Origin of the sequence: Algoriphagus sp. UBA3586, assembly GCF_002376385.1 — a bacterium.
Lineage (GTDB): Bacteria > Bacteroidota > Bacteroidia > Cytophagales > Cyclobacteriaceae > Algoriphagus > Algoriphagus ornithinivorans.
In genome coordinates this window covers 1-57,671 of record NZ_DFMT01000030.1, presented here as the reverse complement: position 1 = coordinate 57,671, position 57,671 = coordinate 1, and the positions used below count along the sequence as shown (strand labels likewise).

43 protein-coding genes (1 of these 43 running past the window's edge) are annotated in these 57,671 nt (G+C 38.8%); 16 read left to right on the top strand and 27 right to left on the bottom strand.

Going from position 1 to position 57,671, the window contains the following annotated elements:
- The 4 genes from cas1 to B2906_RS10185 form a co-directional block, all read right to left on the bottom strand.
- Window positions 1-620, bottom strand: the 5' portion of a protein-coding gene (cas1, locus tag B2906_RS10200) for a type II CRISPR-associated endonuclease Cas1 (RefSeq protein ID WP_144603575.1). The gene continues 277 nt to the left of window position 1, outside the view; 620 of the gene's 897 nt are visible here — the first part of the coding sequence; it begins with the start codon at window positions 618-620; its stop codon lies off the left edge, out of view.
- 67 nt (window positions 621-687) lie between these two features.
- Window positions 688-1,266: a transposase gene (locus tag B2906_RS10195; RefSeq protein ID WP_286939268.1), complete on the bottom strand. Its 579-nt coding sequence runs from the start codon at window positions 1,264-1,266 to the stop codon at window positions 688-690.
- A gap of 157 nt (window positions 1,267-1,423) precedes the next feature.
- Window positions 1,424-5,497, bottom strand: a complete 4,074-nt coding sequence (gene cas9 / locus B2906_RS10190) for a type II CRISPR RNA-guided endonuclease Cas9 (protein ID WP_286939261.1) — start codon at window positions 5,495-5,497, stop codon at window positions 1,424-1,426.
- A gap of 413 nt (window positions 5,498-5,910) precedes the next feature.
- Window positions 5,911-8,154, bottom strand: a complete 2,244-nt coding sequence (locus B2906_RS10185; protein ID WP_286939239.1) for a Tex family protein — start codon at window positions 8,152-8,154, stop codon at window positions 5,911-5,913.
- Between the two features lie 1,044 nt (window positions 8,155-9,198).
- On the opposite strand from B2906_RS10185, the gene B2906_RS10180 reads away from it, so the two are divergent.
- The 6 genes from B2906_RS10180 (at window position 9,199) to B2906_RS10155 (ending at window position 16,314) form a co-directional block, all read left to right on the top strand.
- Window positions 9,199-9,786: a TlpA family protein disulfide reductase gene (locus B2906_RS10180; protein WP_219958522.1), complete on the top strand. Its 588-nt coding sequence runs from the start codon at window positions 9,199-9,201 to the stop codon at window positions 9,784-9,786.
- A 40-nt stretch (window positions 9,787-9,826) separates the two neighbouring features.
- The gene (locus B2906_RS10175; RefSeq protein ID WP_286939236.1) at window positions 9,827-11,191 is read left to right on the top strand and encodes a flavin monoamine oxidase family protein; all 1,365 of its coding nucleotides are present in this window, start codon (window positions 9,827-9,829) and stop codon (window positions 11,189-11,191) included.
- Entirely contained in the window at window positions 11,184-12,317 is a 1,134-nt protein-coding gene (locus B2906_RS10170; protein ID WP_219958520.1) for a nitrilase-related carbon-nitrogen hydrolase, read from the top strand. Before B2906_RS10175 ends, B2906_RS10170 begins: the two co-directional genes overlap by 8 nt.
- 4 nt (window positions 12,318-12,321) lie before the next feature.
- Window positions 12,322-13,563 (top strand): peptidase U34, encoded by a 1,242-nt coding sequence (locus tag B2906_RS10165; protein WP_286939234.1) that lies wholly within the window; start codon window positions 12,322-12,324, stop codon window positions 13,561-13,563.
- Between the two features lie 102 nt (window positions 13,564-13,665).
- Window positions 13,666-15,228: a purple acid phosphatase family protein gene (locus tag B2906_RS10160; protein ID WP_219958518.1), complete on the top strand. Its 1,563-nt coding sequence runs from the start codon at window positions 13,666-13,668 to the stop codon at window positions 15,226-15,228.
- Between the two features lie 66 nt (window positions 15,229-15,294).
- A complete protein-coding gene (locus tag B2906_RS10155) occupies window positions 15,295-16,314 on the top strand; it encodes a LacI family DNA-binding transcriptional regulator (RefSeq protein WP_219958517.1) in 1,020 nt (339 codons plus the stop codon).
- A 7-nt stretch (window positions 16,315-16,321) separates the two neighbouring features.
- Here B2906_RS10155 and B2906_RS10150 read toward each other — a convergent pair whose 3' ends face one another.
- From B2906_RS10150 to B2906_RS10090, 13 genes are all read right to left on the bottom strand, one after another.
- Window positions 16,322-18,262, bottom strand: coding sequence for an alpha-amylase family glycosyl hydrolase (locus tag B2906_RS10150; protein WP_219958516.1), 1,941 nt, complete (start codon window positions 18,260-18,262; stop codon window positions 16,322-16,324).
- A 24-nt stretch (window positions 18,263-18,286) separates the two neighbouring features.
- Window positions 18,287-19,768 carry an MFS transporter gene (locus B2906_RS10145; protein ID WP_286939223.1) on the bottom strand — a complete coding sequence of 494 codons (1,482 nt, stop codon included), beginning with the start codon at window positions 19,766-19,768 and terminating at the stop codon, window positions 18,287-18,289.
- 182 nt (window positions 19,769-19,950) lie between these two features.
- Entirely contained in the window at window positions 19,951-20,859 is a 909-nt protein-coding gene (gene moaCB, locus B2906_RS10140; protein ID WP_286939220.1) for a bifunctional molybdenum cofactor biosynthesis protein MoaC/MoaB, read from the bottom strand.
- Window positions 20,852-22,120 (bottom strand): pyridoxal phosphate-dependent decarboxylase family protein, encoded by a 1,269-nt coding sequence (locus tag B2906_RS10135; protein WP_286939216.1) that lies wholly within the window; start codon window positions 22,118-22,120, stop codon window positions 20,852-20,854. The genes moaCB and B2906_RS10135 overlap by 8 nt, the downstream gene beginning before the upstream one ends.
- A 19-nt stretch (window positions 22,121-22,139) precedes the next feature.
- The gene (locus B2906_RS10130; RefSeq protein ID WP_286939207.1) at window positions 22,140-22,586 is read right to left on the bottom strand and encodes a molybdenum cofactor biosynthesis protein MoaE; all 447 of its coding nucleotides are present in this window, start codon (window positions 22,584-22,586) and stop codon (window positions 22,140-22,142) included.
- A gap of 4 nt (window positions 22,587-22,590) precedes the next feature.
- The gene (locus B2906_RS10125) at window positions 22,591-23,658 is read right to left on the bottom strand and encodes a HesA/MoeB/ThiF family protein (protein ID WP_286939204.1); all 1,068 of its coding nucleotides are present in this window, start codon (window positions 23,656-23,658) and stop codon (window positions 22,591-22,593) included.
- A complete protein-coding gene (locus B2906_RS10120) occupies window positions 23,658-23,897 on the bottom strand; it encodes a MoaD/ThiS family protein (protein WP_144603544.1) in 240 nt (79 codons plus the stop codon). The genes B2906_RS10125 and B2906_RS10120 overlap by 1 nt, the downstream gene beginning before the upstream one ends.
- A 20-nt stretch (window positions 23,898-23,917) precedes the next feature.
- Window positions 23,918-24,655, bottom strand: coding sequence for a sulfite exporter TauE/SafE family protein (locus B2906_RS10115; protein ID WP_286939196.1), 738 nt, complete (start codon window positions 24,653-24,655; stop codon window positions 23,918-23,920).
- On the bottom strand, window positions 24,655-25,830 hold the full coding sequence (locus tag B2906_RS10110; protein ID WP_286939187.1) for a molybdopterin molybdotransferase MoeA: 1,176 nt from the start codon (window positions 25,828-25,830) through the stop codon (window positions 24,655-24,657). The genes B2906_RS10115 and B2906_RS10110 overlap by 1 nt, the downstream gene beginning before the upstream one ends.
- 1 nt (window position 25,831) lies before the next feature.
- Window positions 25,832-26,812 (bottom strand): GTP 3',8-cyclase MoaA, encoded by a 981-nt coding sequence (moaA, locus tag B2906_RS10105; protein ID WP_286939172.1) that lies wholly within the window; start codon window positions 26,810-26,812, stop codon window positions 25,832-25,834.
- A gap of 134 nt (window positions 26,813-26,946) precedes the next feature.
- Window positions 26,947-27,849, bottom strand: a complete 903-nt coding sequence (locus B2906_RS10100) for a helix-turn-helix domain-containing protein (protein ID WP_286939164.1) — start codon at window positions 27,847-27,849, stop codon at window positions 26,947-26,949.
- Between the two features lie 4 nt (window positions 27,850-27,853).
- The gene (locus B2906_RS10095) at window positions 27,854-28,177 is read right to left on the bottom strand and encodes a hypothetical protein (protein WP_286939153.1); all 324 of its coding nucleotides are present in this window, start codon (window positions 28,175-28,177) and stop codon (window positions 27,854-27,856) included.
- A 51-nt stretch (window positions 28,178-28,228) separates the two neighbouring features.
- Window positions 28,229-28,630, bottom strand: coding sequence for a hypothetical protein (locus B2906_RS10090; RefSeq protein WP_286939151.1), 402 nt, complete (start codon window positions 28,628-28,630; stop codon window positions 28,229-28,231).
- A gap of 496 nt (window positions 28,631-29,126) precedes the next feature.
- Here B2906_RS10090 and B2906_RS10085 point away from each other — a divergent pair, with 496 nt between their 5' ends.
- The 9 genes from B2906_RS10085 to B2906_RS10045 all read left to right on the top strand — a co-directional run bounded on the left by B2906_RS10085 (window position 29,127) and on the right by B2906_RS10045 (window position 41,114).
- A complete protein-coding gene (locus B2906_RS10085) occupies window positions 29,127-29,588 on the top strand; it encodes a nuclear transport factor 2 family protein (protein WP_219958506.1) in 462 nt (153 codons plus the stop codon).
- Between the two features lie 286 nt (window positions 29,589-29,874).
- A complete protein-coding gene (locus B2906_RS10080; RefSeq protein WP_286939144.1) occupies window positions 29,875-30,762 on the top strand; it encodes a hypothetical protein in 888 nt (295 codons plus the stop codon).
- Window positions 30,763-30,923: 161 nt separating this feature from the next.
- Window positions 30,924-31,466 (top strand): fasciclin domain-containing protein, encoded by a 543-nt coding sequence (locus tag B2906_RS10075; protein ID WP_091655325.1) that lies wholly within the window; start codon window positions 30,924-30,926, stop codon window positions 31,464-31,466.
- Between the two features lie 260 nt (window positions 31,467-31,726).
- On the top strand, window positions 31,727-33,967 hold the full coding sequence (locus B2906_RS10070; protein WP_286939132.1) for a xanthine dehydrogenase family protein molybdopterin-binding subunit: 2,241 nt from the start codon (window positions 31,727-31,729) through the stop codon (window positions 33,965-33,967).
- Between the two features lie 401 nt (window positions 33,968-34,368).
- Complete coding sequence (locus tag B2906_RS10065) at window positions 34,369-36,912, top strand: ligand-binding sensor domain-containing protein (protein WP_286939118.1); 2,544 nt, start codon at window positions 34,369-34,371, stop codon at window positions 36,910-36,912.
- The gene (locus B2906_RS10060; RefSeq protein WP_144603524.1) at window positions 36,912-37,319 is read left to right on the top strand and encodes a response regulator; all 408 of its coding nucleotides are present in this window, start codon (window positions 36,912-36,914) and stop codon (window positions 37,317-37,319) included. Before B2906_RS10065 ends, B2906_RS10060 begins: the two co-directional genes overlap by 1 nt.
- A 212-nt stretch (window positions 37,320-37,531) precedes the next feature.
- Window positions 37,532-37,990, top strand: a complete 459-nt coding sequence (locus B2906_RS10055; protein WP_219958502.1) for a (2Fe-2S)-binding protein — start codon at window positions 37,532-37,534, stop codon at window positions 37,988-37,990.
- A gap of 12 nt (window positions 37,991-38,002) precedes the next feature.
- On the top strand, window positions 38,003-40,264 hold the full coding sequence (locus B2906_RS10050; protein WP_144603520.1) for a xanthine dehydrogenase family protein molybdopterin-binding subunit: 2,262 nt from the start codon (window positions 38,003-38,005) through the stop codon (window positions 40,262-40,264).
- Between the two features lie 121 nt (window positions 40,265-40,385).
- Window positions 40,386-41,114 (top strand): DUF4397 domain-containing protein, encoded by a 729-nt coding sequence (locus B2906_RS10045; RefSeq protein ID WP_286939106.1) that lies wholly within the window; start codon window positions 40,386-40,388, stop codon window positions 41,112-41,114.
- 409 nt (window positions 41,115-41,523) lie between these two features.
- On the opposite strand, the gene B2906_RS10040 is transcribed toward B2906_RS10045, so the two are convergent.
- The 10 genes from B2906_RS10040 to B2906_RS09995 form a co-directional block, all read right to left on the bottom strand.
- Entirely contained in the window at window positions 41,524-42,879 is a 1,356-nt protein-coding gene (locus tag B2906_RS10040; RefSeq protein ID WP_219958499.1) for a hypothetical protein, read from the bottom strand.
- Complete coding sequence (locus tag B2906_RS10035; RefSeq protein WP_286939102.1) at window positions 42,866-43,414, bottom strand: RNA polymerase sigma factor; 549 nt, start codon at window positions 43,412-43,414, stop codon at window positions 42,866-42,868. Before B2906_RS10035 ends, B2906_RS10040 begins: the two co-directional genes overlap by 14 nt.
- Before the next feature lie 29 nt (window positions 43,415-43,443).
- Window positions 43,444-43,629: a hypothetical protein gene (locus B2906_RS10030; protein WP_286939098.1), complete on the bottom strand. Its 186-nt coding sequence runs from the start codon at window positions 43,627-43,629 to the stop codon at window positions 43,444-43,446.
- A 30-nt stretch (window positions 43,630-43,659) separates the two neighbouring features.
- A complete protein-coding gene (locus B2906_RS10025; RefSeq protein ID WP_219958497.1) occupies window positions 43,660-44,667 on the bottom strand; it encodes a hypothetical protein in 1,008 nt (335 codons plus the stop codon).
- Window positions 44,668-44,679: 12 nt separating this feature from the next.
- Complete coding sequence (locus tag B2906_RS10020) at window positions 44,680-46,530, bottom strand: FAD-dependent oxidoreductase (protein WP_219958496.1); 1,851 nt, start codon at window positions 46,528-46,530, stop codon at window positions 44,680-44,682.
- Between the two features lie 15 nt (window positions 46,531-46,545).
- Window positions 46,546-47,409 carry an ROK family protein gene (locus B2906_RS10015; protein ID WP_286939090.1) on the bottom strand — a complete coding sequence of 288 codons (864 nt, stop codon included), beginning with the start codon at window positions 47,407-47,409 and terminating at the stop codon, window positions 46,546-46,548.
- Between the two features lie 10 nt (window positions 47,410-47,419).
- Entirely contained in the window at window positions 47,420-48,550 is a 1,131-nt protein-coding gene (locus tag B2906_RS10010; RefSeq protein WP_286939086.1) for a glycoside hydrolase family 18 protein, read from the bottom strand.
- A gap of 78 nt (window positions 48,551-48,628) precedes the next feature.
- Window positions 48,629-50,194: a SusD/RagB family nutrient-binding outer membrane lipoprotein gene (locus B2906_RS10005; RefSeq protein WP_219958493.1), complete on the bottom strand. Its 1,566-nt coding sequence runs from the start codon at window positions 50,192-50,194 to the stop codon at window positions 48,629-48,631.
- 28 nt (window positions 50,195-50,222) lie between these two features.
- Window positions 50,223-53,348, bottom strand: coding sequence for a SusC/RagA family TonB-linked outer membrane protein (locus B2906_RS10000; RefSeq protein WP_219958492.1), 3,126 nt, complete (start codon window positions 53,346-53,348; stop codon window positions 50,223-50,225).
- Window positions 53,349-53,897: 549 nt separating this feature from the next.
- Window positions 53,898-56,060, bottom strand: a complete 2,163-nt coding sequence (locus B2906_RS09995; protein ID WP_219958491.1) for a glutamine synthetase III — start codon at window positions 56,058-56,060, stop codon at window positions 53,898-53,900.
- Window positions 56,061-56,292: 232 nt separating this feature from the next.
- Here B2906_RS09995 and mtaB point away from each other — a divergent pair, with 232 nt between their 5' ends.
- Window positions 56,293-57,612 carry a tRNA (N(6)-L-threonylcarbamoyladenosine(37)-C(2))-methylthiotransferase MtaB gene (mtaB, locus tag B2906_RS09990; RefSeq protein ID WP_219958490.1) on the top strand — a complete coding sequence of 440 codons (1,320 nt, stop codon included), beginning with the start codon at window positions 56,293-56,295 and terminating at the stop codon, window positions 57,610-57,612.
- Window positions 57,613-57,671: the final 59 nt, after the last annotated feature.

The following is a 57,671-nucleotide window of genomic DNA, read 5'->3' as shown; positions in this document are numbered from 1 at the left end:
TGCCAAATTCCCAAACCCGGAAACATGCCTGAAGAAACCAATGCACGGGCAATCACAGCCCTTAAGATTGCATATCCATAGTTGAGCAGATTATTGGGAGGAATTCCTGCCTGTGCTCGATTAAAATCAGGGATATCAAATAAGTTTTGCCAATAAATGGCAGCAGCTTGGGCTTCATGATTCCCGCTGTCACCAGAGCTTACATTCTTGGCTAAATAATAAAGACGCGGTGAATCTTTTCCTTTTTCTTTGAGATGTGCTGCTTGGTTTTGGATTTTAGCTGTGACTGTCTGTTGCCAGAGGTTTTTCTTGAGAGGCTGAGAAGCTTGGATTTGGAAGCGAATCCGTTCGGTTTGTTCGGAATGACCGTGCATTGGAAGAAGTAGGCCTTCCGGAAGGTGTTGACTATTACACGTGATAATGGCCACTTTTTTCTCTGTGAGCTTGGCAATCAGGCCATGGGTTATGGTGACTTGCTGGTTCTCCAACACTATCATTCCCAGGTCTTCGATAGGAACCATACGGGCTTCCTTTTCGGTTTCAGGAAATGAAATATGTAATTGTTCGTTTTTGGTACTGAGATAGGCGGGATTTCCGAAAAATAGAGTTCTTTTGATCATGTTTATAAGGTTTACGGAGAGTTAACTTTTCTAAATTTTTAGAACTTTAGAAAAGTTTTCCGATCTACTATTCCAAACTTTTATTCATCAACCATTCATTTTTCACTTCCATCATATTCCGCACATGACCCCAACCATCAAAGAAATTAGTGAAATAATCTCTTTCTAAATTTGAAGGCTTATTGAGATCTTGGTATGCATGCCAACTTGACCACTTCCAATCCTGATGAACTTTGACAAAGCCATGCTTCACTGGGTTGAGGTGGATATAAAGGAAAGTCTCTTGCCATTGGCGCTCGTCGAGAATGGGGGTTCTTTTAAAGTTCTTAATAAATAAACTTCCTCTTCTGCTATATACTTTATTAAAAGACTGAGTGTAAGAACTAAAGAAGTTAGCAAATTGCTTAGAGATTAACTTTTCCAAAGTTTCGAACTTTGGAAAAGTTGACTTCAATTCGTCCTCCAGCTTCACGCCAACTAGTAAATGAAAATGGTTAGGCATCAAACAATAAGCATAAGTATCTACCACTCCACCCAAATACTTTGCGTATTGCTTTAAAAAGAATCTATAATTTTCCTCATCTTGAAAGATTTGCTCTATTCCATTGGCGTGATTGTAGATATGGTAGGATTGACCTGGTTCCATCGGTTAAGTTTTTTTGACTAGCATATTAAAGCTCTTCCAAAGTTTTAGCTCTTTGGAAGAGCTGAAGAAAGCACCGATCATTCCCTTCTTCTCGGAAGATTTTCTCCATGTAGTTAGAGTGGTTGCAAATATTATAGGCTTTTCCTAATTCCATTTTTTAATACTCTCCAACCTGAATGATTTTCCCTAAATGGTTTAAACGAACTTTAACAATATTTTTAAGCTTTTCTGGTGATCTTAGTCTAAGATAAGCTACAGAGTCTAATTCGCTTGAATCATTTAAAACTGTTTCAAGGTGATGTCTAAATGTATAATCCTTTGTTCCTATTTTTTGTACCCTAAATAAATTTGGACTAATTAAATGGTAGTTTCTTTCATCCAATAAGTCTATATCAGCAGGATCAAAACCATAAGAATCAAAAATGAAATATTCATTCTGCTTTAACGTAAATAAAAACTTCCAACCCAGAGAGTGATTTTTATTGATTATTGGTAAGCCTTGGTTCTTTCTAATAACAGCTTCAAAAAACGAAACAACCTCCTCTTGAAGATTTCCCTTTTCATCCTCGTAAATAGCAACATGATGGTTATTCCCCGTACTGACAAAATCAACTGGTATTTCATTTCCTTCCTGATCTAAAATTGGTTCAGCGAAATGATCTTTCTTCACATGAAGTGATTCTACGGTGCTGACACCATGGATTTTGACTCTTTTTATTGATATACCTTTCTCTTTGTTGAGCCAAATAGGATTTTCGTCAAGATTTGAAAAAGCGAGTTTTGAATCACCATTATATTGATCCAACCTTTCTTTCAAAATTAACTTTACTCCTGAATCAACAATTTTTTCTATTGATTTATAGTCTGGAACTATTTGCTTTGAATTAGGACTTACTCCTACAATTTCTTTCCTTATGGTGTAATTTTCTTCAAGAGTTACGGTTTTTACCTTTTCCCCTAGCTTAATATTTCTTTCTAAGTCCAAATAAATTGGCATTTTGCTTAAAGCATTTTTTCCGGTGAAAGCCTTTTTAGGATCATTACCATTTTCAGCTAACCTTTTTAAAAGGGCTTCCCTTTCTTCTTTCTTGGCAACAGTATTAATTTTCTGAACATCAAAAGAAGCACCGATTTTCTCAAACTTTGTACTGTAGTGAAAGGACTTCCCGTAAACTGTTTCCTTATGAAGCTGACCTCTTGGTGTTAATGCAATCTGTTCATTGAAACCTGCTTTCTTCTTCGTTTTATTCTTGTTAATTGTAACAACTTTATTTTTTGCTTTGTAAGAAACCAAAATCCTTGAAAGGTGCTTTTTAGCCTCTGTTCTGATATTTTCTATGGGAGGAATAAAACAAAGTTTTCCATTTTCTCTCTTAAGATACTTTTGTTCTATTGCGAAAATCTCTGAGCCTTTTTTATCATCTATGGCTTTAGCATTTAAATTATTGAGATATTGAATGTAAGCTGGTTTTGTTAAGGCAACCGTAAGTGCATCCATGGCATGGTGGCGGTGATCATTCCTTTTACTCCAATCTTTGATTTTATTTAACCTTTCACCATGTTTCCCTTCAATTGTGTAGGTCAAACCTAACTTATCATATTTCTCCCAATTCAGCTCTTTCATGATCTCTACTAGCCCCCAATCTTCCCGTAGCTTATCTGTAATAGTTCCTGTAGTAACTGTTACTCTCCTTGTAATCTCAAAGAGTATTTCCTTCGCTTTTTTGCTGATATAGCGGGTTTCTTGAAGCTGTCGAGCAATAAAATCCTCAGGGATTTTATCATTTGCCATTAGGAGTTTTTGAATTTTGGCCTTACTTAATTTTCCATAAAAAGATTTTACTCGAGACTGATATTGCTCAAATTCATCAGCTGATAGTTTGTTTTGAAGAAAACTAAATGCCGTAATATTTGCTTTGTCAACGTTAAGTTGTCTTTCACAAATAGTCTTGTTCGAGTAGGAATCATCAAACAACCTTGCTTTGGGGATAATATGCTCGATATCATATTCCTTTGAAAAAAGTTTACTGGCCTCAATCGGCTTGCCCGTATAAAGAGATATCCCATCTGTTTCAAGCCAAAGTTTGTAACGCAACAAATCGTTTTTAGTGACTCTTTTTAGTCCAAATTCCTTTTTGAGTATTTCTTTATATTTTTCATGATCTCTTGTTGCTGAAGCAATATTGGAAGTCATATTCTTCCTTTGCTCAGCATTTGCTTTCAGCTCACGAGCCATCTCAACTCTAATTTCATCAGGTCTACCTAGCTCTAAATCCTTTAAAATCGCATTTACTACATTAATCATCTGATTAAGGATCTTCTCTACGACAGGATTTCTTAAAGAATTCTTTTTTAATAATTCCAACTCTGCTCTCAACTCCCTCTTTTCATTTTCATCTTTTGTAAATGAAGAAGAATGATTATATCCTGCATAGGTACAAGCTTTGTCGTAGATAAGCCCAGACTGAAGATGTGGCAATATTTTTTTAATTGCCCTACTACTTAAGGAAGCGTGATCATCTTGCAGGCTGATACTTGCCAATATTTTTGCATGCTCAGGTTTGAAACCAAATTTTCTAATTAAATTTTGCTTTAATTTCTGATCATCTTCTGAGCTATACAACAAGTGCCAAAATTGCACATAGGGTTGTTTTTCATATTCTGCGCCTTCAATTTCATTATTCACTTGAAGCAATCCGGGCTCAAGACCAATTCTCAAAAAAGCTTCAGAAAACTGGTCGAGAATATCATCAGATTTCATGTTGCCGAAATCTAACGGCTCTCCATCTTCTAGCTCTATAATTTTTGTAAACGCCTCAAAAAAAGCATGGTTGGTACGGTTACCTTCTATTTTTGTGAAATTGAGTTCCCATTCACTAGGCTTTAAACCTAAAATATTCAAGGCTTCTTTTACACTTAAATCCCTCTTGAATGCCAATTCATTGGCCAAAGCAATTTTACCCTCTAAAGCGAGTTCAAATTTTTCATTTAAATTTTCCTTCTTAATTAAATGGAGATTGTTAAGGTTTTGCCATATCCTAAATTCTTGAAAAATTGGATGTGATTTTGGGACAACCTTATGGTGATCTTCAAATTCACAGTTACTAATCAAGTGCTTTTGAGACTTAAGTCGGCGCTGAAAGAAAATAGTGACATCCCTAATCTCTTTTTTAATATCATCATTTAATTGAGGGTGATATTCTGATTGTACACTCCAAATTTTTTCGAACTCATCCAAATAATCTTGTCTATAAAAAACCTGACCTTTTAATCTTGTATGGGGATTTCTTTGAACTTGCTGATAAAGGTATTGTCCAACGGTTAGGTTTTTGAAGTATAACTCCTTACTCCTATCACTGATAGCGCCCAAGTAGCCGCTGGAATTGGATATCTGATTATTAATTTGAGAAAGAATTAAAGCGATTTCTGAAAGATCAATTTGAGAGCTTACTGCTTCGGCTCTCCATTTATACTCTTGAAATCTTCTTTCTTCTCTCTTACCTTTATTTTCGGCCAATTGAACTCCCTTTTTATTAAAAAAATGCTTTGTGGGAGTACTTGGCTTCCCCATCCAATCTTCAATAAAAGATGGGTTCAAAATTTCAGGATAAAATGCTGATTGGGAACTCACAATTTTCCTGAATTCTTCCTGAAGGTCAGATCTGTAAAAATCAGGGACATTCTTTCTCCCTTTTTTCAAAGCTTCATATACCCATTGTCCAGGAGTTAGATCATTTTCATATAATTCCTTAGCTATTCCCATACTATCAATAGCTGAACCTTCATCTTCCTCAGACTTTGCTTTTCTGCTACTTTTATAGCCTCTTTTTTTATTGATTTGTAATAGGACTTTCACTAAGTCTTCTATTTCAATTTTTTCTTTCGCTGCTTTATCTCTTAGCTTCAAGGTTGAAAAAGTAGAGGATGGGCCATCCTCAGCATAGTTGAAGTTTGAGGGAATTAAATTCTTTTCTTTGAAGATTATAAGAAGTGCATTTCTCCTTTGTTTGAATCGTTGCAAATTTCTTCTAGCTCCTCTTTTAAGAGTCCTATCAGCATTAATTGAAATGGTGTTTCCTTTTGCAAAATCATTTTCCTCATCGGAGCTAAGAGGTACTATCCTGACACCCATTTCTACGATTTCACTTCCTGCAACTCCTTTTTCAGGTTCTTTAATGAATGCCCAACCGATTGATGTCGTCCCCAAATCCAATCCTAAAATTTTTTTCATCTTTATTGTAAAAGTTTATAGTTAAAAACTTATCTTAGTATCACCAATTTGAAGCAATTCACAATAAGGATTATTCCGTTGTGAAAACATTTAAAAGGGCCTCAGTTAATTTATTTAGCTGGGGTCGTTTTTTTTCAAATTAGTTGGCTCCTAAAAATAGTTGTTTTAATAAAACTAAAAAATACCCTGAACAGGGTATTTTTCAAATATTAGTTTTATTAAAACACTGACTTTCGAGTTTCCTTTTTCTAGGAAAAATTATTGGTTAAAATTGATCAAAATTAGCCCCTCCCCCTTTTACTCTCCATGAATTTCTCTCTATCCTCTATGGTGAAATAATCAATTGTAAAATAAAAAAACGCGACCCCTTCCGGAATCGCGCTTTTTCATATTTCAAACTTCACAATTCTAACTTATCTAAACTTTCCTTTCAGCATGGCCAACTTTTCTGCCATCGTGCCTTGGGGCTCTTCTTTTTTCACTGGTTTTGAACTCCTTTCCATTTTCTTACCTCGCTCTGCAAATGGATCGGATTTCATACTCAACCCAATTCGCTTTCGAGGGATATCTACTTCCAAAACTGTCACCTCCACCTTTTGATTGACATGCACAATCTCATTGGGATCCTTTACAAAGCGGTCTGCCAGATGGCTTAAGTGAACAAGGCCATCTTGATGAACTCCTACATCTACAAAAGCTCCAAAGGCAGTAATATTCGTGACCACACCCGGTAATTTCATTCCTACCCGGAGATCTTCCATGCTATTTACTCCTTCTTCAAACTGAAAGACTTCAAAGCTCTCCCGTGGATCTCTACCGGGCTTGGCTAATTCAGCTAAAATATCCTGCAAAGTCGGTAAACCAACTTGTTCAGAAACGTAATTCTTCAAATTGATCCGATTGCGCAAGTCCTCTGACTTTACCAGATCATCGATGGAAGCTCCCAGATCTTTCGCCATGCTTTCCACCAAAGCATATCGCTCAGGGTGCACTGCCGAAGCATCCAAAGGATTCTTTGCCTGTGAAATCCGCAAGAAACCAGCTGCCTGTTCGAAAGCCTTTTCACCTAAGCGAGGAACCTTTAGCAACTGACTTCTGGACTTGAATGGACCATTTTGATTTCGGAATTCAATAATATTTTGAGCTAGTACAGGACCTAGACCAGAAACATAAGTCAGCAGTTGTTTGGATGCCGTATTGACCTCCACTCCCACTCCGTTTACTGCAGACATCACCGTATCATCCAGTGCATTTTTCAAAGCATTTTGATCCACATCGTGTTGGTACTGTCCCACTCCTATGGACTTTGGGTCGATTTTAACCAATTCAGCCAAAGGGTCCATCAATCTTCGGCCAATAGAAACTGCACCTCTAACAGTCAAATCTAAGTCCGGAAACTCCTCTCTTGCTACTTCTGATGCAGAATAGATGGATGCTCCTGCTTCATTGACCATTGTAACTACGACTGACTTGGGCAGTCCTAAAGATTTAACAAATGCTTCTGTTTCACGACCGGCTGTTCCATTACCAATGGCAATGGCCTGAATAGAAAACTTATCCACTAAGCCCTTGACGGTCATACCCGCTTCCGATGTTCTCTTTTGAGGCTCATGAGGAAAAATACTTTCATAATGTAAAAATTGACCTTGTGGGCCCAAGCACACCAATTTACAACCAGTACGGAAACCAGGATCTATTGCCATCACAGATTTTTCACCCAAAGGAGCTCCCAAAAGCAACTGCTTTAAATTCTCCGCAAAAACCCGAATGGCTTCCTCATCTGCTTTCTTTTTGGTCAGAAGGCGAACTTCTGTTTCCATACTCGGCTTGAGCAAGCGCTTATAACAATCCTTGATCGCCAGTTTCACCTGTTCTACGGATTCATTGCTTTTTTGGGAATCAATCACTACTCTTTCTATCAATGCCAAGGCATCTTGTTCTACCGGACAGGAATCAAGCATTAGAAAAAGCTCTTTTTCCCCTCTACGCATTGCCAAAACCCTATGAGATGGAGCTGTTTTAATAGGTTCTGTCCAGTCGAAATAATCTTTGTATTTAACCGCTTCGGCTTCTTTTCCAGGGATTACTTTGGAAGTGAAATTTCCTTCTTCCAAAAACAGCTTACGCATTTTCTCCCTGAGATCTGCTTTTTCGTTGATCCACTCGGCAATAATATCTCTTGCTCCCTGAAGGGCTTCTTCTACTGATTTGACTTCTTTTTCCTCATTAATATATTGAGAGGCTTCTTCTTCTAGGTCGATTGATTCTTGCTCGAAAATACGCTCTGCCAAAGGCTCCAGACCTTTTTCTCTGGCGATAGTAGCTTTGGTTCTTCTTTTGGGCTTATAAGGAAGATAGATATCCTCCAGTTTAGCCATAGTTTCTGCATTTTCTACAGCCTTTTTGAGTTCCGGGCTAAGCTTTCCTTGTTCCTCGATGGACTTCAGCACCGCCTCTCTACGCTTATCCAAATCCCGTAATTGCTGCAACCTGTCTCTTACCGCTGCTACCTGCACTTCATCCAGGCTTCCTGTTGCTTCTTTTCTATAGCGTGAAATAAAGGGAACTGTACCTCCCTCATCCAGCAAGTCCATGGTGGCTTTCACCTGATGGGATTTGATGTTGAGTTCGGAGGCAATTTTAATCTCGTAATTCATATTTTTGGCTAAGATCTTTCGATTGAACCTGCAAGATAAGGCTGCTTTTCTTTCAAAAAAGTAAAGTCCGTGAGACTTGTCACTAAGCGTCTGAAAGCGTGGGGGTAATTTTGGAAAGGCTGAAATGAGAAGTGTGTAAGCCGAAAGAAATCTGTGTTAATCTGTGGGATAGAAAAGTCAGAGGCAGTCAGCAGAAGTGTCTATTTTCTTTGATGGGGGTAGGTTATTAGTTTTTGAGTTATTAGTTTTTGAGTTATTAGTGCCCCTCGTAATTCGTAATTCGTAAATCAGAAATATTGTCGTCACCGCGAGGAACGAAGCGGTCACATCGAAGCTACAATCGTAAATGACTTATTTCCTCATTAAAGCAACTAGGCAGCTATCAGAAGAGGCATCTATCTTCTTTGATTGTAGTAGGTTATTAATTATTGAGTTATTGAGTTATTAGCGTCCCTCGTAAATCGTAATTCGTAAATCAGAAATATTGTCGTCACCGCGAGGAACGAAGCGGTCTCATCAAAGCTACAACCGTAAATGACTTATTTCCTCATTAAAGCAACCAAGAAGCTATCAGAAGAGGCAACTATCTTATTTGATTGTAGTAGGTTATTAGTTATTGAGTTATTGAGTTATTAGCGTCCCTCGTAAATCGTAATTCGTAAATCAAAAATATTGTCGTCACCGCGAGGAACGAAGCGGTCTCATCAAAGCTACAACCGTAAATGCCTTATTTCCTCATTAAAGCAACCAAGAAGCTATCAGAAGAGGCAACTATCTTATTTAATTGTAGTAGGTTATTAGTTATTGAGTTATTGAGTTATTAGAGTCCCTCGTAAATCGTAATTCGTAAATCAAAAATTCTTAAACATGATCAGAATCCCCTGGATAGATTTGGAAAAACAATTTGAAATAAATAATCCTCCTTACTCTCTGTAGTTATTAAAATGCTCGCTGCGACGCCGCGCCGCCGCGAGATTTTTCCCAACAATAAACTAAGTGGTCATTCCGTAATTCGTAAATCAAAAATCTAAAATATTTTAAACCATGTCGAAATCAACCTTTCTCAAAGAACTTAAATCCTGGGGGCTGATTTTGTCCTTTTTTGCCTTTCTTTATTTCACGGGCTTACTGCCGGTGATTCAAGGTGGAATCCAATCCGCATTACTTTACACAGGCCTAATCACACCCAAAATTGAGCGGGTAGATTTAACAAATCAAAACTTTGATTATCAAGGTAAATTCCTGGATTTTGAAGGAAAGGAAATCAATTTAGCTAAGTACAAAGGCAAAACTCTTTTTATTAATCTTTGGGCCTCTTGGTGTGGCCCTTGCCGTGCTGAAATGCCGCATATCTCCGAACTCTACAAAAAGGTAAAGGATGAACCCAATCTGGAATTTCTTCTGATTGGTTTAGACAATGATTTTGAAAAAAGTAAAGCATTTATTCAAGGTAAAAGTTGGGTTTTCCCTACAGCTCATGCCAGCTATGGTCTCAATAGCAGCTTACAAAGTGAATCCATTCCTACAACCTTGGTAATAAATCCTCAAGGCAAAATCGTATTCTACCAAGAAGGGATGAGTAATTTTAATACCGAGGAATTTCGTGAATTCTTGATTTCCCAGAATAAATAATCAACTATCTGAGTTTCGGAAAATTTATCTATTTTCCGTTATGATTCACCCAACCAATCAGATTGCCATTATTGGCGCTGGTTTTTCAGGCCTAGCAGCCGCACGCATTTTGCATCAAAAGGGAATTTCTTTCCGGTTATTTGAGGCAAGAGAGCGACTGGGTGGAAGAGTTTATACCAAACAAATCCAAGAGGACCTTTACCTGGATTTAGGCGGACAGTGGATAGGCCCTTCCCAAACCCGGATGTACGAGCTCTGCAAGGAATACGGAGTTCCATATTTCGAAACCTACAACCAAGGGCAAAGTATTCTGGATCTTAATGGAAGAATCAAAAGTTACAAAGGAACTATCCCTAAGCTGGATATCATTTCACTTTTGAATCTGGATATGATCGTGCGAAAGCTAGAGCGCATGGCCTCCAAAATAGATTTGGAAAAACCCTGGACCCATCCTAAAGCTCAGGAATTTGACGGACAAACTCTGATGGATTTCTTGAAAAGAAACTCAAAAACTGAGGCTTGTTTGCAAGTGATGAAAGTTGGAATGCAGACCATATTCTCCTGCGAACCCGAGGAGCTTTCTCTGTTGCATGCGCTGTTTTATATCAAATCCGGCACCTCTCTCGATGTCCTGATTTCCATCAAAAACGGAGCTCAGCAGCATAGAATTCATGGAGGAATGCAAACACTTGCCGAAGCGATAGCCAAACCATTTTTTGATCGTATTCAATTTGACTCCCCTGTCCTATCAATCATTCAGGAAAAGGAAAAAATTACCCTAAGCACCTCCAAAGGAGCTCAAGTATTTAGCCATATCATCTTCGCCGTTCCTCCTCCTCTTTTGAAGAAAATTGGAATCAATCCTCCACTTTCTGATCAAAAGCAAAAACTCTTAGAAGGATATGAAATGGGATATATTGGGAAGTGCCAAATGGTATTTGCTAAGCCATTTTGGAGACATAAAAATCTATCCGGCCAAGCCGTTTCGGATTCTGAATTTTACCTACAAACAATATTTGACAGTTCCCCGGCAGATTCCAAATACGGCGTCTTAATGGGTTTTGTCATTGGAAATAAGGCTCGGAAATTCTTCCAAATGGACGAGGATTCGAGAAAACAAGCCGTGAAAAAACAGCTTATCCAATATTTTGGAGAGGAAGCTAATCAGGAAATCAACTATGTGGACCACACCATGAATGAGGAAACATGGTCTGAGGGCTGCTACGCCGGAATTAGAGAAGTCAATTCTTGGACTAAATATCAGAACAGTTATAGCCAAAGCGAGGGAAGATTGCATTTTGCAGGCACAGAAGCAGCTACTCGATGGCATGGATATATAGAAGGTGCCGTGAGAGCAGGAGAAACTGCGGCAGAGAAAATATTACAGGAATTAAACAATGATTAAAAGATTACTCATCAGTCTATTCTTATTGGTGATTTTCGTTTGGTTGATTTGGTCTTCTTCCGGACGTAAAATTCAAGCTCCAATGCCAAAGCCCTACCTGAGCATGGTTCAGGAAATCAATCCCAGCGATTCCTTAGAAAGGAATATCGTAGGAATTCAACCTTTCATGGATGAGCACGATTATTTGCAGCCGGATATTTTTAAAAGAAAAATAGAATTGTATCTACAAATCGCCCGCGATTCAGGTTTTTTAAAAAGTAACACTTTGGTTCTGTATCCTGAGTATATCGGCACTTGGCTGGTTTTGCAAGGAGAAAAGCATGTTTTAGCTGAAAAAAAGACCCTGAATGAGGCTATGAGCACCTTGGTCATGAGCAATATTTTTGATTTCTCTTTGGCTTTTTTCAAGACAAAAGAAAAGGACAAAGCAGCAGCTTCTATTTTCAGGATGAAAGCTAAGGAAATGGCAAAAACCTATTTCGAAACCTTTTCCAGTCTTGCTAAAGATTATCAGGTTTATATTACTGCAGGTTCAATTATTCTACCTCAGCCTGCTGTGATTTCCGGAAAACTCAGCGTGGACCCCAATGGTCCTTTGTATAATGTTTCTTTCCTTTTTGATCCGGAAGGCAATATCATGGGCTCCCCTATTTACAAGAACTTTCCCGTTGAATCCGAACTCCCTTTTTTAAGTTCTGGAGAAAGTAAAGATTTGCCTGTATTTGATCTTCCTATGGGAAAAACATCCGTACTCGTGTGTGCCGATAGTTGGTATGAAGATGCTTATTTAAATACTATTGAAAATAGAGCTGAAATAGTCTTGGTGCCATCCTTCTGTCCTGGAGATAGCACCATGAATAGCCCCTGGAAAGGCTATAGCGGGTCCATCACACCTACAAGCATCAATGAATCTGACATTAATCTTCTGACGGAAGGCGAAGCATGGAAAAAATATGCCTTACCTGGTAAAATCAGCCAGACTTCGGCGTTGGTTGGATTAAATATCTTCCTAAAAGGAGAGCTCTGGGACTTAGGTGCAGATGGGCAACCTCTTGCATATTTGAGAGGAGATACCTTGGAAATACAAGCGGCAGAACAAGCTGGGATCTGGTCCTTGAACTTTTGAGCTTATGTGTGATACACTGGTAGCCCTTGCAAAAGCAACCCAATCTGGAAATCTGATTTTTGGAAAAAACTCGGATAGGGAACCACAAGAGGCTCAGGAAATTCTCTGGGTTCCAGCCAAAAAGCCTACTTCTCAAATCCTTAAATGCACTTATTTAGAGATTCCTCAAGTAAGCGAAACTTATGAATGCATCTTTTCCAAACCCTTCCAAATGTGGGGTGCAGAGATGGGGGTAAATGAGTTCAATGTGTGCATTGGCAATGAAGCTGTATTTACCAATGTCAAATTCGATAAATCTAATCCGGGACTAACAGGGATGGATTTGTTGCGATTGGCATTAGAAAGAAGTAAAAGCGCAGAAGAAGCTAGGGAAATCATTATTTCCCTTCTGCAGCAGTTTGGCCAAAATGCCTGTGGAGGCTATCAAAATAAAGACTTTTACTATCACAACAGCTTCCTAATTGCTGATCTGGATCATGCATTTATACTGGAAACTTCGGGAAAATCCTGGGCATGGAAAAAAGTGGCGTTAACTGCCAGCATTTCCAATATATTGACCATCGAGGAGGATTATGATCAGATTTTCATAGCTGATGAAAGCCAAACCTTTTCCTCTTGGTTTGCTCAAAAATCGGGGTTTAAATCAAGATTTTCTGACATCCTATTTACCTATTTTGGAAAAGGTGATAAAAGAAAAGCTTGTACCGGTAATTTTCTACAAGAAAATCAGGGAGCTATCGATGTACATTCAGTCATTGAAATTTTAAGAACCCATAACTTACCTGATACCAAATTTCTCCCCAAGAAAGCCAATTCTGGGTCGATTTGTATGCACGCAACAGGCTTGACAAATCCGTCAGATACTACTGGAAGTATGGTTGCAGAGCTCAGAAAAGAAGGCTTTTCAAGCATTTGGCTTTCAGGCACACCACACCCCTGTTTAAGTATTTATGTGCCATTTTATCTGGGCACATCCAAAAGCTTTCTGGTAGCTCCAACCTCCAATCCAGACAAGTCCCTATGGTGGAAAGCAAAGGAGCTCCATTCTTTAATCGATCAGGATCGGCAAAGCCTATTTTTCCAAATTAGAGAGGAGTTGAATATTATTCAAAACAGGTGGATTCAACAGGATCAGGAGCTTTCGGCTGCTAAGTCTGATAAGTCAATTCTCAACTCCTTTTCAGAAGACTGCTATATGGAATATCAAGCATGGATAGCCGATAAACTATCCCAGCTTTCTACTTAAACAATAGCTCCTCTAGGATTAAAGAGATGTTTATTCCTTTTTTGATTTTTCTTCTGGGGATAATCCGGTATTTTTCAAGACCTTAACCAAACCCAAAATCCTATGCATATCAGGATCCTATTTCTATTTTTAGGCATTCTAATTTTTGAATCTTCTTGTAAAGCCCAGGAGATTAGGGTTTACAAAGAACCAATTTTTGCTAACGATTGGTCCAAACCCAGTATTCATCCGGACAGAATCATCTTAAATCCCGGTCAAAATCCCAGTTCAGAGATGAACGTAACTTGGAGAACGACTACAGAGATAGAGGTTGCCTACGCAGAAATTGCACCTGCTACGGCAGCTCCGAAGTTTTGGAGAAATGCCCAAACTTACACAGCCAAAACCGAAAACTTGAATGCCAAAGAAGTTCCCATGGCAGAAGTGGAGGCAAATTATCATTCTGTGGAATTTAAGAACCTTCAACCAGGACAACTTTATGGCTATAGAGTTGGAGATGGAGAACATTGGTCCGAATGGTTTCAATTTAAAACAGCCTCTGCTGATCCAAAGGAGCGCTTTTCTTTTTTGTATGTAGGAGATGCACAAAATTATATCCTGGAATTATGGGCTAGGTTGATTCGGGAAGGATATAGAAAGGCACCTGATGCAGATTTTATAATCCATGCAGGAGATCTGATCAATTATGCTCATAGAGAACAGGAATGGCATGAATGGTTTACTGCAGGAGGTTTTATCCATAGTATGCTCCCTTCCCTTTCTGTTCCTGGTAATCATGAATACAATTATCTCAATAACTCCAATCGGGAGGCCGGAAGAGCACTTTCCATTCAGTGGAAGCCTCAGTTTACTTTCCCTATAAACGGTCCTGAAGGTTTGGAGGAAACAGCCTATTTTATTGATTATCCTGATGTCAAATTTATCTTCTTGGACTCTAACAGAGATCATGAAAAGCAGGCTGCATGGCTTCGAAACATATTGAAAGAGAATAAAAAGAAATGGACCATTGTATCTTACCACCATCCACTTTTTTCGGCTTCGTCTGGAAGAGATAATGAGGCATTGAGAGCTATTTGGAAGCCTATTTTCGATGAATTTAAGGTAGACTTGGCATTGCAAGGACATGACCATAGCTATGCTCGAGGGAGAGTAAGTCTTGGTGAGAATGTACTGAATGGAACCAACCTGAGAGACCTAACTGGTACAGTTTACGTGGTGTCAGTCAGTGGAGGCAAAATGTATGGCCTTAACCCAAATGCATGGGAAGGAACTGAGGCAGTGAGAGACCGGGCTGCTGAAAACACCCAGTTGTTTCAGCTAATTAGCATTGAGAATAATAGCCTGAAATTTGAATCCTATACAGCTGTAGGAGAACTCTATGATGCTTTTGAATTGGCGAAAAATGAGGATGGAAGCAATACCTTTTTGGAATTGAAAACTGATTTGGGGCCTGAGTATAGATTTGAAAACACTATTCCCTATGAGGATCAGTTGCCTTCTGAAATTGAGTCTAAAATCTTGAAAAAATATTCTGGCTATGAAATTAGGAGGGTGATTTTCAAAGAAGTAGAAGGTCAAACAAGAATTGAACTTCGAATTCAAAAAGGGGAAATTCAGAAAATCCTATTGCTGGATAGCAAAGGAAAAGTCCTCAGCGAAAACTAATCAGAGGTTGGAACAGGACAAAAATCCATTTTTTCAGTTTATCTTGATGAATGATCCTTTAAAAGAATGGATAAGAGAAGAATTACCTTGAAAGATATTGCCCGTGAGTTGGGTATATCTGTTTCTACTGCCTCTAGAGCGCTAAACTCCTATTCTGGGATTTCTGAAGAGACGATTAAATTGGTAAAGGATTATGCTGAAAAGCATAATTATGTTCCAAATAGCATAGCAGTCAATTTCCGAAGAAATAGAACCATGACTTTGGGAATGATCGTACCGGAAGTCGTACACCCATTCTTTTCATCTATTATCAGCGGAGCAATTGCAGCTGCCAATCAACATGGGTACAGGATACTTTTAGGCCAAACCGACGAAAAACTACCGAACGAGAAATTAGCTTGTAGGAGTATGCTTTCAGGAAGTGTGGATGGTTTGTTAATTTCAGTTAGTAATGAAACCAAAGACTTTGAGCATTTGCAGGAATTCATAGATGAAGGTAAACCTGTCATCCAGTTTGATAAGTTTCTGGAAAACTTCCATACACCCAAGGTAATTACGGATGATTATGAAAGTGCCTATGAAGCCGTCAACCATCTCATCAAGAAAGGATATCGAAGAATTGCACACATCAATGGACTCCTTGAGGTAAAGAACTCGATGGATCGCTTAAAAGGATATAAAAAAGCCTTGGAAGATGCCGGTTTGGAATTTAGAGAAGAATGGGTTCCGCATTGCAAAAATATCAGCGAGGAAGAAGGCTACCAGTTTGCTCAAGAACTACTCAACTTACCTCAGCCACCGGATGCCTTTTTTTGTATCACCGACTTGGTGGCATTAGGCGTAATGAATTATCTCAAGTCCCAAGGAATTCAAGTGCCCAAACAAATTGGTGTGATGGGCTTTTCTAACTGGAAAATAGCAGAAGTAATGTCCCCAGGACTAAGTACAGTAGAACAGCACGGCCATCAAATGGGAATGAAAGCTGTAAATCTTTTGGTTCAGCTCCTGAAAGATCAAAGCCTTGGATCCAATGAGACTTACAAAATTGACTCAGATTTAATTATTCGAGAGTCAACTCTAATTTGAGGCTTTACTAGCTTTCAATTACTTCCAAAATCCGAAATCCGAATGGTTCCAATATCAGGTATTCATCATCTCTCCCCACTTCCAATTCCTGACCTGTCCAATGATCTTTAAACTTCTTTGGGATTACTCCCTGCTCCTTAAAGGCATACCAAGTCAGATAAGCGGCCTCATTCTTAAAATTGAAAACACAGTAAACTTTTTGATCCTCCAAGCTTCTCAAATAAGCAGCAACATGAATATTATGCGGGTACAACCATGTGATATTCTTGTAGTCGCCTATGGCTGGAAGTGTTTTCCGGATTTGAAGTAATTTCTGAGTTCCTGTAAAAACCCTGTTTTCAATACTTCCCTCCTCATTTCTGTTTTCAGCTTTTACCCAATCAATAATTGGTCTATGCATCCAACGGTTGTCATAGCTTTTTGCAGGATCTTTTTCATAGCTATAATCATTAGTATAGCCCAATTCGTCTCCATAGTATAACATAGGTAATCCACCGAGGAAAACAGAATGAGCCTGCATCATCAGAATCTTTTGGATGGCAGAGGCAACTTGGGCATCATCTTTTTCCCAGATAGCCTTTTCCAATCCGCAAAGCGATGCAAGTGTACCTGAAATCCTGGCATCCCCTGTTTTTGGATTGGATGAAAATAAAGCTCCTCTCGCAGGACTATCTGGAAATTTCCCTGAGAAATAATCTTTCAGAAATGTTCTATGTTGGTAAGGATCTTTTCCAGCCTGGGCAATCATATAATCATCATAGCCCAAACCTATATCATCGTGACATCGAGTATAGCTTATCCAGCTTGTTCCGAAAGGCTTTTGCTGAATAATGGATTGAGCGTTCAACATCACCTGAGTTTCTCCTGTGGCCAGCATATCCCATTGCAAAGCCATTTGAGTAGCATTATATGCAAAATCACACTCCTTGCCGGCATTTTCACCTGTCCCAAAATATTCCATGATTTTAGCCGGAGCCACAATTGCTTCTCCAAGCAAGGCCATTCCGGGACTTGCTATCTGTACTGCTTGTTTGATCAATCTCAAAATAGCATGAGCTTGAGGCAAATTTTGACAAGTTGTACCAGTTTCTTTCCAGATAAAAGCAGGGGCATCTATCCTCAATAGATCTACACCAAGATTGGCATAAAAAAAGATCGTATCAAGCATTTCCCTTAATACATGTGGATTCCGATAATTTAAATCCCATTGGTAATTATGGAAAACGGTCATCACCCATTTTTGGCAGTCCTCGGACCAAGTGAAATTGCCTGGTGAGCTTTCCGGAAAAATCTCAGGCATGGCAAGCTCATACTCATTGGGAATCCATCGATTCTCGTACATATAAAAGTAATCCTGATAAAATTTATCCCCGGCTTTTGCCTTCTCTGCCCATTCATGCCTATGAGAAGTATGATTCAATACGATATCCAACATCAGATGCATACCGTTTTTATGCATTTTTTTTCGAAGTGAAAGAAGTTCTTCCAGGGTTCCAAATCGCTCATCCACCTTCCTGAAATCAGAAACTGCATAGCCCCCGTCGCTTTCTCCAGGAGGGCTTTGAAAAAGAGGCATGAGATGGAGGAAATTAACTCCCAGCTGATCGAAGTAGCTTAACTTTTTTTCCATTTTAGAAATGGAACCACAAAACCTATCCACGTACAAACTCATGGCCGCCAAGTCATTGCTCAAAAACCAATGACCTTGCTTCAATTTATCCAAATCCCTTTTTCTAAGATCTTGATCTCGATTTATATAAGCTGAGACCACAGTTTTTAAAAGATCTGAAAAGAAAGCCTGAATAGACTCATTTCTTCCATAAATCTCAAAAAACAGGCTTTTTAACGAGCCTACTCCTTCTTCAAAACGCCGAACAAAATCCTTGTCCTTTTTGACAGCATCTATAGAAAAGTCCTTCAAAATTGAAAGGTCATTACTGGAATTCATCTGTGACATATTAAGTCAAAATCATTAATGCCCTGCGGAGAAACCGCCGGAATTGGTTATTACTTTTTTATTTTCTTTGATATTTAAAGTGGCTAAAGCCGCAATCAGCAGCAAAGCCCCACCAAATACTATGGCCATTCCTGGATCATTTCCCAAGAAGGTTTTAGAGATAAAGCCGAAAGTCAGCGTCTGTAAAATCATAGGAATCACAATCATCATGTTGATTATCCCCATGTAAACCCCATATCGTTCTTTGGGAATTTCATTGACCACCAACAAATAGGGAACCCCCATCATACTAGCCCAGGCGATCCCAAAACCAGTCATTGGTATAAATAAGGCGTATTTATTATCCAGTTGGGGAAAAATCAAGAGCCCTATACCTGCCATGATTAAACAGATAAAATGCACCTTTTTTGGTCCATATTTTTGGGCCATACTTGCCAAAAAGAAGGCTGAAAGGAAGGTCACTATATTATACCATCCGTTCACCAAGCCTGTCCAACCCACAGCTTCCTCATACAGCAACTTATCCCCTGTCGGAGTTGTGTTCCAAACTGATTGAGCAATGCTTTTCGCGGCGTTTTGCCAATAGCAAAAAAGGGCATACCATTGGAAAAGGTAAATAAGTGCCAATTTCCACATCACAGAAGGCATGACCATGATTGATTCGATGATTTCAATGTTTTGGGCAAATAACACCCTTGTCGTCGAGTTTTCTTTTGTTTTTTCCAAGGTTCTTCGAATCAATCCTTTGGCAAAAATTGTAGGAATCAGCAATAGGAAAAAGACCAGATAAGCTACCAAAGTGGTTAGAATCGAAAGAAAAAACTGAATAGCCGGGTGAGGCATTCCTTCCGTTCGCTTTTTCAGAGCTTTCAGTTCCTCTTCATCCGGCGGTATTTCTGGTGTTTTTGAAATACTCCACATCACAGTAGTGATTGAGCAAATGGTTCCTAAAAAGAAAGAAGCATATACCCAATAAGGGAGAGAACCTGCTGTTCCAGTGATATATTTTTGAAATACAAAAAGGGAAATATTGGCAAGCGTGATTCCCAGACCGGTAAAAAAGCTTTGGGTCAAGAATCCTGTAGAATATTGCTCATCAGGAAGTTTATCTGCAATCAAAGCCCGATAAGGTTCCATAGCAGTATTGTTGGCAGCATCCAAGACCCATAGCAATCCAGCAGCCATCCAAAGGGAACTACTGAATGGGTACAGGAATAAGGTAATACTACAGAAAAGGGCACCTATGAAAATAAAGGGCTTTCTGCGACCAAATCTTGGACTCCAGGTATTATCACTCAATGCTCCAATGATCGGCTGGATCAATAAGCCCGTCATCGGCCCTGCAAGGTTCAATATGGGGATTTCATCTGGCGCTGCACCCAACATATCGTAGATGGGATTGACAGCACTCTGTTGCAAACCAAAACTATATTGAATGCCGAAAAATCCGACATTCATATTAATGATCTGGGAAAAGGACAGGCGTGGTTTTGCCATGGATTATTTTGGGTATGTATTGCTAAATACCATCTAAAATCCCACAGGATTTTAAAATAGGTCAACTAACATACAAACTTTATCCTTCCGAAAATCAGCCTTTCAAAAGAAAATACAGGGAAAATCTATGCAAACGGTTGATTATTTTGACAAGCCTAAAAATTTGATGATTTTCGGAATACTCAATGCCTTTCTCCGGAAAGCACTTTAAAGACATGTAAAACTGCTGGAAAAACTGCATCCAAAGATTCTCTGGCGCCAGCAGATGAACCCGGCAGTGCCAACACCAAACTTTGATCTATCACTCCAGCTAAAGAGCGGGATAAAAAGGCTGTTGGAACTCGCTGCTGACCGTAATTCCTAATGGTTTCTTCAATTCCAGGTATTTTTCTAGTCAATAGGGATTCCAAAGCATCCGGAGTCACATCCCTTGGAGACAAACCTGTTCCTCCTGAGAAAATGATTAAGTCTATTCCTTCGTCAGCGTATTTTTTTGCTAAACCTTGGATTTTTTCTATTTCATCAGGAATGATTTCATAGGCCGCTACTTGTACGCCAAAGCTGCTGAGTTTATCCTGAATAATCTTACCCGATTTATCCTCGCCTTTTCCTTGAGAGATAGTATCCGAACAAACAATCACAGCGCCTTTGAGATGAGAAAAGTCCTTGGAATTTAAGTCGGACTTACCACCTTTCTTTTCAATCAATCGAATTTTTTCAATACTGATTCCCTTGTCCAATGGCTTAAGCATATCATACATGGTGAGCGCAACTACCGAGGCCGTGTGCATGGCCTCCACCTCCACACCGGTTTTGTAAATTGTATGAATCTCTACCAAAATCCGGATCTCCTCATCTCCGATTTCATAAGATACACCAGTAAACTCTATGGGCAAGGGGTGACAATCCGGGATCATATCCGCTGTTCTTTTTGCTGCAAAAAGCCCTGCGGTTTTAGCCATTTCAAGCACATCACCCTTAGGTACTTTTCTTTCCTTTACAGCCTGAATCGTTTCGGGTTTTGACACTTTTACAGTGGCTTCTGCTACAGCTTTTCTCAGAGTAGAACTCTTGTGGGTAATATCAATCATGTTTGGTTTCCGGTAGTTTTTGAGAAGACTTCATATCCTGGATGAAATCTTTTAAGTGCTCGATTTCAACGTGGTCCATTAAGACAATTTTATACCACTCATTATCCTCAGAATGAGATTGAGGAACGAGGTTATATTTATGGGCAATTGAGTCCGGTACAGCCTCTGCCCTGAGTGTAACTATATTCATTTCAGGCTCTCTGAAAAAGGGAATCCCCAACTCATTCAGATGCCTGCATAGCCAGTTTGTTCTCATCTTTAAGACAGAGATTTTTTCAAACCATTTGTGTGGGCCATAGGTGGTTAGAATAGTCCAGACAGCCACTGCATTAGCCCCTGAACGGCTCCCGCAAAGCGTTAAGTCCATACCCTCAACATATTGAGCCTCTTTGGTTAATACATTTTCAATTAAACCTTTTCTACAAACAAAAATCCCAGTTCCATAGGGTGCTTGAAGCATCTTGTGGGCATCTATAGTTAGGGAAGAGATATCTGGATTTTGAAAAGTAATTTGGTTTTCACCTTCTGAGAAGGGGTATACAAAACCACCATAAGCACCGTCAATATGCAATCTAAATGGCACTTGAAACTCCTTCAAAACATCCGCTATCGGCACCGGATCATCCACGGACCCAAACATGGTGGTCCCCATGTTTGCGATGGCTATAAAGTATTTTTTTCCTTTGGAAATAGCATCTCTTACTTCCCTTTCCAGATCTGCTTTCGACATGTCTCTTGTCTCTGCTTGCACAGGTACTTTAACCCAATCAAGCATTAATAAATTACCAGCTTTTGGAATGGAATAGTGCGTATCTTCAGAAGCTAAAATAGCAATCTCATCGATCTTAGCTCCATGCTTTTGAATGAATTCGTTTCTATAAATCCAAAGGGCCTGAATATTTGCTTCAGTACCCCCAGGAGAAATGTATCCATCAAAGCTACCTTCATCGATTTTGAACAAGTCCACCGCAATCATATTGAGTACTTCCCTCTCTAGTTCTTGGGTCCCCTTGAAAGCAAACTCTGAAGTTCCGTAGGTATGGCAGCCAATATGATTGGGGTTGGCTATGTAGGTATTTAACACAGGCATTTCTCTCAAAAAAAGGGATTCATTGGCAAATACCTTTTCGTCCAATTTAGATGTAGGATATCCCAGGTTGGCATCCTTGGAGAAATCAACATTTTGTTTCAAAGCTTTCTGAACCCGTTCCAAGCGCTGTTCCGAATTCAGCTTTTTCCAAAATTTCATGTCAATATGCATAGGGCTGACTTGGGTTTATTTAACTATTCTTTTTCCAAACATGCTCTTCAGAATCCAGAATTTCTTTTCCCCAAACCGGCAATTCAGCTTTAATGCGCTCAACCAACTCACTGCAGGCTTCGATAGCGGCTTTTCTGTGTTTGGAAGATGTAAAAACAAACAGACATATCTCTCCTACTTTCACCTCACCTAAGCTATGATAAATATGCATACAAGTCAGAGGGTATTTAGCAAAAACAGCCTCTCTGATTTCAAATGCTTTTTGCAAAGCCATCTCCTCATAAGCAGTATATTCTATAGCGACGACCTCTCCTTTTTGTTTTTGGTCAGCTCTAACTTGACCCAAAAAAATGGAGTGACCTCCTATTTCAGTTTTGGTACTATGATTTGCAATAGAAGTGGCAATCTTTTCTGGAGAAATAGCTCCTTGTACAAATATATTTTTGGGGGTTCTTACTTTATCCATAGGTTTAATTTTTAGGATAGGCATTCACGCCTCCACGAATTGAAATAAACTCTTTGTGCGGAAAATGATCTTTCAGCTTTACGGCTGCTTTTTGGCTTCTGATTCCGCTTTGGCAATAAACAAAAACCTGATCAGAATTAAAGTGAACCTGATTTAAATCATAAAATTCACTAAAAGGGAATTCTATCAGATTATTCAAATTCAATTTAGGCATTTCATGACTTTCTCTGACATCCAGCCACTGGACTTTGGATGATTTAAGTCCTTCCTCCCAACTGATAATTGGAATCCCTGAGCATAAAAACTCATAATCCAATTGCTCCAATTCCTTTTTTGATTTTGGAATTAAGTTTCTGGCCACTGCATTTGGCTTTAAATCCAAAAAATATTGTTGGTAAGTTTTGCTGTCGAAAAATAAAACCCGATTCCTGAGAGCTTCCGCGTATCCTGTGATGACTTTGATGCTCTCCGTAGCCATTAAAGTTCCGATCAAACCCGGAAGAACCCCCAAAACACCAGTTTCTGAGCAATTGGGAACTTCCATTGAGGAAGGGGGATTGGGAAATAGATCCCGGTAATTACAGGCGTTTTCGCCAAGGTTGAATACAGAGACCTGACCTTCATGCCTAAAAATCGCTCCAAATACCAAAGGCTTATGGAGCAGGAAGCAAACATCATTGACTAGATATCGAGTAGGGAAATTATCTGTCCCGTCTATTACCAAATCGTATTGAGAGATAACTTCAAAGGCATTTTTTGGGTTTAGAAAAAAAGGATAGACTTCAAGCTTAATATCTGAATACTTTTTGCTGATAATTCGGCTAGCCACATCAGTCTTCAATTCCCCTACATGATTTTCACCATAGAGGGTTTGCCGGTTTAAATTAGAAATCGATACCAAATCCCCGTCAACCAACCCGATTTTCCCAACTCCTGCAGCTGATAAATAATTTAAGATTGGGCATCCAAGGCCTCCAAGCCCTATTAATAGTACCGAGGCATTTTGAAGTTTGGTCTGACCCTCTGTACCTATTTCCCTAAGAATTACTTGGCGCTCGAACCTATCCATCATCAACCTCCTGAGAATGGAGGTAAAAGGGCAACTTCCCTGGCTCCATCGATTTTTTGATTTTCAGATACCAACTCTTTGTCAACAGCCAAACTGAATTTCATCCCTTCCAACCCTGGGTATCTTTCTTTAAGAATAGCTAACAGCTCCTGAGTATTAGAGACAGAGTCCAGCCAAATTTCTGATTGGCCAATTTCTTCTGCCACCATCCCGAATGCTTTAATAATAAGTTTCTCAGCCATAATTCAATTTACGAAATGCATTAAGAAAGAATCAATTTCACAGAGGCAAATAATAATACCGCTGCCAACATATACTTCAATACCTTAACAGAGAACCGTTTGGCACCCAAATAAGCTCCCAGAGCTCCTCCCAAAACTGTCAAAGGTATCAGAACCCAAAGTTCCTGGGAAACTGTAATCTCATACGTCGCCGCTCCTACAAAACCTGCTACTGAGTTTAGAAAGATAAATAGCGCACTTAAAGCAGCAGTTTCCTTTACTCCAGCCCAACCCAACATCAAAATTATTGGAGTAAGAATTATACCTCCCCCTATTCCAATCATTCCTGAAACAAAGCCTATCAAAATTCCCAAAACCGGAGGCATCCACCATTTTCTTTCTACCTGCTCATCCTTTGAAATTGGGAAAACACCCCCAAATTTTAATACAGGGAAAATCAATAAAAAGCCCAATACCTTTTTATAAACTGTCGCATTTAATAATATCGTACCTCCCAGATAAGCTGCTGGAATAGAAAATAAAATCAGGGATAAAAACAGTTGCATAGGAAAAACACCTGCTTTCCTGTAATTCAGGTAGGCAACCATGGAAACCATCATATTTAAAATCAATGCTGTTGGACGGATTTCCTCCGGAGCAAAACCTAGCAGTGCTAAAATCATCAAATAAGAACTAGCTCCACCATGGCCTACTGAAGCATATAGAAATGCAGCAAATGGCATAAGGAAAAACAGGGCATAGTACATCCAAGTCTCCATTACCAAGGATAAAATTTGATGGTTTGTCCAGCTTTGATAAATGTGGTTTCCTCGGGGATTTCAGCAAATCCATCAGCAGTACCAAAGGATATCAGATTGAAAGACTCTTGCCCACTCAGAATATGAATTTTTCCGTCTTCTACATTGGCCTTAAGAAACTGAGTTAAAGGAATAGGCTTCTCAAAGTCATCCGAAACTGGTAACTCCACAAATGAATCCCAGGCCTTTGAATTCCCTTTCCAAGACTCAATCACCGGCTTGACATAGTTCAAAAAACAAGATAAAACAGACGCAGGATTACCTGGAAGTGCAAAAACCAATTTCTCCTTTTTCATTCCAGCATAAAGGGGCTTTCCAGGCCTTTGCTTCACCTTGTAAAATAGTGGTTCAACTTGATGAAATTCCAAGGCCTCTTTCACAAAATCGTAATCTCCTACAGAAATTCCCCCTGTAATTAAAACCAAATCAGACTGCGCTAAGGCCTTAAATATGATATCTTGAACTGCCTTTTTTTCATCACGAACCTGCCAGTGCTGGATTTCTCTAATTCCCAGACTTTTCAACCAAATATCCAACGCGGGGCCATTTGCATTATAAATTTGACCCCTAGTCAGGATTTCTCCAAGATTTTTTATTTCATTCCCTGTGGTCAAAATACTTACTTTCGGAGGCTGAAAAACAGGAATTTCCCCTACTCCCACAGAAGCCATCAAACTGATTAGACCCGGGGTTATTTTAGCTCCAGCCTGAGCCACCAAGTCTCCTTTTTTGCATTGACTTCCTTGGTAACGAACATGCTGTCCCTGAATCACATCTTCTGGGTTAAAATTAATTTTAGCGCCATTCTTCTCCACCTTTTCCTGCATGATCACAGAATCTGCACCTTCTGGCATAGGCGCACCGGTGAAGATCCGAATACATTGGCCATTCTTTATTTGTTGAGAATAATCTCCTCCAGCGGCTGATTCACCTATTATTTCCAATTCTTTGAGTCCCTCTTCCCAAATAAAGGCATAGCCATCCATAGCGGAATTGTCAAAAGAAGGAACGTCCATCAAGGACCTTACCTCATCTCCCAGGAATAATCCTTCAGACTCAGAGAGAGGAATTAATTGAGACCTTTTATTCAAAGGGATATTTTGAAGAATTCTTTTTGCCTCAGGAACTGAAATCATCTCACCCTCCGATTTTAATCATACTTCTATTTTCGATTTTATCAGCTTGGGTAAGTTGATAATCCGCAGAAAACTGCCCTCCTAAAATTGCGTGTTTCTTTGCCAAAGACTCATGAATCAAAGATCTTACCCCTTCCCCTTTTCTCAATCTACTCAGCAAATCCAGCTCATCCTTTCCAAAAAGGCAATTCTTTATCTTCCCATCGGCAGTTAATCTTAACCTGTTGCAACTACCACAAAAATGCTCACTCATAGTGGTAATAAAAGCGAAGGTTCCGGCATAACCAGACACTTTATATTTTTTGGCTGTGCTGTGTGGTTTATCTGTTAGTTTTTTGAAGTCCAACTTAGATCCTGCAATTTTCAACATCTCTCCTGCCGTCAAGACTTTTTTACTGTCCCAGCTATTTCCCTGAAATGGCATAAACTCGATGAATCGAATGTGAAGGGGATATTTTTTGGTCAATTGTATAAAATCCACCAACTCATCTTCAATCTGACCCAGCATGGCCACAGCATTGATTTTAACCCGAAAACCTTCCTCCAATAGTAGCATGATACTATCCCACACTTGCTGAAACTGATCTCTACGCGTCAACCTTTTAAATTTCTCGGGGTTCAAGGTGTCCAAGCTCACATTGATCGACTTAACTCCGGATTCCTTCAAAAGGTCGATATATTTTGGAACCAGTATCCCATTCGTTGTCAAAGACAATTCTACCGGAAGCTTACTCAGCCTTTGAATAATATCACCAGCATCTTTTCTAACCAGAGGCTCTCCACCAGTCAATCGGATTTTGGTAACGCCAAGTTCTACAAAAACCTCAGCCAACTCTACAATTTCATCAGCACTCATCAATCTGGATTGTGGCATCCACTCCATTTCCTCCTGAGGCATACAATAAGTGCAACGGAAATTGCAATTGTCCGTCAGAGAAATTCTCAGGTAATTGTGAATACGTCCAAAATTGTCTTTGAGCATGCCGTGATTTTAATCTAATATTAGAAAGATTGAAATGCTTTCTCCACCCTCTTTCTACAAATGGAGACTTTATTTTTCTAACGTAATTTAATTCAATTAGCTCGGTAAAAGCTGATTTTCTCCAGATTCTTGACTCAGGCGCCTTTTCTGAATTGAGTTGGACTTGAATTGACCTGCTTTTTGAAGAAATTATTGAAGTGAGTTACTTCGTTGAATCCTAAAGCGAAGGCAATCTCAGACACGTTCCAATTACTTTGTTTCAAAAGGATTTTGGATTCCTGTACCAATCTATCGGCAATCAGCTGAGAAGTAGTTTTTCCCGTCATCTCTTTCACTGCGCGATTGAGATGATTGACATGGATGTTGAGTTGATTGGCAAATTCTGAGGGAGTTCTCATTTGAATACTGGAGTGGCTTTCATCTACTGGGAACTGCCTTTCCAAAAGCTCCAGAAATATGGAAGCTATTCTTAAAGATGCATTCCCATGAAGGGTAGTTTGCAAGTCTGCTGGTTGCAATTTCATCCCGAAATGAATCAGTTCGGAAACCAAATTCCGAATACGGTCATACTTGTACTTGTATTCAGAATGAAACTCATCTTGCATCGTTTCAAAAATAGCCTCTACTTCTTGAGCCTCCTCATCACTTAACTCAAACACATGAGTTCCATTTGGGTGGAAAACCTCATACTGCTGAATTTGGCCATAATTCATGAAGAAATGAGGATTGAAAATACAATATACCCCAGTAGTATGCGCTCCTATGTGATCCCATTTATAAGGAACCATTGGATTGGAAAAGGACAGTGCCTGTTTTTTGACCTCATACACTCTATCAGCGTAATGAACTGTGCTAGCACCTTTGACAAGCATGACTTTGTAAAAATCCCGCTTTCTATATGGGACACTTTTTACTTTACCTTCGAAAAAAGGCTCAAGTCTGAAAATATTAAAATGCCCGAAATCCTTTTTTAGGCTTTCCGGAATCCAATTGAATTTACGTTTATAAAATTCCTCTAAGGTCTCTGACTTTTCCATTTTGTTATTTTTTTGCGTAGGTATTTTTAAAAGTGTAAAGCAAGCTCATGTTCCAAACCAAATCATCTCCAGCTACCTGTGACTTAATTTTTTGATTAAAAAAGGTTTGAAATGAAATTGGAAACTCGTCTTTGCTGAATGTAAAACTTGAATTGATATAAGTTCCAGAATTTTCATCCACACTGAGAAAGAAGAGTTGCGGGTTAATTCGCAAGGAGAAGTCTCCTCCTAATCTGATATTGGAAATCACAGTATTCAAAGCTACAAAATCACTGTTTTTTGGTCCTGTTGGATTAAAGCCTGTTCCATGAAGATAATAAATACCCATGCTAAGCTTATTGCTGAATTTATAGCTTTGATTGATCTCCCCTGCAAGGAATCAATTGGCTACAAACATCCTTTGAACTTCTCCATCCACTACTACCTCCCTATCCTGAAAGAGAAATGCAGGATGCGCACCGGCAGTCAAGGAAAATTTCTTGTCTTTGATGATTTTATATCTCCACCAAAGAATAAATGACCAAGGCTTTCCATTCATTCCGAATCGAAACATAGGATCAAAAGAAAGTCTCTCTCCTCCTACACTGAGGTCGAAGAAGGCAGCAGCCTTTCCTAAGTTAAATGCAGGAATTATTGAGACGCCATTATTAGTCGCTGTGATAGTTCCACTAAAATGGCGAATCGGTGATTGAGATTCAACTGGATTTTCCTGAGAAAAGGAAGGACCTTGGAGTAAAACCAAACTCAGAATCAAAATCTGAATTTTTGTAATTGATTTCATTGAACTTTTCAAAGTGAGGGTAAATAGGCAATTGAGAAATTAGTCTTACAAATGTCCAAATTTTATCAATTAATTTATAATGAAAATCAAATAGATGATTACAAAATTCAAACATTGAATAGCTATAAGAGAAAAATCAATTTATTGAAAAAATCAATTTATCAATAAAATTACCGAGAAGAAACCCCTTGAAATATGTTTGAAAAGCGTAAGTATTTAATTGATAACAATTAATTATGCTGCTTAAAATCAATTAATTTTGAATTAATTATTTCACTAATTGATATCCAATGATGGATTTGTATAAACTCAGGACACAAGGAAACAATCTTAACCCTTGCGACAAAAAGTTTTCAATGAATTATAAAAATGAAACCTAATCTTGCATGAAATTAAAAGATTTGAAAAATCAAACCGATTCTTTTTAGGCTGAGTTCCTAATTGTACCTTACTAAGATTCTTACTTTAAAAAATACCTAACAAAAACACTATTAATATGAAAAACTATATCATTCCATTTGTCTTATTTATTGGCCTTCATTTTTCTGTTTTAGCTCAAAATCAGCCAGACCAAGCCTCTGAAAAGGAAGTTTATGAACTCTCCATGAACAAGTGGAAATGGATGGCAGAAAAGGACATTACTCAATTAAAGCCCCTTTTTCACCCTGAAGCCAAGTTTGTGCATATGAGCGGAACCTGGACTACGGAACGGGAATTGGAAATCATTGAATCAGGAAGTATCTGGTATAAAAATGCAAAAGTACATGATACTGCAGTGGAGCTGTTCGGAAATACAGCATTGGTCTGGAATAGAATCACTTTAACAGCCGAAGTTAGAGGGAATGATGTAGTAACAGAATTTACCGTGACTGAGGTATATCAAAAAGATAATTCAGGTTGGAAAATGCTTGCATTGACCTTTAGCAGTGTAAGAGACACCCATCAAATTGAGAAGTAAGGACTATTGTGACTTACAAAAATTAATAAATTAGAAGGCTTATCAAGTATTCTTTAGTTAATTTGCGGTAATTAGCAAATATGAATATCCGCTTTCTTACCAATATATAGAATAACATGGCTTAAAATTAGCCCAAAGGATCAGAATCCGGAAGATTCGCGGCAGCCATGGTTGGGTTATCGATCGCCTGTGCTGAGCGAAGTCGAAGTATCCAAGCAGTCAAGCAAAGAATATATGGTAAGTGGTAAGATTGCGGATAATCAGATTAGTAAAATCCCAATCACTGATGAAATACCTGATTACTTTATTGTTAGCCTTATGTTCCAATTTTGTTTTGGCCCAAGTTCAGATAGTGGCAGAACAAGACCAAAACCGTGACCTTACTTTACTGGGTTTAAACAGCGATAAAATCCCTTACACCATAAGAATAGAATTCATTCTTTTAGAAAATCTTGAATCTTTGGAGGGAGACATTCTTTTCAAAACTGCTAACCCCGGAAAAAGCACTTTAGTGAAGCTTCAATCCATTTATTCTAATGAAAAAACTGGTTTTCGGTATAATACCAAACTATTCAAAGGAGATATATTTCAGAGACCACTTTACAAAACAATATATCTTCCACCGGTTGAAGAAGGAACTAAATTTAACATAAGGCCTTTGAGGTTTGAGTCTCATCCTTCTCAGAATTCGGGTTTAAACACATATACAGGCACCTTATTTCTTTTTGAAAAAGCAGTAGTTATTTGTGCCCCACGGAAGGGAATAGTTTCAGAGATTAAAATGGACCAAGAGCCTTTGGCTTCCGGGCCTTCAAATTTTGAATCAGAAAATTTCATAGAAATTTATCACGAGGATGGGAGTTTCAGCAGATTAAGTGGGCTTCAAAAAAATTCAGCCAGAGTTGAAATAGGTGATACAGTATTTCCAGGACAGGAAATAGCTGAATCAGCGATCGATCCGAATCAGAACTTGCATCATGTTAAAATGATTCAAAGTCATTGGGAGATGAGCGAAAGCGGAATGCTTTGGGTGAATTTTCCGGTTGTTATTTTTTCTGAACAAAAAAATATTTCAAGTGACCAAGATGCAGAGGATATTCTAGCTAAACATCCGGAAAACATTATTCAACTAGAAATGGATAAAAAAGAGCTTAAGAAATATTCAAAAAAATAAATCTGATCTCTTGAGTAAAAAATGATTATCCCTCTCAGAACGAAGGTTTTTTCCTTAGAAAAACATTTGAAATCAATCAATCTGTTTTGCTCATAAATTATTTTTAAACCTTACAGCCTGACAGTAGTTCTGTAGATATTAAATCAAAAAACCACTCAAAAATGAAAACCACAAAAATTTTAGCTCTAGCAGGAAGTTTTCTAGCAATGGGCTTATGGACTGCTTGCAGTGCACCAAAGGAAGAGTCTACAGAAGAAACAATGGAAGTAGTCGAAGAGGCTCCGGTAGAGGAATCCAATACGGTAGTTGATATAGCTATCGGTTCTCCTGACCACACTACCCTAGTAGCTGCAGTTCAAGCTGCAGGCTTGGTAGAAACACTAAGCGGAGATGGACCATTTACTGTGTTTGCTCCTACTAATGCGGCTTTTGAAGCACTTCCTGCAGGAACAGTTGAAGACTTATTAAAGCCTGAAAACAAAGAAAAGCTTACTGGCATTCTAACATTCCACGTAGTATCTGGAAACGTAATGTCAGGTGATTTAAGTGATGGACAAGTTGTTACGACTTTGAATGGTCAAACTGCAACTGTATCTATTAAGGATGGAAAAGTTATGATTGGCGATGCAACTGTAGTTGCTGCTGATTTAGCCGGAACAAACGGCGTAGTCCATGTAATTGATAAAGTATTATTACCGAAATAAGGTTGATGGTTATTAAACTTAAGGCTAGTTCTCGTGGAGCTAGCCTTTTTTTTGTTTTCTATTTTTAATAATCCTGTTTGAATTGCGTAAGTATTTTCCAGCCAAGTGTTTTATTTTCACATTGACGTAAATATGATTCCTTCAAAAGCGGGAAAACATTAACTTCTAGCTTATTAGCTGCAAATCCAATCCTTTGAGTATGCACTAGAAATGGTAAAACTTTGATTTGCGGTTTCACTTTCTTTAGCCCAAAATTTCCAATGAATTATCCAGACAATAAATTGAATAGAAGATCATTTCTGAAAGTTTCCGCCCTTGCTGGAGGAGGTATGATTCTTAGCTTTAATTGGCTGGCAGGCTGCAAACCTAATTCTTCCGAAATTTTGGATATGCCTAAAGAATGGTTCAGGCTTAACGGCTATATCAAAATCGGTGAAAATGGGCTGATCACCATCATGTCACCCAATCCAGAAGGTGGTCAGAATGTGAAAACTTCCATGCCCATGATAGTTGCTGAGGAATTGGACGCAGTCTGGAAAAATGTAAGAGTAGAGCAAGCGCCCCTGGACACTGAGAATTTCACCCGGCAATTTATTGGAGGAAGTCAGGCGATCAGAATTGGCTGGAATGCCTTAAGAACAGCAGGCGCGACAGCCAGACAACTTTTAATCAATGCAGCAGCCGATGAGTGGAAAGTTCCTGCTTCGGAAATCAGCACTGACTCAGGATTTCTGATTCATATTCAATCCGGAAAACGAGCTCACTTTGGAGAGATGGCTTCATTAGCAACTACTCTTCCGATTCCGGGAAATGTAGAATTGAAAAAAGTAGATCAGTTCAAAATTATTGGCTCATCTCAAAAAAATGTAGATATCCAAAAAATCATTACTGGGAAACCACTTTTTGGGATTGATTATAACAAGGAAGGCTCTTTAATAGCGATGATTATTCATCCACCTTCATTTGGAATGAAGCTAAAATCATTTGATGCTACAGAAGCAAGCAAAATGCCCGGTATCAGAGGGGTTTTCGAAATCAAATCCTTGAGAGATGACTATGTTAGAACATTCTTCGACACAGTTACCTTTACTGATTTAATTGCAGTTGTGGGAACTAGCACTTGGGAGGTCTTAAATGCAAAAAAAGCCATCCAGGCTGAGTATGAACCTATCTCCGCTTATGTAGAAAAAAGAGATCGATTTGGTTCCGAAGAAAACAGGATAGTTCCGGCTGGTCAGGAGAACACAGAATCTCAGGCAGAAAAAATGCGAGTTGCTTCACTTAAACCACAAGAATTAAGAAGAGATGGAAACCCTGAAGAGGCTTTCAAAAAAGCCTCTAAAGTCATCGAGAAAACCTACACTGGACCTTTTCTGGCCCATAATTGTATGGAACCAATGAACTTTTTTGCCCATGTACAAGGAGATAAAGTAGAATGTGCAGGTCCTCTCCAAAAACCTGAGTTAACAGAACAGGCTCTTTCGGTAAGATTAGGCATCCCTGTTGAAAACATCCATATAGAAATGACCAGGTTGGGAGGAGGATATGGAAGGAGGTCCTATGCTCATTGGTTGATTGAAGCAGCTGTTATTTCTCAAAAACTCAATACTCCTATCAAATTGATTTATACGAGAGAGGATGATATGACTTCGGGAATATATAGGTCCCGATACCAGGCAACTTATCGGGCTGCCTTGGACGAAAACAATCAGTTGATAGGCATTCATATCAATGCAGGAGGATTACCCGAAAATCCCATTTACCCAGATAGATTTCCTGCTGGTGCGGTTGAAAATTATCTTGCAGAGGGTTGGGAAGTTCCTTCCAATATCACCACGGGATCTTTCCGTGCACCGAGATCAAATTTCATGGCAGCCGCAGAACAATCCTTTTTGGATGAAGTAGCAGAAGTAGCGGGCAAAGATCCTATTGAGTTTAGATTAGAGCTGCTAGAAAAGGCTAAAAAAAATCCAGTGGGAAAAAACAATGATTATGATCCTGCACGATATGCAGAAGTCATCAAACTGGCAAGGGAGAAATCAGACTGGGCAACGAATAAAGAAGGAATAGCTAAAGGTTTTTCAGCTTATTTCTGCCATAATTCTTATGCTGCACAAGTATTGGAATTAAAAATGGAAAATGGTCAGCCTCTTATAGAAAAGGTAGTCTCAGCAGTGGACTGCGGAATCGTGGTCAATCCGGACGCTGCCAAAAATCTCTGCGAAGGTGCTGTGGTGGATGGAATAGGCACTGCGCTTTTTGGTGAGTTGACCTTTGAAGAGGGCAAACCGAGCAAAAGTAATTTTGATCAATATAGAATGATCCGAATGAAAGAAGCTCCTAAAATTATTGAAACATATTTTGTGGATAACCAAATCGATCCAACAGGCTTAGGAGAACCTGCATATCCTCCTGTATTTGCAGCCTTAGCAAACTCTCTTTACCAAGGTACTGGACAAAGATTCTACGAACAACCATTTTTCAAACAGCTTGAAATCTGAAATTCAAAATTTTACAACTTGATTTTGAATTTTTCTCAAGAGAATCTAATAATGAATGAAATCCAGAAACAACAGACAATTAGGAGTTAATTGGTTTAAGTCCCATAAAACTTCAATTCCAATTTTGAAGCTCTATATTTTTTTCTACTAAAAAAGTATTGATTTACCCCCATTTTATCTTAAAAACCTTTATTTTTCCAATTGATATAAGTTATTGTCCACTTATTACGAAATACTTTAAAGGTATTTATTAAGCCTATCCAAGTAAACCAGCCACTTAATTGATAAATCCTTTGTTGTCCAGATCATCAATATTTGTAATTATTTACCTTGGGTGTTTCCTGACAGGAGCTCAGGGGCTTTTTGCACAAGCTCCAATTTTCCCCAGAAACTCCAATTACATGATAGAAAGCTGGGATAACTCCAATGGCCTTCCTCAAAACGCAGTCTTTGCCATGGAAAGAGATAACCATGGCTATTTTTGGGTGGCAACAGAAGAAGGACTTACCAGACTTGATGGATATTCTGCAAAGGTTTTTGACCAAGCAAACTATCCCCAAATGCAGGAACAAACCTATTATACTTTTTATAAATCTAAGGCTGGAATTTGGGCAACTGCTGATAGAAGCATAGCCTTGCTTGAAAAAAACATTAGAAAGATTATTGACTGTTCAAGCATTACCAATGATACTTGGATAAGAGCTGTCACAGAAATTGAGAATGGAAAATTATTAATCGGAACGGATGCTGGAGAAATTCACCAATGGGAAAACGGATCTTTCACTGAACTTGAAATTTGGAAATCTGAATTTCCATTAGAAATATATAGTTTTTTCCAAATTGATTCATACAAACTCCTTGTCGGAACTACTAGGGGGCTATACGAGCTAAACATGAAATCTAATACAAAAAAATTGATTTCAGCAGACAGCTTTGAAGCCTTTAAAATTTTTGGTACTCCCAAAGAAATCTACATCTTTTCGCCTGACCAAGGTATTTTTCGAATGAACAAAGGCTATGAAATGGAAAACATAATTCCAATTAGCCAAATTAAAGACATAAACCTTAGCAGCCTGATAGTTGACTCAGATAATAGAATTTGGGCAGGATCTTTAGAGCAGGGATTACTGGTTATCGAACAGGGGCAAGTAAGCAGATTCACGTATCCAGAGCTTAGAAACTACACAGTTAGAAAAATTATTAAGGAAGAAAACAAGCTTTTTCTAGGCACTTTGGGCAAAGGACTGCTATTGATTAAACCGGCAAAGGTAAACCAGCCAGACTATAATGAATTAAAAAACAAAAATATCAAGGCCATCTATCAAAGTGAGGACAGTAGTGTTTGGATTGGAACAAAGGCAAATGGACTCCATCAAATTGATAGAAATAAAGTTAAAATCTGGAGTCAAAAAGACGGCTTGATTCAAGACAATAATACCAGCCTTGCATCCAGAAATGGTATCCTTTACTATGGTTCTTCTTCTGGAATCTCCCTGTTGGACCTGAAGAGAGGAAAAATCATAGGTCAAATAACCGAGGAGGATGGGCTTAGCAGCAATTACGTCCACGCGCTATTTAGAGATTCCCAAAATCGTTTATGGATCCTGACAAGAAAAGGAGGTATTCATTACTTGGAAGAAAATGGTAAGCTTCAAAAGGTACTATTACCGGAGAAATTTGATGCAACTAGATTTGTAAGTGCTTTAGAACTCAAAAATGGTCAATTATTAATCGGTTCTATGAATGAAGGTATTCTTCGATTAGAAGATACCGTCTTCGTTGAAAATAAAAGACTTCCTTTGGCTCCTGGTGAAGATGTGATTTACAGCATGTATGAGGATGCTGAAAATGACCTTTGGTTCGGTACACACGGAGGGCTTGTATTACTGAAAGAGGATCAAATCAAAATTTTAGGAAAGATCAATGGTTTGAAGTCTAAAACTGTATACAGCATTACGGACGATGGACAGCGTGGAATTTGGATCAGTAATAACTTTGGGGTTCAATATTTTTCTTACTCTGAAATAAAAAAGTTCAAAGAAAGTGAGAATGAAAATGTATTGATAAGTTCAACTTTATACGATAAAAGATTGGGCTTGCCTAACTCTGAAACTAATGGTTTGATTTTTCCTGCTGCCATACAAGATTTTAAAGGAAAAATCTGGATCCCAACAGTTGAGGGAGTTGGGATAATCAACCCAAATACCATTTCAAACAGTCCTAATGATTCAATTAGTTTTTTTTGGGATGAACTCAGAATAGGAGAGCAAAAATCTGACATTCATAGCCAAATCCTAATTCCTGAAGGAGTTAGGATGTTTCAGGTTTCTTTTAATCTCATTGATTTTGAGAATCCTGCCCAATATTCCTTATTTTATAGAATAGACGATGAAAATGACAATTGGCTACCTATTAAGGATCATAGGCAGTTATATTTTAATGGACTAAAACCAGGGGACTATACTTTAGAAATTAAAGTCCTCAGATACGGTGAAGAAGATCAAGTTTATTCTCTTCCCATTAAGGTTTCGGCTTTGTTTTTCGAAACTTTAACCTTTAAAATAATAATTGGAATTGTCGCAATTCTTCTTCTTTATTTTATTCTACAATCTTATTTCAATAAGAAATTAAAGAAAGATTTGGAAGAGAAAGTCATTCAGAGAACTTCTGATCTTAGCCAAGCAAATGAAAAATTAACGGAGGCCCTAGAAGAAATAGAAAACCAAAATATAATTATGAAACAGCTTACTTGGAATCATTCACATCTGCTAAGGGCTCCGCTGACTAGGGCGATGGGGATCAATCACCTATTGATCAATTATTCCAAGTATGAGGGGATAGAAAAAAGCAAAGAAGAATTAGAAAAAGAACTTCTGGAATCATTGAAACAAGTAGATGAGATTATTAAGGACACTCATACAAAATCTGAAAATCTCACAAAGTAATGAATACCTTTCTTCCAAATGTGTTGGTAATAGATGATGATCCGGGAATACTTTTCTTACATAAAATTATCATAAAGGGAGAGGGATTACATCCAAACCCAATTACTTTTTTTGATCCTGAAGAAGCATTAAATCACATTCTGGAAAATGACATACCTGATAAAGGCATTTTAATCTTTTTGGATATAAATATGCCTAGAATGAGCGGATGGGAATTACTCAATCATCTAGAAAAGAAACTTCGCCATGTGAAAGTCAAAGTGGTGATGGTCACCTCCTCTTTAGATCGATCCGATAAAGAAAAAGCCCAAAAAAGTCCTTTTGTTATGGATTTTTGGGAAAAACCACTCAATGAAAATCAAATTGCTTTTGTTGCCAAACAAATCCCTATCTGGTTCGAATTGTAAAATACTTTAATCTTACAATGCCTTTCTTGCATCCTAAATTGCATCAAAGACTTTCAATCTTTTAATTAATTATTTTTCAGGAATACACACTTTTTTTCAAGGAATAGACAGCCTCTTTCCAAACAATCACTTGATTACCATAAACTTCTATTTGATTTTTGTAAGGATACTTGAATTGAAAAAGCTAAATTGTATTTTAAAATTTAACAGATATGGCTCAATATAATCTCGATATCAACGGCAAAAGACTTCAGGTAGACGTAGACCCAAACACTCCAATGCTTTGGGTTTTAAGAGATCATCTGGATATGGTGGGTACTAAGTTCGGGTGTGGTATCGCTCAATGTGGAGCCTGCACTATTCATTTAGACGGAAATGCAGTAAGATCTTGTCAACTTCCTGTGTCAGCAGTGGAAGGCTCTAAAATTACGACTATCGAAGGACTTTCCGAAAACGGAGATCACCCGGTTCAGCAAGCCTGGATGGAACATGACGTACCTCAATGCGGCTATTGCCAAGCAGGTCAAATAATGACTGCTGCAGCTCTCTTACAGCAAAACCCTAGTCCGAGTGATGAGGAAATTGAAAATGCCATGAATGGGAATATTTGCCGTTGTGGAACTTACCTGCGAATCAAGGCAGCTGTAAAAACAGCTTCCCAAAAACTTTAAAATACTGAAATTATGACCATTGTAAATACAAAATTGAACAGAAGATCATTTTTGAAAGTATCCGCCCTTGCGGGAGGTGGCATGGTATTAAGTTTCAGTTGGCTAGCAGGCTGTAAGCCTACATCCAAAGAAATGCTGGAGATGCCCAAAGAGTGGTTTGAACTCAATAACTTCATCAAAATTGGTGAAAATGGAGCAGTCACTCTTTATTCTCCAAACCCAGAATTCGGTTCCAATGTAAAAACTTCCATGCCGATGATCTTGGCAGAGGAATTGGACACTGATTGGAAAAATGTTTTTGTAGAGCAGGCTGATTTTTATCCAGAGAGATTTGACAGACAATTCACAGGAGGAAGCCAGGGTATCAGGCAAGGTTGGACTCCATTAAGAACTGCCGGTGCCACAGCTAGAGCCATGCTTGTGGCAGCAGCAGCTCAAGGCTGGAATGTACCTGCTTCCGAAATCACTACAGCTGCAGGTCAAATAGAACACAAATCCAGTGGAAAAAAAGCACATTATGGAGAAATGGCTTCCTTGGCCGCTACAATGGAAGTGCCGGAAGAAGTACAGTTAAAAGAAATAAAGGATTTTAAGATCATAGGAAACTCGAAAAAGAACGTAGACGGGGTCAAAATCCTAACCGGTAAACCACTTTTTTCCTTAGATCATAAAGTGGAGGGAATGAAGTATGCGGCAATTGTCCACCCTCCTGCCTTTGGAATGAAATTGAAATCATTTGATAAAAATTCAGTTTCTGATATGCCCGGCATTCTGGACGTCTTTTCTATTTCTTTATTCAAAGATGACTACCAGAGAAATTTCTTTGATACCACGACTTTCCCTGAGATCATTGCAATTGTGGGTAATTCCACTTGGGAAGTCATGCAGGCGAAAAAGACTTTGAAGGTGGAATGGGAAAAAGCCCCTGAATCCACTTTCCCAATGGCCGGAAGAGGTGGTGTTACTGTGACTGCCACAGTTCCGGCAGGATTGGAGAATACCAGCAGTCATAAAGAAAGAATGGCTGAATTCACGGCAAAACAAGGAAACATCCTGAGAAAAGACGGGGATCCCGAAGGTGAGTTTAATAAAGCTGCTAAAATTATTGAAAGAACCTACACCGCTCCTTTTTTGGCTCATAATACCATGGAGCCGATGAATTGTTTTGCAGATGTCAAAGGGGACAAGGCTGTGATTTATGGACCTACTCAAGCTCCTGAATTTATCATGGGAACTTTGGCTCAAGCCTTAGAAATACCTAGAGAAAATATCCAAATCAATCTTTCAAGAATGGGAGGAGGATTTGGCAGGCGAGCTTACAGTCACCACATGGTAGAAGCTGCTCTCATTTCCCAGAAAGTTCAAGCCCCTGTAAAGATGGTCTATACCAGGGAAGATGATATGACTGCAGGTGTGTATAGACCCACTTATACAGCAACCTATAGAGCTGCGCTGGATGAAAACAACAATTTGACAGCCTTACATGTCAAAGCAGGAGGAATCCCGGAGACCCCTATTCATCCCAATAGATTCCCGGCTGGAGCCCTGGACAATTATCTGGCAGAAGGATGGGACATTCCTTCCAACATTACTATTGGCGCATTTCGCGCACCGAGATCCAACTTTATCGCCGGAGCAGAACAAAGCTTCCTAGATGAATTAGCTGAAGAGATGGGTAAAGACCCAATTGATTTCCGTTTGGAATTATTAAAAAGAGCGGAAACCAACCCTGTAGGAAGCAACAACGACTACGACCCTAAGCGCTATGCAGGTGTTTTGGAACTGGTCAAGGAAAAGTCAAATTGGAACAGCCCTAAAGACAATGTGCATCGTGGCGTATCTGCTTATTTCTGTCATAACTCTTATGTTGCAGAAGTAGTGGATACCGTCATCAAAGACAACAAACCGGTAGTAGAGAATGTCTATGCAGCCGTTGACTGCGGAGTAGTCGTCAATCCTGATGCCGCAGCCAATATGGGAGAAGGGGCAATTGTAGATGGTATTGGAAATGCCTTCTTTGGAGAATTAGCCTTTGAAAATGGGGTTCCTACCAAAAGCAATTTTGATAAGTACAGAATGATCAGACAAAAAGAGTCTCCAAAGAAAATCGAAGTTCATTTTGTACAAAATAATGAAGACCCAACAGGCTTGGGAGAGCCACTCTTCCCACCTGTCTTTGCAGCCTTAGCTAATTCACTTTACAAGGCAACTGGAAAACGTTATTACGAACAACCATTTGCACCACAGCTTGAAATGCAAAATTTGAAGATGTAAATAACTTTAAATCAAGATTATGGCCTGAATCAATTATTTTCAGGCCATTTTTTTTGTGCTAAATGAAGCGAATTGACAAATGGAATCGTCTAGAGAAGGAATTTAAAAACATTCAAACACTATGATTAAAAGTTTCATTTCTTCACCCAGGTTCAAATCTAAATGGTCGTTGGTTGCCACTTTAATTGGTTTACCAATACTGGTCAGTGGGTGTCTTAATAATTTCGACACTCCACCAACACAGCCAGCCGCATACATTTCCATTTATCAGGGTTCTCCCGATGCACCTGCAATGGATATTTTTGCAAATCAAAATCGGGTGAATAACCAGCCCTTAAATTTCGCAGAGGTTCTTGCTTATAGTCCGTTTTATGTGGGAGAAAGATCCTTCCGATTTTCCTCTTTTAATTCCACTACTACTCTGCTTCAAAAAGATTTCACAATAGAACAAGATGCTATTTACTCCATGTTCGTTTTAGACAAAGTAGCTGATTTGGACGCTATCCTGATTGAAGACGAATGGACCTTGCCTTCAGCGGATTCTGCACAGGTAAGGATGGTGCATTTGTCACCAGATACCGGAGAGGTTTTTCTACAATTTTCTAATCTCAGCACTCCTGTGACCAATAATATGAATTTCGGAGATGACTCAAATTTCACCATGGTGAAGAAGAACACCTATAATGTCCAGGTAAAATCTGTAGCCACAGGAGATGTACTCCTTAGCGCAAATGATGTACAGATTAACGGGAATCGAGTCTACACTTTTGTGTTGAGAGGATTAGCTGAAACTACTAATCAAACCCAGAAAATGGATTTACAACTCATTACCAACTATGTAAATTTTTAAATGCCTCATAATGAAAAAATCCCGGGCCATTCGGTCCGGGATTTTTTTTACCTATTCTATTACTATTTAAAGAATATAAGCTTCAATTCTAAAGCTGATTTTCCATTGTTTGGTCCCATTAAACGTCCAATCTTATAGATGCTATTCACTACCTTTTAAGCCCAATGAAATTAAAAATATTCCTTTATACGATGTATCAAATCATTTCTAACCATGTTGAAATTTGAGACTCACCCTCATAGACCCCTCATTCAATCCTTATTGAAGAGAGATACATTCAAGTCTAAATCTTCAAATCTAGCATTATAGCTTTCAAATTATCTTAACCAGATCTAGCTAAGTCTTTGGGTCAAAAAAAAACCAACTCAAATAGAGTTGGCCTTTCTGAAGTAATCAAACCCCTAAATTATTATTCTTTTCCTCCTCCAAAGTTCACTTTGAAAGAAGCTCCAAAAAAGCCTGGATTATCTCCAAATCCTGTAAACTGTCGTAAAGGATAATTGTAAAATGGCATCAATACATAGCTGCTTTTTTCAGCCTGTAGCAGCCTGATATTCAATCCAAAATTCATGGTGGCTAAAGGGTAAAATCTACTATCTACCGATTCCAATGTTCTGGTCTGAACCACATCTTCATTCAAAGTGCGGAATGAATTTGCGGCTGAAGCATCTGCCACAGTTACTTGTCTGGTAAAGGAAGTCTCTAATTCTGCCTGCTGATTGAATGCGTAGAAATTGGAGAAACCTGCTTGAACGGACAGGGAGTTAGACCTAGTAATGGGGTACTTGAGGTAAATCGGAATTTCAACCTGAGTCTGTCTTACAATTATTGTTTCTGTAACTGGGGCTATACTCATGTTAAAGCCCACCATTGGCCTATTGGAAACATCACTTTGCTGATTCAGCAAGTTCAAGCCTAAGCCTGATCCCAAAGTCAATTTCCCTGGAAGATCCAAATTCACCATCACCCCCATAGCTAAGGTATTTCCTGAAATTGATTCTCCATTTTGCCTAGCAGAACCAAAACCTGGTGCTACCCCTAATCCATAGGATATTGAAGATTTTTCTTTAGGAATAGGATCGAATTCAGGCTCTTCTTTGACAGCTATTAGCGGCTTGCCTTGTTCAACTTTACTTTCAGACATCAAAGACTCTTTAGCATTCAAGCCACTTGTAGTAGAAATCTCTGATTTGCTCTCTGACTTTATTTCTTCAATATTTTCAGCCTGAGCTATGACTTTTTGAGTGAATGGAGATTCTTTTGATTTCAAATCACTGATTAGCTCCTTGGATTCTTCTTCCTCTTTAATTGGCTGTTTTGCAGGATCCTTGGATGCAATGAGAGATTGATTGCTTTGCTTTTCTTTTAGGCCATTTGACTGTTTGGTATTCTTAGATTTTCCTTGTGGGATAACTTCTTGAATACTCTCTGATTTTCTCTCCGTCTCCACTGAGGGAGAGGATTTAGAGCCTTCTTGACGAGCTTCTTCAATTCTATTTTCTTCTACGACTTTTTCCGTTCCATGGGAATCTTCTGCTAATAGAGGACTTTCCAATTCTGAGTTTGGAAGCAAGAAATAAAAAGTCCCTATCAATAGTAAGCTTGCTGCCACCCCTCCGATCCACCAGAAGAATGGTTTAATTTTAGAAGCTCCGCGCATTTTCTCAAAGCTCTCCCAGGCTCCTATTTCGTAGGGCTGATTGCCTTCTTCCTGATACTTTTTCAGGGAGTCCGCTATCTCTTTGCTCAGCTTATCTTCCTGCATATTCTTTTAAATGTGTGTGAACTAGCTCCCGCAGTTTGGCTTTGGCACGAGCTAGATAGACCCTGGAAGAACTTTCGGTGATTTTAAGTCTCCCAGCTATTTCTTTATGACTATATCCCTCCACTTCGTAAAGGTTGAATACCAACTTCTGATCATCCGGAAGTTGATTTAATAAGGCAATCAGGTCTTCATAGGCCAAATTACCAATGGCATTTACTTCGTGAAAAACCTCCGTCTGTTCATTGATTTCCAGTTGCTCTCGTATTTTTTTGTTTTTTCTATAGAAATCAATCGAGGTATTCACGGTGATTCGTCTCAGCCAGGATTTCACAGACTGAAACTCATCAAAATTTTTAATCGAACCGAAAAACTTCAGAAAAGAGTCATTGACTATCTCCTTAGCCAAATCCCGATCTTTGGCATAGGAAAGACTTATACCCATGACATAGCCATAGTATTTCTTAAAAAAAAATTCCTCATGTTTTGGTGAGCGCCGTTTGCAACCGGCAATCAACTCTTCGTCAGACCAATTCAATACAAAAGACTTAAAATCCGGGCTTGTCCTTATTCAAACGCTTCTTGTCCTGAAGCAGGTTTCGGTTTATTTTCCTTTTCTGTTATGAGATTGTTTCTAATAGCAGAAGTTTCAATTTCTGGCTTGATAGCAATTTCTTTGATTTCCAATTGATCCGAACCAACTGGAAAAGAAAAGCTACAAAAGAGTAGAAAGACCCCTACTTTCAAAAACAATTTCATATCCTTTTTTTTAGGATACGAATACTAATTATCCAACGCTACACTGATACCATCAAAATGATAAAAAAACTCATTCTCATCAAAAAATATCGCTAATTTCCTACCTGTTTCAGCGTCATAATAAACTGATTTAGAGGACTGAATACCATTTTTATTTTCCTTCATGATCTGAGTGAAAACCCAAACAAAAGAATTAGATCTAGCAAAGTATTGAAAATCTGAGTTAGATTTTTCAAGATCAATTTCTCCATCCAATTCGACTTTTTTCTTTAATTCTGAAAAATCAAGAAGATCTATACCTTTTGAAAAAGATGGCCGCAAGTTAATATTTGGAAAGTTGGGTAGCTTTGAAATATGCCCACTAGAGTTAACATAAAAATCAGAGGAGTATTGAGATATTCCTGCTTTTGGATTAGAGTAAGAAAGACAGATTCTATATCCTACTTCACCAGGCTGATAAACTATCCTTCCCTCGGCTTGATTCATTTCATCCGCAACAAATCTATAAATAGAAGAAAGGTACAGCTGCTTTAATAAACCCGGCCCAAATGCATCAAGTAGTTTTGTCTCTACTTTTTCAAGCAGTTCTTTTGGGAGATCCTCCCACTCGCGAAAGGGTCTTGGGTAATATTTTTTATAGATTGGTTCACCACAATTCTGGTATATGGCTTCTTTACCAAGTCCATTTTGTTTTGGATCAGGCCTGAGTAATACTGTCAGCGTGTCAGATTTCATTAAATCGACCTCTATCCATTCTGGAAGATATTTTGAATGATTGATGCTTAAGAAAAACTGATGATTGGACTTCTCTAAAGGTTGGTCAGACCAGGGTGTATAAGAAAACACCTCTTTTGAACTACGTAAAGAGATGCCAGCAAAGTTGATAAATCCATCTTGTACTAATTCTGCATTGGGATAATTGATGGTCGCACCACTTTCTTTATCCAATATTTTAAAAAATGATTGAGCCTCGACAGAGTTGGAAATTATCATTAGCCAAGCCAATGAAACGAAGATTCTAACATTTTGCATAAGGAAAATTAACTAATCATATTTTCCACTCCAACTAATAGGTTTTGAAAATGGGTCCAGAATTTCATCTAAAATAACTGAAACCTCTCTCCTATTGAGGATTTTATCTGTCCGAAAATCACTTTCCAAGCCCTTCCTTTTCCAAACCTGAGCGATCTCAAGAAAGGGAGTATTCTCTTTTATCATTTCCAAAAAGGCTTGAAACCTTTCTCCCGTCAAGTAATCCCCGGATGCTCCCCAATATTCATTCAAGTGTGGATATACCTCTTTTAATCCTGACATCAATTCGTATTCCGCAACAGGCCTTTCCGGATAAAACCAAGTTTGATTAGCCCATAAATATGGAACCCCTACTCCTTTAAAAATTCCTGTTGCACCTATTTTCTGCATCGCCCTAAAGTGTGGGTCTCTTGGATTCAAATCAATAAAAGGCATGATATAGGCACCTTGATTCAATAGCCCCCACTGTACTTGCCTAATAGATGTTTCGTCTAACTTTTTTGAGTTTTTAGAAGCAATACTTGCCAAGACTCCAGCCGCATGCCCTATCCCCAATACCACCGGCTGAAGCCTGGATGCGCCATTGACAATATTGGAAACAGAAATACTTTTTTCTGCTAAAATTAGAGCGGGATGATTTTTAGGAATCAGAGCGCCTAATGGTACATTATAGCTTGGAACTCTAATTTTGATAAAATCGATCTCTGGAGCATTCAAATTCTTTTTATGATGGTGATCTATCGTATAGTCTCCTACTGCCACGCCTGTTCTGTACAAGGCATTAGGAGCATCATAAGGACTTTTTACATAGGGCAGCGTAAAATCTACCAAGCCATAATATCTTCTAGACTCCCTGTGATAAGGAATCATTGGCAAGTTATCCTCTGTTGGATACTCATCCTCCACAATTCCCAAATGCTTATATCCGAGTTCATTTTGGATATAATAAACAAATCGTAAACTTGTCTGTTTGGCTTTTTCCAGTTCCATTTTTCGTTCCTCGTCACTCAACTCCACTAAATTCACATAGTGATCATTTCCGCAATTCGGCCAATTGATCATGTACTTTCCATTCGGAAGTTTTCCATAAGCCAGCATTTTATCACAGTCTAAAGTTGGGGCGTTATCTGTGATGGGATCAGCATGGGCACAGGCGCAGGCGAACTCATCCGGATCATAATTGTTTGGCTTAGGAATAGTTTGATCACTTCCTTTCCCATAGTCCTGAAGCGTCACTACATAGGTCAGGTCCTGAACAATATCATTCCCATTCTCGGGCGCAAACTCCTCTCCTATTTCAGCCCTGGAATCCATGCCCAATCGGTAAGGTAATCCTAAAGATGCTGCCACATCCCCCAGCTCCGTTGCATCTATCAAAATGGGAGCATTAGCCTTTCGAGTTTGACCATCCCTTTCGTAAACCAAAGTCCATCGATTGTCTTCATATTGGGCTGACTTCCATTCGCTTTGAAATGAAACTCTAAGATTTGGTTCCGAAGCTGCAATTCGTTGAAAAATCTCATTCCCCACTTTAGGCTCAAAAAGTGTATTGGAAACCCAGCCCGTGGAAAGGGCTTGTTGAGAACCATAATAAGCAATTAAACTATCTCTAAATTCACCCCAAATGCCTGAAGGCAGCCTGTGATTCCCGTCAATTGCTGAAACACCCGCAGATGTGAGCATTCCTCCTAACCAAGTGGTAGGCTCCACGATTAGAGTTTTACTTCCCATTCTTGCTGCAGCAATACCAGCAGCTGTCCCACTTGCTCCCCCTCCCACAATCAATACATCATATTTTTCCTGAGCAAAAAGAAGGTTTAAAAAGCCAAAAAACAGAAGGCTTAAACAAGTTATCTTTTTCATAAATCAGTTTTTATTTCATGTTAGATTTTTAAAAAATGGTTGAACTGAACCAATCAAAGAAGCATTTTCACCCAATTCAGATTTTTTACAAGTCAGTTCCAAGCCCATTCTTTCGAGGTAAGTCTGAGTGAACGGAAGAAAAAATTTAGATGCATTAGAAATTTTACCGCCAACTATAACTGACTCAGTTTGAAGTCTTGAAACATAGGGGAATAAAAATTCGCCCAATGTATTCCCAAATTTCTGAAAAATAGATCGAGAGATCTCAGAATCCACCTCTGGAGCCAACAAGTCCCTTACTCCTTCTATTTCCAATCCATATTGTTTTTTTGCTTCTCCAATGAACCAAGCCGTTCCCAAATAGTCTTCTGCTATTCCATCCCTAAAAGGAGCTGTCCAAAGCTTTGCATCCTTTACTACCTCTTCCACTTGAATAGCTGAGCCTAGGCCGGTTCCTAATGTTAGCCCCATTAAATTATTATACTTTTTCCCAGCACCTACCATACTTTCCCCTCTCAGAAAAGCCTCTGCATCATTCATAAATAAGATGAATTCCGAGTCAATGGAAATGGATTGAGCCAATAAGTCTTTCACTGACAAGCCATACAGACTTTTTAACTTTCCTTGTTCTTGAATCAAAGAAATTCCTTGTTCATAATCAAAAGGCCCTGGCATGGCGATACCTAGTTGAATTGCCTGTTTGCCATTAGCTACTTTTTTAATTACTTCTGACCATGCGTCAATGATTTCATCAACTGAGCCAGAAGTATCTACATCTGCTTCATAAAAGTTGGAAAGTTGTATGCTTCCAGAATTCCAGTTTATCTGCGCTGCTGAAATATGACTGCCTCCAATATCCACTCCAATTATTGTCCTCATCTTAAATAGTTTATTTGGAGTCAGCAGGATTCAAAGAATTATAAAGTGTATTTAGTAAAGTACCTGTATTGTCCTCAGAAAGCTCCCAAAACATTGCCCCTCCTAATTGATTCTCTTTGACAAATTTCATTTTGGCTTTTAGGGATTCTTCATCTTCGAAAGTAATCCAGGTAGAATCCAATGGTGAAAACAGGTAGGGAGCAGAGGCTTTAGTATCCCAAAATCTACTGTAGGAGGAGTTTTTTGAAAGTGCATAGATTTGATGATAAGGAAGCCCCATTTCAAAATTTCCAGCTTGAAAAAGACCATTATCTTCAGAGTCTACCCCTTTCCACATTCTACCATAGAAAGGAACTCCCAATACTAGTTTTTCAGCTGGTATTCCAAATTCTATGTGCTCGTTTACTGCAGTTTGAGCAGACATCCCTTTGCTTCCATTGGGATACAGGTTGGCATGATGCCCTGTAATTTCATCTCCTGCAGTATAAAAATCGTAAGCCATGATGTTGATGAAATCCAAATACTTTTGAGCTTCGGCCATATTATTGACTTCCAAATATTTTCTAAATCCTCCCGAAGCAATAGTCATCAAATAATGCTTATTGTCCAACTCTCCCAAAGAATCCAATGCTGAACGAAAACTCTTGAGCATGGCTACAAAATTATCTTTATCTTCTGCTCGGTAAGGATTATTATCCCCCGGTAAGCCAGGATACTCCCAATCAAAATCCAATCCATCCAATTGGTGTTTTTTCAAAAATTCAACTCCGGAAGCTGTCAGCTTTTTTATCCCCTCGACAGTTAAAACAGCATCAGAAAAACCTTTAGACCTAGTCCATCCACCAATTGAAATGAGAATTTTTAAATCAGGATTAATGAGTTTAAGGGATTGTAAAGCTGCTAAATTGGTGCTGTCTTTTGCCTTTCTGTCATCAATATGGGTGACTATCCCATCTTTCACATCAGCAAATGCATAGTTGATATGCGTTAACTTATCTGCAGGGATTTTTTTTGGATTGATATTTTTCCAACCCGCCACATAGCCTACAATGTGGTAATCTTTTTCCGGATAGTCTTGTGCTTCTTCTTTGGGAGCACAACTGAAAATCAAAATAGCTAGGAAGATGAAAGATAGTCTCATAGAGATTCAATTTAGAATTAAAAAAACAGAGGCTTTGAAATTCATCAAAACCTCTGTCAAAATTAAGAAAGATGAGGATTAATTTCCTCCGTCCCACCAAACTCTAGTAGCGAATAAATCACCACCCATTCTTGAAGTGGCCGCTTGATAGTTTTCAGGATTAGAACCGATCTCTGATTCCCAATATCTCAACCTTCTTGGAATAAAATTCCCTTCAAATGCATTAGGATCTTGTGTAGGAGTCAAAGCAGGATAGCCTGTTCTTCTCCAATTGGACCAAGATTCAATATCATTCAAATAAGTAGCTGCCCAATACTCTTCACCAATCAAGCGTAGTTTATCTTGATTTGATGCGGCTGCAAATCCTCTTCCTGCTATGTAAGCAGAAACTTCATTTGCAGGTACTGAAAAATCCGGATCAAAATACACCCATGAATTGATGGCTGCTCTCACTCCAGCTGTGAAATGAGACTCTGCGCTCGAGTTAATCCAGCCTTTCAACGCTGCTTCTGCTTTCATCAACTCAACCTCTGCATAAGAAATCAAGTAATAAGGGTCTTCCCAATCCAAATATTTCAAATTCAACATAGAGAAGTTTTGCTGAACAATCGTAAAACGATCCAAAGTTCCAGGAGCAACAACATCTCTAATATTAGTTGAATTGTAGCCATTTGGCATCCCTATCTGTTCTTCAGGAGCAGTTATCCAAGTGGATGCATTTTCTGGATTCCCTATTCCACCTGTAATGATCATTTTTCTTGGATCATTGTTAGCATTCATCCAGTCCATGAATGTTTTGGAAATCTTACAATCCCTAGAATACTTATAAGTGTTCCAATAACCATCATTTAAACCATTTCTATTTACCCCTTGAGGCCCTGGTGCATAATGGATAAAAGCAATATCATCATTACTGGTAAAGGCACCACTGCTATTTGCTTCTGTGAAAACTTCCTGAGCCTTTGCTGGATCAACATTGCTCATTCTCATTGCCATTCTCATCAATAGAGAATTAGCAAACTTTTTCCACTTTGAGATATCTCCTCCGTAAATAAAATCCTGAACTCCTAAAGGTCTTGCAGAAGAAGAAAATTTATCCCTAGCGGCCTTAAGGTCATCGATCATTTTGTAATAAACTTCCTTTTGTGGCTCATACGCTGGAAACCAGTTTTGTTCACCTTCCAAGCCATAACCTGCCTGCGTGTAAGGAATATCTCCATACATATCAGTCATTCTTAATAGGTCAAAAGTTCGAAGTATAGTTGCCGCAGCATTTACATTTGCCTCATTTGGCTTATCCTTGGTTTTTCGGATTACTTCGGAAAAGAGACGGATCACATCGGTGAAATGTCTTTCCATATAAGCTCCAGAATACTGGGCTGAATAGAAATACTTATCTCCACTGAAGTAGCCTGCTGTAGAAGCTGTATGCTGTATCATTGTAGCTGCATACAACATATTGGCCCTAGTATTTTCATATTCCCCTCCGATTCGCAATGTCGCTAGGGAAAAGAGGTATTGCATGTCGATATCCTCGACTGCATTTTGATTCACGTTTAGGTCAAGTAAGTCCTGTTCGCTACAGGAAGTAGCAAAAAGCAAAGAAGCCAACACCAGACCGGTCATTTTATTTAAAATTCTCATTGTTTCAATAGTTTAGGGTTGAACCGACTTAGAAGTTAGCAGATAGATTAAATCCAAAGCTTCTGTTTGCTGGTACAGAGAAAAACTCCAAACCCTGGGCATTTCCAGAAGTAGTATAGGCTGCTTCAGGATCAATGTTAGGTGTGTTTTTCCAAAGAATAGCCAAGTTTCTACCTACCAAAGACAGGGACAATGACTGGAACGGAGTCCTTTCTATAAATGCTCTCGGGAAGGTATATCCAAAAGAGAATTCCCTCAGTTTGGCAAATGAAGCATCATAGACAATATTCTCTGTCACTTGCGCATATCGCTGCCAGTAATTGTCAATCAAATACTTGGTTGGATCGGAAGGATCTGCAGGAATTGTCCAGGTTTTGGGAGTACCCTCTGGAGTGACTCCACTTACAGTCAACGAACCATCACGCCCATTCAGAGTATTTTGATGTAGTCCATATTGGTATGCAAAATAATCAGTACCTGACATGATTGACCCACCTTGTCTAAAGTCGATCAAAGCCATCAATCGGAACCCTTTGTATGAGAAAGTATTGGTAATACCTCCGGAAATTGGATGACGACCCTCAGCAATAGTTTCATAGCCATTGGTTGTTACTGGGAATCCATTAGCATCGTAAACTTTTTGTCCATTGATTTCCAAATGCTTGAAACCTGAAATCATACCTAAAGGCTGACCAACAATGTGTCTGATTCTTTCTCTTCTGGTTCTAGCTTCATCTAAGTTGATAAACTCTATAGGATCACCAGCTGCGTTGGTTCCCAAGCTCAATACTTCAGATTGGTTATTGGCAAAGTTGAATGAGATATCCCATCTAAATTCACCCATGATAGGAGTAGCATTGATTAATAATTCAATACCTCTGTTCTCCAACTCACCAATATTTACCGTAGTAGATCCAAAACCGGAAGTTGCTGAGATTCCAGTAGCTAGAATATCGTCAGAGGTTCTTCTTTTATAATAAGCGACATCGATTCCCAATCGATTATCCATAAATCGGACATCAGCTCCAATTTCATATTCAGTAGACGTATAAGGCGCTAGATTTGCATTTGGTATAGAACCATTATTGATCTGCCCTAAATTGGCCCCCAAGTGTCCTGCTCCAACAAGTCCGTATGTCAAGTTTAAAGCATATGGATTCGGTGCTCCACCACCTACTTGTCCCCAGTTACCTCTCAATTTTGCAAATGTGACAAAGTTTGGCATTTCAAGCATGTCTGATATCACAGCCGAAAGACCTACAGAAGGATAAAATAACTTGCTATTCGCTGGAGAAAGAGTTGAAAACTGATCCTGACGTCCTGTCAAGTTCAAGAAAATCATATTCTTATAGCCCACGTTTGCAGCAGCGAAATAAGAATTGATTCCCAATTCAGAAAAACCGTACCCGAAAGTCGGAGCAGCTACGTTCGTCACAGAGTGGAAGAAAGGAACAACAAGATCATTCCCACCACCTCTTTGATTTTCTATGGTTCTTCTCATGATGTTAGAACCTACAAAACCATCTACATCAAAATCTCCAAAAGATTTATCGAAACCAATTAATAGGTCTGCATTATTTTCTCGAATAGTAGTCATGGTAGTGTTATAACTACCTCTTGGTTTAAATGCGGTCCCATATGCTTCAAAAGCATATTCATCTCTAACTTGGAAGTCCGTACCAAATCTACCCTGAGCATACAACCAATCCGTGAAATCATATTTCAAAGACATATTGCCCAATACTCGATCAGTTACGTCTTCTCTTCCCCATTGGTAAACAGCCCAATATGGGTTGGTTTGGAAAACATTGGACTGATATCTCAATTCAGTTCCGTCAGGCAAAGCTCCAGGCTTATTTGGATCCCCTTTGATCACGTCCAAAGGAATATTACCCGGCTTTACAACCATTGAGAAGTTGGCATTTCCTGGCGAATCAGAAAGTCTAGGTCTATTTTCAGCATTTTGCTTAGAGTATTGTCCAGTTACGGCCAATGTGAATTTTCCCTGCTTGCTATTCACATTGATATTGGCAACATTTCTGGTGAAGCCAGCATTTGGAACTACATCTCTGTTGTCCAAATTGGAAAATGAGAAACGATAAGTGGTATTTTCATTTCCACCAAAAAGAGCAATGGAGTTATTCCAAGTTTTACCCATGTTGTAGAAATCAGTAAAATCTTCACCTAAATAAGAATAAGGTCTTTGCTGTCCATCAAATTGAATTGTCTGGGAACCATCGTATCTGCTTCCCCAGCCATTATTTGCAGTATTGATTGCTTCATCCTGAGTCAATGGCTTTCTGCCATCCTGACCAGGGCCATAAATTCTCTGGAAATTGGTTTGGTCCACTACACTTTCTACAGTGAAATTGGAGTTGAAAGAGACCCCCACACCTTTTCTGGCGCGACCAGCCTTGGTTGTAATCAAGATTACACCATTAGCAGCTCTGGCACCATACAATGCAGCGGCTGTATTCCCTTTTAATACAGAAAGACTCTCAATATCATCTGGATTAATCGCTGCTAATCCATCACCTGCATCATTTCCACCCCAAAGGCCTGCTGAGCCTAAGTTGCCTGATTCAATAGGAACGCCATTCACTACATATAAAGGCTGATCATTTCCTGTTAGAGAAGATCCACCCCGAATTACAACACGAGTTGAACCTGCCGCTCCTGTTGCCGGAGGAGTAACATTTACCCCTGCCACCTTACCAGTCAGCGCGTTCCCCAAATTGATGGCTCGGGACTCTGTAAATTTGTCTCCGGATAATTGGGTCACGGAATATCCCAAAGCTTTTTTGTCACGCTCCATACCAAAAGAAGTCACCACAAATTCACTTAGGTCAGAAACGTCCTCAGAAAGTGTAACATTTAAAACAGACTGATTGCCAACAGTAAATTCCTTAGTCGCATAACCTATAAAAGAAAAGACTAAAACTGAATTCGAATTGACACTGATAGAGTACTTGCCGTCCACATCTGTGGTCGTCCCGGTCTGGTTAGTCTTATCTAAGACTGTCACCCCAGGGATGGGCAAACCATCCGTCTCACCCACGACAGTGCCTGTCAGGATGCGATTCTGGGCATATGCCTGCAAACTCAAAAAGAGCAAAAAGGCTAGCCCATACGAGATCGATAAAATTTTTCTCATAGCTGGTAATAAAGGGTTAGAAATAAATTGAATTGGAATTCCGGTTCCCCGGGTTTTTGTGAAATAAAATTGGCAGCCTACCGATTTTCATAAAATTTGGCTTTTATAAATTTTTACAATCAAAACATTTGATAAAAAACTGATACACCATGCCTTATCTTGTATATCAGACCTTAAACGCAACTCTATTGGGTAAAGCTAAAAATTAATAAAAATATTAAAAACAATTCTATGATTTTTTTTATCAAAATTGTATTTCTTCTTTAATTTTTTTTTAAAAGTGTCCGTTTTTGAAATTTTATTTTTCTTTAAGAGTAGATTCTTATTAAACAAATAAATCCCTAGTAGGGATCAGTATTAAAATTATCTGCTCAGTATTCAAACTTCATTAATTTAAATTTAAAAATTCAAAAAATAGTTTAATGAAAAATTAGAAAAGTGAAAATTATAACTAAGAATTTTTTTTAACGCCTTTCAGAATGGGATTTAAAAGTTCCATAAACAAAAAAAGCCACCCAGAAGGTGGCTTTCTTAAATTATATTTCTCTCTTATCTGATAAAGAGCATTTCTCTATACTTCACTAATGGCCAAGACTCATCGTCTACCAAAAGCTCCAGTTTATCGACAGCGTATCGGATTTTCTCGAAGTATGCTTCTTTTACGTCTGTTTGATATCCTTTGGCTCTCTTTACGATATCATCTTCCTTATTCAGCTGCTTTCTAGCCTCAGTCATTGCAGTCACATTAGACTTCAATGATTCGATGTGCTTGGAAACCTCTTTGATTGTTTCTACAGCTGCTGAATGATCTAAGCCTAGACCTTTCAAACCGTTTGCATTTTCTATCAATTTGTTTTGATAAAGAATAGCAGTTGGGATCACATGATTCAAAGCAAGATCACCCATTACACGGCTTTCGATTTGAACTTTCTTGATGAAGTTTTCCAACATGATTTCATGACGGGCATGAACTTCCAGGTCATTCATCACATTGTGTTTTGCAAATAGCTCCTTGGTGGATTTTTTGCTATAAACATCCAAAGCTTCAGGAGTAGACTTCAAGTTAGAAAGACCTCTCCTAGCAGCTTCTTTCTCCCATTCTTCAGAGTATCCATCTCCTTCAAATCTTACTTTCTTGGATTCCTTGATGTATTTTCTCAATACATTAACAATCGCCAATTTCTTCTCTTTGCCAGACTCGATTTCTTTTTCGATGTCCTTGGCCATTGTCTTCAATGCTTCAGCCACGATGACATTCAAAGTAGCCATTGGTCCTGCACAGTTTGCACTTGACCCTACAGCACGGAATTCAAATTTATTTCCGGTGAATGCAAATGGAGAAGTTCTGTTTCTATCAGTGTTATCCAAGATGATTTCAGGAATCTTAGAGATACCCAATTTCATATACATGTTATCACCTTTTTCAATCTTGATATTTCCGTTTTTCTCCAACTCATCCAAGATGGCTGTTAAGGTTTCCCCTAAAAATACAGAGATAATTGCCGGAGGAGCTTCATTTGCACCCAATCGGAAATCATTTCCTGCAGAAGCAATACTTGCTCTCAAAAGATCTGAATTGTCATAAACAGCTTTCACTGTAGCTACCAAGAAAGTCAAGAACTGCAAATTTTCACGGGCAGAGTTGCTTGGCTGGAACAAGTTGATTCCAGTATCAGTGATTAAAGACCAGTTGTTATGCTTTCCGGATCCATTTACACCTGCAAATGGTTTTTCATGGAATAAAACTTTCAAACCGTGCTTCTCAGCCACTTTCTCCATCATATCCATCAATAATTGGTTGTGATCAACCGCCTTATTGATTTCTTCGAATACCGGAGCAACTTCAAATTGACCTGGAGCTACTTCATTGTGACGGGTAGAAACTGGAATACCCAACTTATGAGCTTCGATCTCAAAATCCATCATGAAATCCTTCACTCTGGTAGGGATAGAACCAAAGTAATGATCTTCTAATTGCTGACCTCTAGCAGGGTTGTGTCCAAATACAGAACGTCCAGCCATGACCAAGTCAGGTCTAGCAGAGTAAAGTGCTTTATCAATCACAAAATACTCCTGCTCTACACCTAGAGATGGAGACACTTTGCGAACATTTCTATCAAACAACTGACAAATCTGTACAGCTGCATCATTGATTGCTTCTAATGACTTCAACAAAGGTGTTTTGTAATCCAATGCCTCTCCTGTGTAAGAAACAAAAATAGTTGGAATACAAAGCGTCTTGTCGAAAATGAAAATTGGAGAAGAAGGATCCCAAGCGGTGTATCCTCTAGCCTCGAAAGTAGATCTAATACCTCCGTTTGGGAAAGAAGATGCATCCGGCTCTTGCTGAACTAGAGCAGAACCTTTGAACTTTTCCAAACCTGCATGCGCATCGAAAAATGAATCATGCTTTTCAGCAGTGGAGCCAGTTAATGGCTGAAACCAGTGTGTGTAGTGTGTAACACCCTTGGCCAAAGCCCAAGTTTTTACAGCAGATGCCACTTCTTCTGCGGTTGCTACATCAATTTTGCTTCCTTTATCTACAGCTTCCATTACTTTTTTGAAAACTGAAGGAGCTAAAGACTGCTTCATTTGGCTGATGCCAAAGACATTTGTGCCGAAGAAGTCTGAAATTTTTGGGGCCGGTGGGGTTACTTGTACCCGCGGTCTGCCTTGAACCATTGTCAAGGCCTGCTGTCTTAGTGTTGCCATATCTACATTTGTGGTTTAAAATTGTACCAGCAAAAATAGAAAAATATGTGTTCCAAAATGCTTTTGCCTCATTTTTGAATCATTTTTTTGAAAAATTTACACTTTTTTCAATAAAACACGGTGTTTTAGAAGGCATCTACCCGATTTCAACCACTTTTTAGTCCCATAATTGGAAAATTGAAAACAAGACAAGAATGTTTACCTTTGCAAACTCATAATCAGGAGGAAATTTGTGAAAAAGGTAGCCTTTTATACGTTGGGATGTAAACTGAATTTCTCAGAAACGTCCACCATCAGTAGACAATTCGAAGACAAGGGATTCAAAAAAGTGGAATTTCAGGATTCCCCTGATATTTTCATCATTAATACTTGTTCTGTTACAGAAAATGCTGACAAGAAGTGTAAAAAGATAGTAAAGGAGGCTAAAAAGATATCTCCTAATTCTTATGTAGCCATTATCGGTTGTTATGCCCAGCTAAAACCCAGAGAAATTTCCGAAATCAAGGGAGTGGATGCCGTATTGGGTGCCGCTGAAAAATTCCGATTAATCGAACTTTTGGGAGATTTCGCCAAAGAACAGGAAGCGAAAGTCCTAGCGAGTGAAATCACAGAGGCAAAGTCTTTCAATAATGCTTACTCTATCAATGACCGAACTAGAACCTTTTTGAAAGTTCAGGACGGATGTAATTATGGTTGTGCTTTTTGTACCATTCCTTTAGCAAGAGGAAAAAGCCGAAGTAATACCATCGCCTCAGTGTTAGAAGCAGCTGGAGAAATAGCAACAACTGATGTGAAAGAGGTGGTACTAACAGGTGTGAATATCGGCGATTTTGGAATCGTTGATGGTAAAAGAAACGAGCGTTTTGGCGACTTAGTAGAGGCTTTGGATGAAGTAGAAGGGATAGACAGATTTAGAATTTCATCCATTGAACCCAATTTGTTGACAAATGAGATCATTTCATTTGTCTCCAAGTCCAAACGCTTCGTTCCTCACTTTCATATTCCCCTTCAATCTGGTTCCAACACTATATTACGAAGTATGGGCAGGAGATATTTGAGGGAATTGTACGAAGACCGCGTTTCAAAAATCAAGAGCTTGATGCCTCAAGCCTGTATTGGGGTAGATGTAATTGTTGGTTTCCCTGGAGAAACAGATGAGCTATTTTTGGAAACTTACAATTTCCTAAACGAGCTAGATATTTCTTACCTGCATGTCTTCACTTATTCTGAAAGAGCCAATACCCGGGCAGCTGAAATGGATGGAGTGGTTCCTATGAAAAAGCGGAATGAGCGCTCTAAGATGCTGAGAATTTTATCTGAGAAAAAAAGAAGGAAATTTTACGAGGAGAATTTGGGGAAATCATATACCGTTCTGTTTGAAGAAGATATCGTAGACGGAAAAATGCATGGATTTACGGAGAACTATATCCGTATAGCAGCCAAATACGATCCTATGCTGATCAATGAAACCAAACTCGTGACTTTAGATCACATCAATGAATCAGGAAATGTGGAAGTGCTAGAACCTGAATTCGTTTACGAAAAGCATTAATTCTAATGAGGCTGCCTCATAAATCACTCTAATATAAGCCTGAGCGCCTGCCTGTATTC

Excerpts from the sequence above, each read along its gene's own strand:
- B2906_RS10095 (WP_286939153.1), bottom strand. The coding sequence starts at position 28,177 with ATGGGTATTTATTATCTTCATGGAACAGGCTTTAATCCAACAGGACCA.
- B2906_RS10170 (WP_219958520.1), top strand. The coding sequence starts at position 11,184 with ATGATTAAAAGATTACTCATCAGTCTATTCTTATTGGTGATTTTCGTT.
- B2906_RS10040 (WP_219958499.1), bottom strand. The coding sequence starts at position 42,879 with ATGCAGGAAGATAAGCTGAGCAAAGAGATAGCGGACTCCCTGAAAAAG.
- B2906_RS10150 (WP_219958516.1), bottom strand. The coding sequence starts at position 18,262 with ATGAATTCCAGTAATGACCTTTCAATTTTGAAGGACTTTTCTATAGAT.
- B2906_RS10180 (WP_219958522.1), top strand. The coding sequence starts at position 9,199 with ATGTCGAAATCAACCTTTCTCAAAGAACTTAAATCCTGGGGGCTGATT.
- B2906_RS10065 (WP_286939118.1), top strand. The coding sequence starts at position 34,369 with ATGATAGAAAGCTGGGATAACTCCAATGGCCTTCCTCAAAACGCAGTC.
- B2906_RS10155 (WP_219958517.1), top strand. The coding sequence starts at position 15,295 with ATGGATAAGAGAAGAATTACCTTGAAAGATATTGCCCGTGAGTTGGGT.
- B2906_RS10100 (WP_286939164.1), bottom strand. The coding sequence starts at position 27,849 with ATGGAAAAGTCAGAGACCTTAGAGGAATTTTATAAACGTAAATTCAAT.
- B2906_RS10070 (WP_286939132.1), top strand. The coding sequence starts at position 31,727 with ATGAATTATCCAGACAATAAATTGAATAGAAGATCATTTCTGAAAGTT.
- B2906_RS10075 (WP_091655325.1), top strand. The coding sequence starts at position 30,924 with ATGAAAACCACAAAAATTTTAGCTCTAGCAGGAAGTTTTCTAGCAATG.
- B2906_RS10165 (WP_286939234.1), top strand. The coding sequence starts at position 12,322 with ATGTGTGATACACTGGTAGCCCTTGCAAAAGCAACCCAATCTGGAAAT.
- B2906_RS10090 (WP_286939151.1), bottom strand. The coding sequence starts at position 28,630 with ATGAAATCAATTACAAAAATTCAGATTTTGATTCTGAGTTTGGTTTTA.
- B2906_RS10080 (WP_286939144.1), top strand. The coding sequence starts at position 29,875 with ATGAAATACCTGATTACTTTATTGTTAGCCTTATGTTCCAATTTTGTT.
- B2906_RS10060 (WP_144603524.1), top strand. The coding sequence starts at position 36,912 with ATGAATACCTTTCTTCCAAATGTGTTGGTAATAGATGATGATCCGGGA.
- B2906_RS10025 (WP_219958497.1), bottom strand. The coding sequence starts at position 44,667 with ATGCAAAATGTTAGAATCTTCGTTTCATTGGCTTGGCTAATGATAATT.
- B2906_RS10055 (WP_219958502.1), top strand. The coding sequence starts at position 37,532 with ATGGCTCAATATAATCTCGATATCAACGGCAAAAGACTTCAGGTAGAC.
- B2906_RS10115 (WP_286939196.1), bottom strand. The coding sequence starts at position 24,655 with ATGGAGACTTGGATGTACTATGCCCTGTTTTTCCTTATGCCATTTGCT.
- B2906_RS10085 (WP_219958506.1), top strand. The coding sequence starts at position 29,127 with ATGAAAAACTATATCATTCCATTTGTCTTATTTATTGGCCTTCATTTT.
- B2906_RS10145 (WP_286939223.1), bottom strand. The coding sequence starts at position 19,768 with ATGGCAAAACCACGCCTGTCCTTTTCCCAGATCATTAATATGAATGTC.
- B2906_RS10195 (WP_286939268.1), bottom strand. The coding sequence starts at position 1,266 with ATGGAACCAGGTCAATCCTACCATATCTACAATCACGCCAATGGAATA.
- B2906_RS10020 (WP_219958496.1), bottom strand. The coding sequence starts at position 46,530 with ATGAAAAAGATAACTTGTTTAAGCCTTCTGTTTTTTGGCTTTTTAAAC.
- B2906_RS10185 (WP_286939239.1), bottom strand. The coding sequence starts at position 8,154 with ATGAATTACGAGATTAAAATTGCCTCCGAACTCAACATCAAATCCCAT.
- B2906_RS10125 (WP_286939204.1), bottom strand. The coding sequence starts at position 23,658 with ATGATGGATAGGTTCGAGCGCCAAGTAATTCTTAGGGAAATAGGTACA.
- B2906_RS09995 (WP_219958491.1), bottom strand. The coding sequence starts at position 56,060 with ATGGCAACACTAAGACAGCAGGCCTTGACAATGGTTCAAGGCAGACCG.
- B2906_RS10130 (WP_286939207.1), bottom strand. The coding sequence starts at position 22,586 with ATGGATAAAGTAAGAACCCCCAAAAATATATTTGTACAAGGAGCTATT.
- B2906_RS10000 (WP_219958492.1), bottom strand. The coding sequence starts at position 53,348 with ATGAGAAAAATTTTATCGATCTCGTATGGGCTAGCCTTTTTGCTCTTT.
- cas9 (WP_286939261.1), bottom strand. The coding sequence starts at position 5,497 with ATGAAAAAAATTTTAGGATTGGATTTGGGGACGACATCAATCGGTTGG.
- B2906_RS10110 (WP_286939187.1), bottom strand. The coding sequence starts at position 25,830 with ATGATTTCAGTTCCTGAGGCAAAAAGAATTCTTCAAAATATCCCTTTG.
- B2906_RS10175 (WP_286939236.1), top strand. The coding sequence starts at position 9,827 with ATGATTCACCCAACCAATCAGATTGCCATTATTGGCGCTGGTTTTTCA.
- B2906_RS10045 (WP_286939106.1), top strand. The coding sequence starts at position 40,386 with ATGATTAAAAGTTTCATTTCTTCACCCAGGTTCAAATCTAAATGGTCG.
- moaA (WP_286939172.1), bottom strand. The coding sequence starts at position 26,812 with ATGCTCAAAGACAATTTTGGACGTATTCACAATTACCTGAGAATTTCT.
- B2906_RS10120 (WP_144603544.1), bottom strand. The coding sequence starts at position 23,897 with ATGGCTGAGAAACTTATTATTAAAGCATTCGGGATGGTGGCAGAAGAA.
- B2906_RS10160 (WP_219958518.1), top strand. The coding sequence starts at position 13,666 with ATGCATATCAGGATCCTATTTCTATTTTTAGGCATTCTAATTTTTGAA.
- B2906_RS10050 (WP_144603520.1), top strand. The coding sequence starts at position 38,003 with ATGACCATTGTAAATACAAAATTGAACAGAAGATCATTTTTGAAAGTA.
- moaCB (WP_286939220.1), bottom strand. The coding sequence starts at position 20,859 with ATGATTGATATTACCCACAAGAGTTCTACTCTGAGAAAAGCTGTAGCA.
- B2906_RS10015 (WP_286939090.1), bottom strand. The coding sequence starts at position 47,409 with ATGAGGACAATAATTGGAGTGGATATTGGAGGCAGTCATATTTCAGCA.
- B2906_RS10010 (WP_286939086.1), bottom strand. The coding sequence starts at position 48,550 with ATGAGACTATCTTTCATCTTCCTAGCTATTTTGATTTTCAGTTGTGCT.
- B2906_RS10135 (WP_286939216.1), bottom strand. The coding sequence starts at position 22,120 with ATGCATATTGACATGAAATTTTGGAAAAAGCTGAATTCGGAACAGCGC.
- B2906_RS10005 (WP_219958493.1), bottom strand. The coding sequence starts at position 50,194 with ATGAGAATTTTAAATAAAATGACCGGTCTGGTGTTGGCTTCTTTGCTT.